At 64.1% G+C, this 57,344-nt stretch carries 54 protein-coding genes, 1 pseudogene and 1 riboswitch; of the genes and pseudogenes, 26 read left to right on the top strand and 29 right to left on the bottom strand.

Annotated elements, in window-relative coordinates:
- The 3 genes from ABW18_RS11200 to ABW18_RS11210 all read left to right on the top strand — a co-directional run.
- A partial coding sequence (locus ABW18_RS11200) for a GMC oxidoreductase (RefSeq protein WP_049699083.1) occupies positions 1–266 on the top strand: 266 nt, incomplete at its 5' end.
- A 162-nt stretch (positions 267–428) separates the two neighbouring features.
- A complete protein-coding gene (locus tag ABW18_RS11205) occupies positions 429–1,226 on the top strand; it encodes an IclR family transcriptional regulator (protein ID WP_200903251.1) in 798 nt (265 codons plus the stop codon).
- A gap of 380 nt (positions 1,227–1,606) precedes the next feature.
- On the top strand, positions 1,607–1,897 hold the full coding sequence (locus ABW18_RS11210; RefSeq protein WP_049699084.1) for a GIY-YIG nuclease family protein: 291 nt from the start codon (positions 1,607–1,609) through the stop codon (positions 1,895–1,897).
- 405 nt (positions 1,898–2,302) lie between these two features.
- Here the strand turns inward: ABW18_RS11210 and ABW18_RS11215 are convergent, their stop codons facing one another.
- The 8 genes from ABW18_RS11215 to ABW18_RS11250 form a co-directional block, all read right to left on the bottom strand.
- On the bottom strand, positions 2,303–3,817 hold the full coding sequence (locus ABW18_RS11215) for an ATP-dependent DNA ligase (protein WP_083444395.1): 1,515 nt from the start codon (positions 3,815–3,817) through the stop codon (positions 2,303–2,305).
- Positions 3,814–5,607, bottom strand: a complete 1,794-nt coding sequence (locus tag ABW18_RS11220) for a SulP family inorganic anion transporter (protein ID WP_049699086.1) — start codon at positions 5,605–5,607, stop codon at positions 3,814–3,816. Before ABW18_RS11220 ends, ABW18_RS11215 begins: the two co-directional genes overlap by 4 nt.
- Positions 5,608–5,662: 55 nt before the next feature.
- Positions 5,663–6,121: a DoxX family protein gene (locus ABW18_RS11225; protein WP_049699087.1), complete on the bottom strand. Its 459-nt coding sequence runs from the start codon at positions 6,119–6,121 to the stop codon at positions 5,663–5,665.
- An 87-nt stretch (positions 6,122–6,208) separates the two neighbouring features.
- On the bottom strand, positions 6,209–7,498 hold the full coding sequence (locus ABW18_RS11230; RefSeq protein ID WP_331710811.1) for an MFS transporter: 1,290 nt from the start codon (positions 7,496–7,498) through the stop codon (positions 6,209–6,211).
- Positions 7,499–7,703: 205 nt separating this feature from the next.
- The gene (locus ABW18_RS11235; RefSeq protein WP_049699089.1) at positions 7,704–8,333 is read right to left on the bottom strand and encodes an MBL fold metallo-hydrolase; all 630 of its coding nucleotides are present in this window, start codon (positions 8,331–8,333) and stop codon (positions 7,704–7,706) included.
- Positions 8,330–9,424, bottom strand: coding sequence for an S-(hydroxymethyl)mycothiol dehydrogenase (locus ABW18_RS11240; protein WP_049699090.1), 1,095 nt, complete (start codon positions 9,422–9,424; stop codon positions 8,330–8,332). The genes ABW18_RS11235 and ABW18_RS11240 overlap by 4 nt, the downstream gene beginning before the upstream one ends.
- A 128-nt stretch (positions 9,425–9,552) precedes the next feature.
- Positions 9,553–10,758 (bottom strand): methyl acetate hydrolase AcmB, encoded by a 1,206-nt coding sequence (gene acmB, locus ABW18_RS11245; protein ID WP_049699091.1) that lies wholly within the window; start codon positions 10,756–10,758, stop codon positions 9,553–9,555.
- 46 nt (positions 10,759–10,804) lie between these two features.
- On the bottom strand, positions 10,805–12,406 hold the full coding sequence (locus ABW18_RS11250) for a flavin-containing monooxygenase (protein ID WP_049699092.1): 1,602 nt from the start codon (positions 12,404–12,406) through the stop codon (positions 10,805–10,807).
- 191 nt (positions 12,407–12,597) lie between these two features.
- Here ABW18_RS11250 and ABW18_RS11255 point away from each other — a divergent pair, with 191 nt between their 5' ends.
- Positions 12,598–14,364 carry a sigma-54-dependent Fis family transcriptional regulator gene (locus tag ABW18_RS11255; protein ID WP_049699419.1) on the top strand — a complete coding sequence of 589 codons (1,767 nt, stop codon included), beginning with the start codon at positions 12,598–12,600 and terminating at the stop codon, positions 14,362–14,364.
- Positions 14,365–14,481: 117 nt separating this feature from the next.
- Here ABW18_RS11255 and ABW18_RS11260 read toward each other — a convergent pair whose 3' ends face one another.
- Together ABW18_RS11260 and ABW18_RS11265 are read right to left on the bottom strand one after the other, a co-directional pair.
- Complete coding sequence (locus tag ABW18_RS11260) at positions 14,482–15,510, bottom strand: helix-turn-helix transcriptional regulator (protein ID WP_420841303.1); 1,029 nt, start codon at positions 15,508–15,510, stop codon at positions 14,482–14,484.
- Positions 15,511–15,520: 10 nt separating this feature from the next.
- Positions 15,521–16,576: an alcohol dehydrogenase catalytic domain-containing protein gene (locus ABW18_RS11265; RefSeq protein ID WP_049699093.1), complete on the bottom strand. Its 1,056-nt coding sequence runs from the start codon at positions 16,574–16,576 to the stop codon at positions 15,521–15,523.
- A gap of 248 nt (positions 16,577–16,824) precedes the next feature.
- On the opposite strand from ABW18_RS11265, the gene ABW18_RS11270 reads away from it, so the two are divergent.
- Genes ABW18_RS11270 through ABW18_RS11280 form a run of 3 tightly spaced genes read left to right on the top strand, consistent with a single transcriptional unit; the run spans position 16,825 to position 18,045 of the window.
- Complete coding sequence (locus ABW18_RS11270) at positions 16,825–17,316, top strand: hypothetical protein (RefSeq protein WP_049699094.1); 492 nt, start codon at positions 16,825–16,827, stop codon at positions 17,314–17,316.
- An 8-nt stretch (positions 17,317–17,324) separates the two neighbouring features.
- The gene (locus ABW18_RS11275; protein ID WP_152930073.1) at positions 17,325–17,675 is read left to right on the top strand and encodes a hypothetical protein; all 351 of its coding nucleotides are present in this window, start codon (positions 17,325–17,327) and stop codon (positions 17,673–17,675) included.
- Positions 17,668–18,045: a hypothetical protein gene (locus ABW18_RS11280; protein ID WP_049699096.1), complete on the top strand. Its 378-nt coding sequence runs from the start codon at positions 17,668–17,670 to the stop codon at positions 18,043–18,045. The genes ABW18_RS11275 and ABW18_RS11280 overlap by 8 nt, the downstream gene beginning before the upstream one ends.
- Positions 18,046–18,065: 20 nt before the next feature.
- Here the strand turns inward: ABW18_RS11280 and ABW18_RS11285 are convergent, their stop codons facing one another.
- Positions 18,066–18,614: a Rho termination factor N-terminal domain-containing protein gene (locus tag ABW18_RS11285; protein ID WP_049699097.1), complete on the bottom strand. Its 549-nt coding sequence runs from the start codon at positions 18,612–18,614 to the stop codon at positions 18,066–18,068.
- A gap of 187 nt (positions 18,615–18,801) precedes the next feature.
- Here ABW18_RS11285 and ABW18_RS11290 point away from each other — a divergent pair, with 187 nt between their 5' ends.
- Complete coding sequence (locus ABW18_RS11290) at positions 18,802–19,071, top strand: DUF7218 family protein (protein ID WP_049699098.1); 270 nt, start codon at positions 18,802–18,804, stop codon at positions 19,069–19,071.
- A gap of 11 nt (positions 19,072–19,082) precedes the next feature.
- On the opposite strand, the gene ABW18_RS11295 is transcribed toward ABW18_RS11290, so the two are convergent.
- The 3 genes from ABW18_RS11295 to ABW18_RS11305 all read right to left on the bottom strand — a co-directional run bounded on the left by ABW18_RS11295 (position 19,083) and on the right by ABW18_RS11305 (position 22,255).
- Entirely contained in the window at positions 19,083–20,321 is a 1,239-nt protein-coding gene (locus tag ABW18_RS11295; protein WP_049699099.1) for a cytochrome P450, read from the bottom strand.
- Positions 20,322–20,380: 59 nt separating this feature from the next.
- A complete protein-coding gene (locus tag ABW18_RS11300; protein WP_049699421.1) occupies positions 20,381–21,394 on the bottom strand; it encodes a PDR/VanB family oxidoreductase in 1,014 nt (337 codons plus the stop codon).
- An 87-nt stretch (positions 21,395–21,481) separates the two neighbouring features.
- Entirely contained in the window at positions 21,482–22,255 is a 774-nt protein-coding gene (locus ABW18_RS11305) for an IclR family transcriptional regulator (RefSeq protein WP_049699100.1), read from the bottom strand.
- A 110-nt stretch (positions 22,256–22,365) separates the two neighbouring features.
- Here ABW18_RS11305 and ABW18_RS11310 point away from each other — a divergent pair.
- The 5 genes and pseudogenes from ABW18_RS11310 to pcaC all read left to right on the top strand — a co-directional run bounded on the left by ABW18_RS11310 (position 22,366) and on the right by pcaC (position 26,554).
- Positions 22,366–23,579, top strand: a pseudogene (locus tag ABW18_RS11310) (4-hydroxybenzoate 3-monooxygenase).
- Complete coding sequence (gene pcaH, locus ABW18_RS11315) at positions 23,564–24,406, top strand: protocatechuate 3,4-dioxygenase subunit beta (protein WP_200903252.1); 843 nt, start codon at positions 23,564–23,566, stop codon at positions 24,404–24,406. Before ABW18_RS11310 ends, pcaH begins: the two are co-directional and overlap by 16 nt.
- The gene (pcaG, locus tag ABW18_RS11320) at positions 24,403–24,954 is read left to right on the top strand and encodes a protocatechuate 3,4-dioxygenase subunit alpha (RefSeq protein ID WP_049699101.1); all 552 of its coding nucleotides are present in this window, start codon (positions 24,403–24,405) and stop codon (positions 24,952–24,954) included. The genes pcaH and pcaG overlap by 4 nt, the downstream gene beginning before the upstream one ends.
- A complete protein-coding gene (locus tag ABW18_RS11325) occupies positions 24,951–26,189 on the top strand; it encodes a lyase family protein (protein WP_049699102.1) in 1,239 nt (412 codons plus the stop codon). The genes pcaG and ABW18_RS11325 overlap by 4 nt, the downstream gene beginning before the upstream one ends.
- A complete protein-coding gene (gene pcaC / locus ABW18_RS11330) occupies positions 26,186–26,554 on the top strand; it encodes a 4-carboxymuconolactone decarboxylase (protein WP_049699103.1) in 369 nt (122 codons plus the stop codon). Before ABW18_RS11325 ends, pcaC begins: the two co-directional genes overlap by 4 nt.
- 221 nt (positions 26,555–26,775) lie before the next feature.
- Here pcaC and ABW18_RS11335 read toward each other — a convergent pair whose 3' ends face one another.
- Positions 26,776–27,570, bottom strand: coding sequence for an IclR family transcriptional regulator (locus ABW18_RS11335; protein ID WP_049699104.1), 795 nt, complete (start codon positions 27,568–27,570; stop codon positions 26,776–26,778).
- Between the two features lie 2 nt (positions 27,571–27,572).
- Positions 27,573–28,376 (bottom strand): LuxR C-terminal-related transcriptional regulator, encoded by an 804-nt coding sequence (locus ABW18_RS11340; RefSeq protein ID WP_049699105.1) that lies wholly within the window; start codon positions 28,374–28,376, stop codon positions 27,573–27,575.
- 111 nt (positions 28,377–28,487) lie between these two features.
- On the opposite strand from ABW18_RS11340, the gene ABW18_RS11345 reads away from it, so the two are divergent.
- Complete coding sequence (locus tag ABW18_RS11345) at positions 28,488–30,200, top strand: AMP-binding protein (protein WP_200903253.1); 1,713 nt, start codon at positions 28,488–28,490, stop codon at positions 30,198–30,200.
- A 288-nt stretch (positions 30,201–30,488) separates the two neighbouring features.
- Here ABW18_RS11345 and ABW18_RS11350 read toward each other — a convergent pair whose 3' ends face one another.
- Complete coding sequence (locus ABW18_RS11350; RefSeq protein WP_049699424.1) at positions 30,489–31,121, bottom strand: pyridoxamine 5'-phosphate oxidase family protein; 633 nt, start codon at positions 31,119–31,121, stop codon at positions 30,489–30,491.
- A gap of 260 nt (positions 31,122–31,381) precedes the next feature.
- Here ABW18_RS11350 and ABW18_RS22900 point away from each other — a divergent pair, with 260 nt between their 5' ends.
- From ABW18_RS22900 to ABW18_RS23485, 4 genes are all read left to right on the top strand, one after another.
- Positions 31,382–33,031, top strand: coding sequence for a DUF6777 domain-containing protein (locus ABW18_RS22900; protein WP_053117448.1), 1,650 nt, complete (start codon positions 31,382–31,384; stop codon positions 33,029–33,031).
- 209 nt (positions 33,032–33,240) lie between these two features.
- Positions 33,241–33,669: a hypothetical protein gene (locus tag ABW18_RS11360; protein ID WP_049699107.1), complete on the top strand. Its 429-nt coding sequence runs from the start codon at positions 33,241–33,243 to the stop codon at positions 33,667–33,669.
- Between the two features lie 50 nt (positions 33,670–33,719).
- Positions 33,720–34,310 (top strand): DUF3558 family protein, encoded by a 591-nt coding sequence (locus ABW18_RS22405; RefSeq protein ID WP_268760673.1) that lies wholly within the window; start codon positions 33,720–33,722, stop codon positions 34,308–34,310.
- Between the two features lie 322 nt (positions 34,311–34,632).
- Complete coding sequence (locus ABW18_RS23485) at positions 34,633–35,229, top strand: DUF3558 family protein (RefSeq protein ID WP_420841304.1); 597 nt, start codon at positions 34,633–34,635, stop codon at positions 35,227–35,229.
- A 69-nt stretch (positions 35,230–35,298) separates the two neighbouring features.
- Here ABW18_RS23485 and ABW18_RS11370 read toward each other — a convergent pair whose 3' ends face one another.
- Positions 35,299–36,828, bottom strand: coding sequence for a flavin-containing monooxygenase (locus ABW18_RS11370; RefSeq protein ID WP_049699109.1), 1,530 nt, complete (start codon positions 36,826–36,828; stop codon positions 35,299–35,301).
- A 144-nt stretch (positions 36,829–36,972) separates the two neighbouring features.
- Between ABW18_RS11370 and ABW18_RS11375 the strand changes: the two genes are divergently transcribed.
- Positions 36,973–38,178 (top strand): PucR family transcriptional regulator, encoded by a 1,206-nt coding sequence (locus tag ABW18_RS11375; RefSeq protein WP_200903254.1) that lies wholly within the window; start codon positions 36,973–36,975, stop codon positions 38,176–38,178.
- A gap of 216 nt (positions 38,179–38,394) precedes the next feature.
- Here the strand turns inward: ABW18_RS11375 and ABW18_RS11380 are convergent, their stop codons facing one another.
- Together ABW18_RS11380 and ABW18_RS11385 are read right to left on the bottom strand one after the other, a co-directional pair.
- Positions 38,395–39,633, bottom strand: coding sequence for a fatty acid desaturase family protein (locus ABW18_RS11380; protein WP_049699111.1), 1,239 nt, complete (start codon positions 39,631–39,633; stop codon positions 38,395–38,397).
- Positions 39,634–39,642: 9 nt separating this feature from the next.
- A complete protein-coding gene (locus ABW18_RS11385; RefSeq protein ID WP_049699112.1) occupies positions 39,643–40,755 on the bottom strand; it encodes a ferredoxin reductase in 1,113 nt (370 codons plus the stop codon).
- A 306-nt stretch (positions 40,756–41,061) separates the two neighbouring features.
- Between ABW18_RS11385 and ABW18_RS11390 the strand changes: the two genes are divergently transcribed.
- Positions 41,062–41,760, top strand: coding sequence for a PE-PPE domain-containing protein (locus ABW18_RS11390; RefSeq protein ID WP_053117451.1), 699 nt, complete (start codon positions 41,062–41,064; stop codon positions 41,758–41,760).
- A gap of 27 nt (positions 41,761–41,787) precedes the next feature.
- On the opposite strand, the gene ABW18_RS11395 is transcribed toward ABW18_RS11390, so the two are convergent.
- A complete protein-coding gene (locus ABW18_RS11395) occupies positions 41,788–42,285 on the bottom strand; it encodes an HNH endonuclease (protein ID WP_005206366.1) in 498 nt (165 codons plus the stop codon).
- 299 nt (positions 42,286–42,584) lie between these two features.
- Between ABW18_RS11395 and ABW18_RS11400 the strand changes: the two genes are divergently transcribed.
- The 5 genes from ABW18_RS11400 to ABW18_RS11420 all read left to right on the top strand — a co-directional run bounded on the left by ABW18_RS11400 (position 42,585) and on the right by ABW18_RS11420 (position 48,104).
- A complete protein-coding gene (locus ABW18_RS11400) occupies positions 42,585–44,015 on the top strand; it encodes a serine hydrolase domain-containing protein (protein WP_235434355.1) in 1,431 nt (476 codons plus the stop codon).
- 38 nt (positions 44,016–44,053) lie between these two features.
- On the top strand, positions 44,054–45,235 hold the full coding sequence (locus tag ABW18_RS11405; protein ID WP_049699113.1) for a sensor histidine kinase: 1,182 nt from the start codon (positions 44,054–44,056) through the stop codon (positions 45,233–45,235).
- Positions 45,232–45,873, top strand: coding sequence for a response regulator transcription factor (locus tag ABW18_RS11410; protein ID WP_049699114.1), 642 nt, complete (start codon positions 45,232–45,234; stop codon positions 45,871–45,873). The genes ABW18_RS11405 and ABW18_RS11410 overlap by 4 nt, the downstream gene beginning before the upstream one ends.
- A 108-nt stretch (positions 45,874–45,981) precedes the next feature.
- Positions 45,982–46,734, top strand: coding sequence for an ABC transporter ATP-binding protein (locus ABW18_RS11415; RefSeq protein ID WP_049699115.1), 753 nt, complete (start codon positions 45,982–45,984; stop codon positions 46,732–46,734).
- Positions 46,731–48,104: an ABC transporter permease gene (locus ABW18_RS11420; protein WP_049699116.1), complete on the top strand. Its 1,374-nt coding sequence runs from the start codon at positions 46,731–46,733 to the stop codon at positions 48,102–48,104. Before ABW18_RS11415 ends, ABW18_RS11420 begins: the two co-directional genes overlap by 4 nt.
- Before the next feature lie 186 nt (positions 48,105–48,290).
- Here the strand turns inward: ABW18_RS11420 and ABW18_RS11425 are convergent, their stop codons facing one another.
- The 5 genes from ABW18_RS11425 to ABW18_RS11445 all read right to left on the bottom strand — a co-directional run bounded on the left by ABW18_RS11425 (position 48,291) and on the right by ABW18_RS11445 (position 52,892).
- The gene (locus ABW18_RS11425) at positions 48,291–49,007 is read right to left on the bottom strand and encodes an FAD-binding oxidoreductase (RefSeq protein ID WP_049699117.1); all 717 of its coding nucleotides are present in this window, start codon (positions 49,005–49,007) and stop codon (positions 48,291–48,293) included.
- A 58-nt stretch (positions 49,008–49,065) separates the two neighbouring features.
- Complete coding sequence (locus ABW18_RS11430) at positions 49,066–49,662, bottom strand: sulfite oxidase-like oxidoreductase (protein ID WP_049699118.1); 597 nt, start codon at positions 49,660–49,662, stop codon at positions 49,066–49,068.
- Between the two features lie 383 nt (positions 49,663–50,045).
- A complete protein-coding gene (locus ABW18_RS11435; RefSeq protein WP_049699427.1) occupies positions 50,046–50,984 on the bottom strand; it encodes a transporter substrate-binding domain-containing protein in 939 nt (312 codons plus the stop codon).
- An 88-nt stretch (positions 50,985–51,072) separates the two neighbouring features.
- Entirely contained in the window at positions 51,073–51,858 is a 786-nt protein-coding gene (locus ABW18_RS11440; RefSeq protein ID WP_049699428.1) for an amino acid ABC transporter ATP-binding protein, read from the bottom strand.
- Between the two features lie 35 nt (positions 51,859–51,893).
- The gene (locus tag ABW18_RS11445; protein WP_049699119.1) at positions 51,894–52,892 is read right to left on the bottom strand and encodes an amino acid ABC transporter permease; all 999 of its coding nucleotides are present in this window, start codon (positions 52,890–52,892) and stop codon (positions 51,894–51,896) included.
- A gap of 22 nt (positions 52,893–52,914) precedes the next feature.
- Positions 52,915–53,032: riboswitch (SAM riboswitch) on the bottom strand.
- 150 nt (positions 53,033–53,182) lie between these two features.
- Between ABW18_RS11445 and ABW18_RS11450 the strand changes: the two genes are divergently transcribed.
- Entirely contained in the window at positions 53,183–53,644 is a 462-nt protein-coding gene (locus ABW18_RS11450; protein WP_049699120.1) for an SRPBCC family protein, read from the top strand.
- A gap of 19 nt (positions 53,645–53,663) precedes the next feature.
- On the opposite strand, the gene ggt is transcribed toward ABW18_RS11450, so the two are convergent.
- The 3 genes from ggt to ABW18_RS11465 all read right to left on the bottom strand — a co-directional run bounded on the left by ggt (position 53,664) and on the right by ABW18_RS11465 (position 57,342).
- Positions 53,664–55,625: a gamma-glutamyltransferase gene (ggt, locus tag ABW18_RS11455; RefSeq protein WP_049699121.1), complete on the bottom strand. Its 1,962-nt coding sequence runs from the start codon at positions 55,623–55,625 to the stop codon at positions 53,664–53,666.
- A 255-nt stretch (positions 55,626–55,880) separates the two neighbouring features.
- Complete coding sequence (locus ABW18_RS11460; protein WP_049699122.1) at positions 55,881–56,372, bottom strand: hypothetical protein; 492 nt, start codon at positions 56,370–56,372, stop codon at positions 55,881–55,883.
- A gap of 259 nt (positions 56,373–56,631) precedes the next feature.
- A complete protein-coding gene (locus ABW18_RS11465; RefSeq protein WP_049699123.1) occupies positions 56,632–57,342 on the bottom strand; it encodes an NUDIX hydrolase in 711 nt (236 codons plus the stop codon).
- Positions 57,343–57,344: the final 2 nt, after the last annotated feature.

Genomic DNA, 57,344 nt, shown 5'->3' on the forward strand with positions numbered 1-57,344 from the left:
ACGCCGTGACCGACGACGAGCTGATCGACTACATGCACAAGACACACAACACCGTCTACCACCCCGCGGGTACCGCGAGGATGGGCGCGGCGTCGGACCCCATGGCGGTGCTCGATCCCGAACTGCGGGTGAAGGGGGTGGCGGGTCTGCGGGTCGTCGACGCCTCGGCCATGCCCAAACTGCCCGTCGTGAACCCGAACATCACGGTGATGACCATGGCCGAGAAGTGCGCCGACCTGATCAAGGCTGCGGACGGAAGCCAATGAGCGCTCATCCGTGTCGAGTTCGCCCGGTACGTACACAAGTCGTACGTCAGCGGGAGGCCGAGGAGATTATTTTGATGGCGGCCCGCTCACGACCGGATTGTGTACGTGCAGATTTGGTAAGTGGCCGGCAGCCTCAACCCAATGGAATCGACAGGTAGGCTCATGAGCATCATGTCCACCGACGCACACGACCACGACAAGACCGCAGGTGGCGCCGTGCAGTCCGTCGACCGCGCGCTGCAGATCATGGAGTTGATCGCCGACGCAGGCGCCGCGGGAATCACCGAACTGTCTGTCGCTCTCGGAGTCCACAAGTCGACGGTCTCGCGGATCGTGGCCTCGCTGGAATCGCGCGGCTTTGTCGAGCAGGCGCCGGGTGGCCGCAAGTATCGCATCGGCTTCACGGTGGTGAGGCTCGCCGGATCGACTACCGCGACAATGGATCTCGCAAAACTCGGCCAAGACGTTTGCGACGACGTGGCCAAGAAGACCGGGGAGACGACCAATCTCGCGGTCCTCAACGCCGCGCAGGCCATCAACGTCGTCGAGTCGCAGGGGTCGTCGAGCGTTGCGTTGAAGACCTGGATCGGCCAGCCGTCGCCCGCGCACGCCACGTCGTCGGGCAAGGCGCTGCTCGCCGGCTTGAGCGAACGAGAGCTGCGCACGCTCTACTCCGACGAACTACCCGGTTTCACCGACAACACCATCACTGACCTCGATCAGCTCATCGCCGACCTCGAAGCCTCCTCCGCCCGCGGCTGGGCGCTCGCTGACGAAGAACTCGAAGTCGGGCTCGTCGCCCTCGCCGCCCCGGTCCGCGACAGCACAGGCGCCGTGGTCTCGGCGCTGAGCATCTCAGGCCCGCGTTACCGCCTCGACCCCGCCGACGCCCCCCAACTCGCCGAGGGCGTCGTGCGCGCCGCCGACACGGTCAGCCGCCGCCTGGGCTACCGCGGCTGACCCCCGCCGCCCGAGCGCCTACACGCTGGTCGAGCTTGTCGAGACCACCCCACCGCCGGCTGAGCGCCCACTCGCCGGTCGAGCCCCCACCGCTGGTCGAGTGAACCCCGCTGGTCGAGCTTGTCGAGACCACCCCACTCGCCGGTCGAGCGCCCACTCGCCGGTCGAGCGCCCACTCGCCGGTCGAGCCCCCACCGCTGGTCGAGCCCTCACCGCTGGTCGAGCTTGTCGAGACCACCCCACCGCCGGCCGAGCCCCCACTCGCCGGTCGAGCCAACCCCGCTGGTCGAGCCAACCCCGCTGGTCGAGCTTGTCGAGACCACTAAGCGGCCTGTGGACAGAGAAATTCGACAGTCGAGCGGTGAGTGCATAGTTGTCGGATGACCGGCTACATGTACATCCTCGAGTGCGCTGACGGCAGCTTTTACGTGGGCAGCACCCAGAACGTGGAGTCGAGGCTCGAGCAGCACAACAGCGGTCAGGGCAGTCGCTACACGCGCTGCCGGCTGCCTGTTCGGCTCGTGTACCAACACGAATGTCCAACCATCGCAGAGGCGTACGCGCTCGAGAAGCGCGTTCAGAACTGGTCCCGCGGCAAGCGGAAGGCCCTCATTGCTGGAGATTATGAGTTGCTGCAACAACTCTCGCGCAACCGACAAGACGGGGCGTAGACGCTCGGCTGCGGTGAGGTGGTCTCGACAAGCTCGACCAGCGGCGGTTGGCTCGACCCGCCCGTGGGGCCCTTTCCGCTGATTGAGCCGGCCGCGAGCGAAGCGAGCAGCCGAGTCGAAATCACCAGCGGTGTGGCTGGGCTCGACCAGCGGGGTGAGGTGGTCTCGACAAGCTCGACCAGCGGGGTCAGCACCCGGCCCGCGCGTGGGGCCCTTTCCGCTGATTGAGCCGGCCGCGAGCGGAGCGAGCAGCCGAGTCGAAATCACCAGCGGGGTGGCTGGGTTCGACCAGTGGGGTGAGGTGGTCTCGACAAGCTCGACCAGCGGTGGTGCGCTCGACCAGCTGGGTTACCTCGACCGGCGAGGTGCGGCTCGACCAACGGTGGCCGGCTCGACCAGCGCCCCCTACGGCAGCAGCGCGCGGACGGCGTCGATGGTGTCGGCGGCGGCGGCGGTCTTGTCGGGCCGATACCGCAGCACCCGGGCGAACCGCAGGGCAACTCCGCCCGGATACCTTGAACTGCGCTGCACACCGTCGAGTTCGATCTCCACGACTATCTCCGGCCGCAGGAACACCGCCCACTCCGTACGCGACTGCTCGTACTTGGGGAACTCCTCTGTCTGCCAACGCAATATCTCGTCGGTCAGGCCCTTGAACGTCTTGCCGACCATCACCGGCGGCCCGCCGTCGGGGTCGCGTGCGCCCAGGTGCAGATTTGATAGCCAGCCGCGTCGACGCCCCGATCCCCACTCGGCGGCGAGTACTACTAGATCAAGAGTGTGCACCGGTTTGACCTTCTGCCACGTCCGGCCACGACGGCCAGCCGCGTACGCACCGGTGCGCGACTTGACCATGACCCCTTCGTGGCCTTCCGCTATGGCCGCGGCGAATTGTGCCTGTGCCGCTTCGACATCGGGGTCGACCACAGACGGAATGCGGAGACCCGGTGCCACCGAATCCAGTGCCGCGAGTCGTTCCGACAGCGGCAGGTCGATCAGATCACGGCCGTCGAGATGGAGGCAGTCGAAGAAGAACGGTTGCAGCAGTCGAGGGTTCGCCTCGTCTGCGGCAGACCCGAACCGGCTCATGGTCTCCTGGAACGGTCGCGGCCGGCCGTCGTCGCTGAGCATCAACGTTTCACCGTCGAGAATGACTGTCTCACAGGGCAACCCGAGCACAACCTCGACAAGATCGGGCACCCTATCGGTCACGTCCCGCAACGTGCGGGTGAACACCCGCACGTCACCGCCGTTACGGTGCACCTGAATTCGTGCACCGTCGAGTTTGAAGTCGACAACGACGTCGGGGCCGAGGTCGGCAAGCGCGCTCGGCAGGTCGTCGGCGGGAGTCGCAAGCATCGGTGCGATCGCGCGTCCGACCTGTAGCCGCACTCCACGCAGCGCCTCGTCGCCGCCATGTGCAGCCAATACCGCTGTCTCCGATAGTGATCCGGTCAGCATGTGCGCGCGTCGCACCGAGTCGACGGGCTGACCCGTCGCTTGCGCCACCGCGTCGACCATCAGCCCCGCCAACGATCCCTGCCGCAACTCGCCGGTCAGCAACCGTTTCAGGAAGTCCTGTTCGGGCGGCGTCGAACTCGTGAAAAGCTCTGTCAACACGCTACTTCTGAGTGCCGCTGACCCCGTCCCCCTGGCCGCAGCGAGCTGCTCAAACGCGTCGTCGACATCGACCACATCAAGTCTCGGCTCCTCGGTGCCGTCGACGTCGAGGCTCGCCAACGACCGCCACCCGACACCCAACTTGCCCTGCGGCACTTCACCGGAGAGCCACGTGACCACGATCGGCAGTTCGTCCTTCGACGCAGCACCAAGGAGATCCACCAATGCGGTGGTCTTGAGCTTGCGTGATCGGGTCGCAGCCATCTGCGCCGACGCTTCGACGACCTGCCCGAGTTTCACGACTCCTGCTTCCATGCATCCGGCGATACATCCGACGAGCCCTCCGACCGCGCGGTTGCTACCGCGTCGGGATACTCCGCCTCGTACGCACGCACCGCGGCGCCGACCGTCGGGTACACGTGGTCGGAGTTCAGCTCCGAGAGCACTCCCTCATCGGAGAGTGTGTCGCCGAGTTCTGGGTCGACGCCCGCGAGGACGAAGTGAGCATTTCGCTTGTGCACGAAGGTGATCAGGTCCTTCAGCATGACCGACGCTGTGTAGTCGACGTCGCCGATCACTGTGCAGTCGAGTACCAGCCAACGCACCGGATGTGGTGCCGCCCGAACCAGCGCAGCCACCTCGTCGGAGAATCGACTGGCGTTGGCATAGAACAGATCTGCGTCATAACGGAACACGATGAGTCCCGGCATCGACTCGGCGCCAGGCTTCGCCGACTCGTATCGGCGACGACGTCCGTGGTCGGAGACGCCGACCACGAACCGCTCGGGACGGTATTGCCTGCGCACTATCGCCAGCAGCGACACACCCATCGCAACGACCACACCGTTCTGCACACCGAAGACCAACACCACCACGGCGGTCAGAACGGCAATAGCGAACTCGTACTTCGACACTCGCCACATTCGACGGAACTGGTCGACGTCGATCAGCCGCACCGCCACCACGGCGACGATCGCCGACAACACGGCGTGCGGCATGTAGGCGAGCGCGCCGTCGAAGAAGACCACGACGATCAGCGCGATCAGCGCCATCGTGATGTTGGCGAGCTGGGTCCGACCGTGTTCGGATTCGAGCAGTTCGGTCTTGGTTGGGCTGCCGTTGACCACAAAGGTCGACGAGAAGCCCGCCACGATGTTGGCCGCCGACAATCCGACGATATCGCGATTGACGTCGGCATCCTCGCCGTGACGCTGTGCGAAACTTCGTGCTGTGGCAGCACTTTGGGCGAGAATGACCACCGCGCAGCCGATCGCGACCGTCGCGGCTTTCGGTATGTCACGCCACGTGACGTTGTCGGGAAGCCCGAATTCGGGGAAGCCGCCGTGCAATTCACCGATCACCGGGACGTCGTCGGACCAGTTGAACACATACACCAACACGATCGACGCCACCACCACGATGACCGGCATCGGAATTCGGGGCGCCCACCGCTTACCTACGATCAGCAACAGCAGCGTCGCAGCGGCGAACGCCACCGCAGTCCATTTGATGGAGCCGAGTTCTCGCGCCAGGTGTTCCCAGCGCTCCCAAATCCGACCATCGCTCCCGGAGACTCCGAGCATTCCCGGAATCTGCCCGGTCAGCACACTGATCCCGGTACCCGCAAGGAAACCGACGAGCACAGCGGTGGACAGGAAGTCGCCGAGAAACCCCAGTCGCGCGACCCTGGCCACTGCCAGCATCAGGCCTGCCACGATAGCGATCAGCGACGCGAAGCCCAACCATTCCCGCGAGTTCGGTTGCAGTCCAGCGACTCCGATACCCGCGATACCCGACCCGATGATCGCCGCCGTTGCCGAGTCGGCACCGGTCACCATGAGCCGTGAGGCACCCAGAATGGCGAACACGATCGTGGGAAGGATGATCGTATAGATTCCCGCAACCACCGGAACGTGAGCAATTGTGCTGTAGCCCATCGATTCCGGAATGGCGACGGCCGCGAGCGTGACGCCCGCGAGCACATCCGCCCGCAACCACCCGCGCTGGTAACCGCGGAACGCGGGTGGCAGCAAGCGTTTCAGCGACGTCGAGAACGCACGCTCCGCCCCGGCGGCCCGCGTCCCGCTCACTGCCGTTCGCCCGAGCTCAGCGGTTCGATCACCCCGCTGACGTTACCCGCGTTGATCAGGCAGCGGTGCGCACTGCCGAGCCTTGCGATGCTGCGGCGTCGGACTCTTCCACTCGCTTACGTACGAGCACGTTCTCCAATGCGGGACGCCCCGAGCCGATGAAGACCAACAGGAACAGCGCCCAGCAGTACAGCGCGGCCGAGTCGCCCTCGTTCGCTATGGGCAGCAGACCGTCGCCCTGGTGCTTCCAGAAATAGGCGACGGCCATCGCGCCGGAACCGATGAACGCAGCAACGCGAGTGCCGAGTCCGAGCATGACTAGGATGCCGCCGACCAGCTCAATCGCCGCAGCCCACCACGACGGCCCCGCCCCGAACGCTGCGGTCTCGCCGCCGTACGGCGCGACCGGCCATCCGAACAGCGTCGACGCTCCATGACAGAAGAACAGGAAGCCGACGACGATACGAAACAGGCCGATCGCCCATGGCGCGACCTTCTCAAGTGAGGTAAGCATTGCCTAACTATGAAGGTATGGTTCCCGCATCGCAACCCCAGAAACCCGATTCCGAGGGAATCGCGTTCGACGCTCAGACCCCGACACTCAGACTTCCGACAAGTCCACCGACCGCGTCTCCTGGACCGACCACAACGCCAGCAGCGTCAGCACTCCTGCCACCGCGAGGTAAACCCCAACCCACGCCACACCGAAGTCGGCAACCAACCACGTCGCGATGAACGGCGCAACGGCAGCGCCGAGGATCGACGCGACGTTGTAGGCGATCCCAGATCCCGTGTAGCGCACGTTCGTCGGGAACAACTCCGGCAGGATCGCGCTCATCGGCCCGAAGGTCAGTCCCATCAGCGCCATACCCAGGATGAGGAAGCCCAGCATCACGCCGTCGGTCACCGACGACGGGTTGAGCAGCCACCCGAAGCACAGACCGAAGATGACGATCGCACCGGTGATGACCAGAAGCACCACACGTCGGCCATACCGGTCGGCGAGCCATCCCGAAAGCGGGACGCACGCTGCGAAGAACAGCACCGAAATAAGCTGCAGCCCAAGGAAGTCGACGTAACTGATGGAGAGCTTGACGCCCGACGCGTCGGTCACCTTGCCGGTTCCGTACGACGTCGTCCACGTGGTCACGATGTAGAAGAGCGTGTACGTGGCCAGCATGATGAACGTGCCGGCGATCAGCGGGCGCCAACTGGTCTTGACGACCTCGGCCAACGGCGCGCGCACCTTCTTGCCCTCTTCGACTGCCTTGGCGAACACGGGCGTCTCGGTGAGCTTCAACCGCACGTAGAGCCCGATGACCACCATGATTGCGCTCGCCAGGAACGGAATTCGCCAACCCCAGGTCAGGAATGCGTGGTTGGTCGCAGCGCTCTTGGCGTCGAAGTCCATTCCCAGCATCAGCAGCAGGAAGATGCCGTTGGCGAAGAAGAAGCCGATCGGCGCACCGAGCTGCGGCCACATCGCCGCCCAGGCGCGCTTACCCTTCTCTGCGGTCTCGGTGGCCAACAGCGCGGCCCCCGACCATTCGCCCCCGAGTCCGAGACCCTGACAGAAGCGCAACAGCGCGAGCAGAGCCGGTGCGGCATAACCGATCTGGGAGAAGGTCGGCAGCAACCCGATCGCGAAGGTGGCGATACCCATCGTGAGCAGCGAACCGACCAGGGTCGCCTTGCGCCCGACGCGATCTCCGAAGTGTCCGAACAACACCGAACCGATCGGCCGCGCGACAAATGCGAGGCCGAACGTCGCGAACGACGAGAGTAGCGCGGCGGTGTCGTTGCCCTTCGGGAAGAACAGAGTCGGAAACACGAGGACGGCTGCCGTCGCATAGATGTAGAAGTCGAAGAATTCGATACTCGTGCCGACCATCGATGCGATGACGATGCGGCTACGCGGAACTGCGGGTCGAGCGGGATCGACAGGAGCAGAACCCGTTGAAGGGACAGTGGCTTCACTCACCGCGGAGAGGTTACGCGCCCGCCCCTCGGGATCTTCGCAGGTGGGTAGGTTTTCGGGGCAGAAGGCCGTGTTTCCGAGCTCACGTGGCGACTCGGAAACACGGCTCTGAGCGCGCTCAGCTACCCCGCTTGATCCACTCCTCGAGATGCGGCGCCTCGGCACCGACCGTCGTGCCGTCTCCGTGCCCCGTGTAGACCTTGGTCTCCGGGTCGAGCACGAAGATCTTTTCCTTGATGGACTCGATGATCTTCGGGAAGCTCGAGAACGACCGTCCTGTCGCTCCCGGTCCACCCTGGAACAGCGTGTCGCCACTGAACAACACACCGAGCTCCGGCGCGTAGATCACCGACGAGCCCGGCGAGTGCCCCGGCGTATTGATGACCTTCAACGACGTTCCCGCGACGTCGATTTCCTGCCCGTCGTCGAGGTTGCCGGGCGTCACGTCGGGGTGCGTTTCCTTCCACAGCATGGTGTCGCCGGGGTGCAGCAGGATGGGCGCGCCGGTCTCCTTCGACAACTCCGGAGCCACGGTGATGTGGTCGTTGTGGCCGTGGGTCAGCACGATCGCCTTGACGGTCCGGTCGCCGACAGCGTCGAGGATCGGCTTTGCGCTGTGCGCGGCGTCGATGATGACGACCTCACTGTCGTCGCCGACGATCCAGACGTTGTTGTCGACGTCCCACGTCCCGCCGTCGAGCGAGAAGGTGCCGGACGTGACGACGTTGTCGATGCTCGCGTTGCTCATGACTTCAGCTCTACCACCGAGCGAAGCACCTTGCCGCCCTTCATCGCCTCGAACGCTGCCTCGACGTCGCCGAGTCCGACGCGCTCGGTGACGAACTTGTCGAGCGGGAGTCGACCCTGCTCATAGAGGTCGATGAGCATCGGGAAGTCGCGCTCGGGCAGGCAATCGCCGTACCACGACGACTTGAGCGATCCGCCGCGCGAGAAGAAGTCGACGAGCGGCATCTCGAGCTTCATCTCGGGTGTCGGAACACCAACGAGCACAACGGTTCCGGCGAGGTCGCGGGCGTAGAAGGCTTCCTTCCACGTTTCCGGTCGCCCGACGGCGTCAACGACGACGTCAACCCCGTTGCCGTCGGTCAGGTCCTGGACGGCGGTCACCACGTCGTCGACCTCTGCACCATTGATGGTGTGAGTTGCGCCGAGTTCGGTTGCCCACTGCAGTTTTGCCGGATCGCGGTCGATCGCGATGATCTTGGTGGCACCGGCCAGTCGGGCACCGGCGATCGCGGCGTCGCCGACGCCACCGCAACCGATGACGGCGACGGAGTCTCCGCGACCGACGTTGCCGGTGTTCATCGCCGCGCCGAGGCCCGCCATCACGCCGCAACCGAGCAGGCCGGCGACCGCGGGATCGGTCTCGGGATTGACCTTGGTGCACTGCCCCTCGTGAACGAGGGTCTTCTCGATGAACGCGCCGATACCCAGCGCAGCCATCAGTTCGGTGCCGTCGGTGAGCGTCATCGACTTCGACGCGTTGTGGGTGTCGAAGCAGTACCAGGGCTTCCCGCGCTTGCACGCCCGACACTCACCACACACCGCACGCCAGTTCAGGACGACGAAATCGCCGACCTCGACGTGAGTGACATCCGAACCGATCGCCTCGACGACGCCCGCGGCCTCGTGCCCGAGGAGGAACGGATACTCGTCGTTGATGCCGCCCTCTTTGTAGGCGAGATCTGTATGGCAGACACCGCACGCCTGGATATCCACGACGACGTCGTTGGGCCCGGGGTCGGGCACCACCACGTCGACGAGTTCCGTTGGCGCGCCCTTGCTACGCGAGATGACTCCCTTGACCGTCTGCGACATTCCGCTTTCAACCTCTCGATGGTGAGAACCTTGTACTCAACACAGTCTTGTGGCATGGCACGAGACATGCATCCATCCGAATGGATGGTTCTACCTGGTCGAAAGTACAGGAATGACGTTCGACGGTCCTAGTGGTCCAGCGACCGGTACAGCGCGGTCTCGAAGTCCATGTACTTCGTGAACGACGTCGGATCACCGAACGGCAGTATCTGCGTCGCCCAGAAGCCGCCGTAGCCGTTCTCTCGATCGATCCAGTAGAAGAGGTTCGCAAGGCCTGCCCAGCCCAGCGCCCCAGCAGGTCGACCTGTGGGTGCCTCTTCGTTGTTGATCATGAACGGCAACGACCACGACTTCGATTGGCCCGGAAAGAATTCCGCGTCGTTGGACAATGACGGGATCACGCCGGGCAGCATGGTCACCGGTAGATCGCCGAGGTGGTTCTGAACCGCCATCTCGACGGTCTCCTGCTTGAGCACACGGCCGTGTTCACCGGCTCCGTCGTTGAGCCACATCCGGATGAACCTCATGTAGTCACCGACGGTGCCATAGAGCCCGTGCCCACCGAAATCGACCTCCGGTGGCGTCGGCAACTCGAAGTCCATCGGCGTCAACGTGCCGTCGGCATTGCGCGCATGCATCTCCGCAAGACGCGAGCGGAAGTCCTCTCGCAGAACGAAACTCATGTTCTGGATACCCAGGGGCGGGAAGATCCGTTCCTCGAATACCTCGCCGAGTCGCTTACCGCGAAGGCGCTCGACGACCTGCCCGACCCAGTCGAGGTTGGTGCCGTATTGCCACCGCTCGCCCGGATCGAAGAGCAGAGGCGTCGTGAGTGCGGCTTTCGTTGCGGTGATGACGCTGGGCTGACCTTGTTCGTCGGCCAGTCGGGAGTAGACCTCGTCGAAGAAGTCGTACCCGAAACCTCCTGTGTGTGTGAGGAGTTGGCGCGTCGTCGGAATCGACCTCGGCGCGCGCAGCTGTGGCGCACCGTCGTCGCCGAAGCCCTCGATCACCTGCAATTCGCCGATCTCGGGCGCGTACTCGGATGCGGGAGCGTCGAGGTCGAGTGCGCCCTCTTCGACGAGCTGCAATGCCGCGGTCGCGGTGATCGCCTTCGTGGTCGAGAAGAGAGCGAAGACGTCGTTGGTGGTGATCGCGGCGTCGCCGTCGATTCGACGCTTGCCTGCGGCACCCTCGTAGATGTTGCCGTTCCGATCCGTCACCATCGCCACCACGCCCGCCACGGGCATGTCTGCGTCGACTGCTGATTTCAGAATGGCGTCGTCCGACCGCTTGAGTACACCACGGTCGACTCCAGTGACTGAACTTGTCATCTCATCTGTCCTTTCGATGAATTTCTCTGATTAACAACACTTTTCGTCATGACAGGGAGAACCCCTTGTAACCTGCTGCTGCGGCCTCCAATGTCGCGGCACGGTAAGCCCCGACCCCGCCGACGTACGAGAGAACGCGGCGCGGCTTGCCCGGGACGTTCGAGCCGACGTACCAGGAGTTCGTCTTGGAGATGAGGTTGGCGTCTGCCAGTTCGTCGTGGTGGGCCACCCACGCGTCCTGCCCCTCTTCAGTGGGCTCGATGACCGACTTGCCGTTGGCACGCATGTGCCGGATCGCATCACTGATCCATTCGGTCTGCTGCTGCAGACAGGTCGTCATGTTGCACAAGGCGGCCGACGGCGCGAGCGGCGCGCCGGTGGTCAGCAGATTTGGATAGCCGTGCACCATCAGGCCCATGGTCGTGCGGATGTCACGGCCCCAGTCCTCACGGAGGGAACGTCCGTCACGTCCACGAATGTCGATCCGCGTCAGTGCGCCTGTGCCTGCATCGAAGCCGGTCGCCATGACGATCACGTCGAGTTCGTGGAGTGATCCATCCTCGAGCACGATTCCCTCGGGGACAATCCTCGCGATCGGATTGTTCTTGACGGGCACCGCCTGAACGTTGTCGCGGTGATACACCTCGAGATAACCGGACTCCAACGGAACGCGGTGGGTACCGAAACCGTAGTCGGAGGGGATCAGCAGCTCGCACAGCTCCGGGTCCTGCAGTCGAGCGCGCATCTTCTCGCGCACGAACTCCGAGACCTCCTCACTGACCTCCTCGTCGGAGAAGATCTCGGCAAAGGACGCCAACCAGAGTTTCAACGACCCGTTCTCGTAGTCGGCTTCCAGACGTGCTCGACGCTGCTCGGGCGTGAGATCAGCCCAGGCGACGGTGAAGTCGTATTCGAAACCCGTGAACGTGTTCGGCAAGTTCTCCCTCAGCTCGTCGAAGCGCGCCTTGTATGCAGCGACATCGTCGGGACCGTAGCTGGGGTTCTTCATCGGCAACGCGTACTGCGGCGTCCTGATGAACACCTTCAGTTGGTCGACCTGATCGGCGATCGTCTGGATGACCTGGATGCCCGTCGCTCCGTTGCCGATGACGCCGACGCGTTTACCCGACAGGTCGACGCCGTCACGCGGCCAACGCGCGGTGTGGAAGATCTTGCCGGCGAAGTCGCTCTGTCCCGGGAAGATGTCGGCCATCGGCGCCGAGAGCATTCCGCAGCATGTGACGAGGTATTGGGTGTCGATGGTCTCGCCGCTGTCGGTGGTCACGGTCCAGCGGTTGGTGTCCTCGTCGAATACGGCGCTCGTGATCGTGGTGTCGAACGAGATGTCGCGCCGAAGGTCGAGCGCATCCGCGACATAGTTGAGCCACTCCTCGATCTCGCTCTGGCCGGGGAATCGGCTACTCCAGCTCCAGCCTTTGTAGAGTTCCTCGTCGAATAGGTACTGGTAGATGTAGGCCTCCGAATCGAACTTCGCGCCGGGGTAGCGGTTCCAGTACCACGTCCCGCCGACACCGGACGCGGTGTCGAAGGCCCGAACGTCGAGGCCATGTTCGCGTAGCTGATGCAGTTGGTAGAGGCCGGCCACGCCGGCTCCGATCACCACAGCGTCGAGCGTCTTGTCTGACATCGTGCTCCTCCATTGATGTGATTGTGGTCACGTAGTGGAGAATGTTTGTGCTGTCTCACAAAACCGAGGTGTCCCAAATTGGGACAGCAAACCTGTCCGATCGGTGGTGGCCGCAGGGGCGTCGACCAATGAATAATCGGCTGTGCTGTGCGTCACACTGGTGCACCTCAGGGCAGGAAGGAGTCGCCGACGTGCGTGACAGGCGGGACGAGCAACTCCGTATCGCTGCAGCTCGCGCCGACTTTCTGGAGTACGGACCGCAGGGAGCCGCCGGCGTCGGCGACGTCGTGGCGGCGTCTTGGTCGAGGAGCGCTTCCGCTGGACTCGATGCCGACAAGTACACGGTCGCCTTCCACGACGACATCGACTTCGACTCGCGTCTGGCACGCTGCGCCCGACCGGTACTCGAGCGACTCACCGGCGACATGTCCGACGTTCCCGTCACCATCGCTCTCACCGATGCCCAGGCCAGGATCGTCGACCGCCGCGATTGTTCGACGGCGGTCGGGCGAGTCCTCGACCGCGTGGACTTCGACCGTGGGTACTCGTTCGAGGAGAGCGCCATCGGGACCAACGGGGTGGGAACGGTATTCGAGGTCGGTGCGCCGGTGAGCGTCGTCGGCTCCGAACACTTCAACCAGTCGCTCGTTCAGTTCGCCTGCACAGGTGCGCCCATTCTCGATCCGCTGACCGGGCGGGTTGCCGGGGTTCTCGACGCGAGCATGTTGGCGGAGAGTTGGAACAGCCTTGTCGATGCTCTGGTGCGCTCGGCAGCAACCGACATCAGCCGCAACCTCCTCCTCGACCGGAGCCAGGACACCCGCGCGGTATTCGAGACGTATCTGCGTGCCTCCGCGCGACCGGGTCGCGCTGTGATCGCCCTGGGTGAGACCGTGATGGCGAACGAGGCCGCACGGTCGCTGCTGAACCCCGACGAGCAGGCGATCATCGGCCAGTACGCCGAGTACCTCATGTCCAAACACGACAACGCCCTGCACACAGTCACGCTCGACAGCGGGCGGCAGATTCGAATGCGGACCAAACACATCACAAGCCGGGGTGATGTCGTTGGCGTGGTGGCTGTACTCGACGAGGATCGGTTCGGCCATCGCGGGGCCGACGAGACCGACTCCCGGATTGCATCATTGCCGACGATCTCCGCGGGCGGCATGCGCAGTCCCAGCTGGATCTCGGCGTACAACGAGGTCGCACACTCGCTTACGCGAAACACCAGCGTGATCGTCCTGGGCGAGCCGGGAAGCGGGCGCCTCTCGATTCTCACGGACGCATTCCGCATCGAGAGCCCCGCGGCCCCAATCGTTGTCATCGACGCAGCGGACCCCCGACAGACCACGTCCCCGCCAACTCCTGATGATGGTCGCGGCCTCCTGGTCCTGCGCCACATCGACAGCCTCCCCGCACAGGTTCCACAGGAGTTGCGGTCCGTCATCGACGACGCCGTGGCCGCCGGATACATTCTCGCCGCGACCTCGTCGTCGCGCCCTTCGACGACGGCCAGGACCTACGGCGGGCTGGTCGCACGATTCGACCATTCGGTCACATTGCCTCCCCTGCGGCTTCGCGGGCCAGACCTGCAACTCCTCGTCGATCGCATCTTGAAGTCGATTGCACCGCAACGCAATACCCGAATCAGCCCGCAGGCCATGCGCGTCATCTCGGCCTACTCGTGGCCGCAGAACCTGACACAACTACACACAGCGCTCGAGTCCGCGCTTCATCGACGTCCTGTCGGAGAGATACAACCCGAGGACCTCCCCGGCTTCTGCCGAACCACCGCCCATCGAGTGCTCACCACCTTGGAGATCGCCGAGCGCGACGCCATCGTCCGTGTGCTCGGAGAATGCGGCGGCAACCGAGCCCGCGCCGCGCAAGTGCTTGGCATGTCGCGCAGCTCGATCTACCGCAAGATCCACACCTACGGCATCACTGGGGTGTGAGCGCCCCACCGCCGACCGACCCCCGCCCGCTGATCGAGCGCCCCCACGCTGATCGAGCTTGTCGAGCCCCCCAACCGCTGATCGAGCGCCCCCAACCGCTGATCGAGCTTGTCGAGATCACCCCACCCGCCGATCGAGCGCCCCACCACCGATCGAGCGCCCCACCACCGATCGAGCGCTCCAACCGCTGATCGAGCCCCACCCGCTGATCGAGCTTGTCGAGATCACCCCGCCGTGATCCCCGCGCCCGCGGCGAGCAGCCCGGCCTCGCCGTTCGACGGCCGGTTGGGCGGCGACCGCCACGGCGACCGCGCGCACGATGGCTCTCGCGGCGTGCGCGATCTCGCCCGACAGCGTCGCGTCGACCTCCGGCTCCACAAACTCGACGTCGGCGTCGAGGTCACGCAGCACCGGTTCGAGTTCGGCCCGTAGCCGTCGGAAGGCAACGCCGATCGGTTCGGTCGCAAGCGCACGATCGGTATCACCGACCGACCGCAACGCAATCAAAGCGGCTGACGCCGTCTCCGCCGCGAGCGTGCGCGCGACCCCGTCATCGAGTTCGCGCGATCGCAGCGTCCCGAGAATCGAAGACAACGTGTCCTCGTGCGTTTCGGTCAGTTGGGTGATCGTCCGAGCCCGTTCGGTCGACGCCGCTCGCGACTCCGCCAGATAGTCGGGACTCGCCTGGGCTACCTGCTGCCGAATCGACGTCGCCACCAGCGCGAACCAGGCGGTCAGGAGTTCATCGATGCTCGTGGCTTGCGACTTTGCCGACTTGGGTACCAGCACCAGCAACGTGTCGGTGGCATCGCGGACCGCGAGAATCTTTCGACGCGCTCCGCCGACTACGGCCTGTCCGCGCAGCATGTCCCCTCGCTGAACCGACTCCTTGATCGCGTCGAGTTCGGCGATGGTCGCACGTTCGACAACCGCCGGGGCACCGGCCACCTTGCGTGGGCGGCCGGTGCACTCGCGGGTGTAGATGATCAGCGCGTCGTGCGGATGCGCCGATGCCAGGAACTTGGAGAAGCGTTCGGCGATCTGCGGCAACGGACCGTCCACCACGGCGGCGAACTGCTGCCACCGGCTTGCCGACAGCGTCGTCGTCACGTCGCCCGAACGTTCGGACAGTCCTTCGCTCGTCACTTCGCCATTGTCACCCGTTGCTGATGATCACCTTCAGTGCGTGCTCGTCGGCGGCGTTGGAGAAGGTGTCGTAGGCGCGATCGAACTCGTCGAAGGTGAAGTGATGGGTCACGAACTTCTCGGGCGCGATCTTGCCCTGTTCGATCTCCGTGAGCAGTTCGGGAGCTGTCGTTGCGTTGACCAGGCCGGTCGTCAGGGTCAGGTTGTTGATCCAATCCCGGTCGATCGGAAATTCGACGGGCTTCCCGTGCACACCGACGTTCGCGAGATGCCCGCCGGGACGTAGACAGTCGAGCGAGGTACGGAACGCAGGGCCCAAACCGACAGCCTCGATCGCGACGTCGACACCGAGCCCACCGCGACTGAGTTCCTTGATCTGTTCGACGGTGTTGCCTCCCGCAAGAATGTCGATGGTGTCGGTCGCACCGAAGTCCAGTGAACGCTCGAGACGGAACTTGTTGCCGTCCACCGCGATAACCTTCGACGCTCCGCGCGAGCGGGCGGTCATCACCGACGCGAGCCCCACCGGCCCGGCACCGATCACGGCCACCACGTCGCCTTCCTTCACGGCCCCGTAGAGCACACCGATCTCGAAACCGGTCGGGAGAATGTCACTGAGCATCACGCCCTGCTCGGCCGTGACGTCCGCGGGAAGCGGGATGAGTCCGTTGTCGGCGAACGGAACCCGCACGAACTCCGCCTGCGTGCCGTCGATGAGATGCCCGAAGATCCACCCGATTCCGCCGACCGTCTGGCAGTGCGACGTCATCCCCTGCTTGCAGTATTCGCAGTAGCCACACTTGGTGACGCACGAAATGATGACGCGGTCACCGACTTTGACGCGGGTACATTCCGGACCCACTTCGGTGACGACCCCGACGCCCTCGTGACCGAGCACGCGCCCGTCGGTCACCGCTGGTACGTCGCCGGACAGGATGTGTAGATCGGTGCCGCAGATGGTCGTCGTCTCGACGCGGACGATCGCATCGGTCGGGTCCTTCAGAACAGGATCTGGAACGTCCTCCCACGCCTTGCTTCCCGGACCGTGATAGACAAGCGCTTTCATACCTGGCCTCCTTTGGGCCGCACGACGGTGCGGCGTGTCCCCCGGATTCCCCACCCCAGTATGCGATGAACCGCATGAATGGTGGTTGGCTTCGCGAGGGCGATCTCATGTTGAGACGAACAACCTTGGCCTAGATCTGACAAGTGCGCGACGCCGCGGGTTCGGGCGCCTCTAGGTGCCGGCAACAGTGGGTCTGAAAGGATGTAGCCGACATGGGCGACTTCGGACCGGATCTTCCAACCTCACGCATGAGTGCGAACGCGATCCGCCACACCGTCCTTGAGGGAACACAACATTTCTCCAGGTCCTGGTTGCGGGAGAACGTGATTCACGTACTTCCGCGAGAAGAGATCACAGAGCTTCCCTCATCAGACGAGTTGCGTTTTCTGGCAAAGCTTTCCGACGAGCTCATCTGCATCACCACCGCAGACATCGGCGAGCAGAGTCAGTACCAGGCAGTTCAGATTCCGGTCGCCCAGGTGAGCGACTGGTTCTGGGATCACGCTTCCTTCGACGTCTTGATCGCAACCCCGGACCTCCACGCGCTACTACTCATCACGGTGGACGAGTACGCGCTGCTCGCCGGATCGCGACAAGCGTTGGCAACTGCGATCACCCCACAGTCTCTGGACGCGGCACACGCGCAATTCGATGAATACGCAGCGGACATGGCGAGCGCCTCGCGACATCTGAGGGACGTCGCCCAACGCTACGGAAGGCCCGAGAGAGGGCAGAAGTGACCGACCGCATGACGAACACGCCACACGCAGAATTTTCGACGCAGTACGCAGCAGACGTCGAGGCCTTGATCCACGAGTGCCGGGACGACTGGGTCGGATTCTCGGCGATCACCTCCACGGCCGCGTCGTACGTCCGCGACTTCACGGTCACCGAACCCATCAAGTCACTCAGCCTCAGAATCATCTCCGACATGCTCGACGCGGGAGTCGAAGCAGGCGACCTGACGAACGCCACCGAGCGGGGGTTCGCTCCCTGGCCGCTTCACAAGCGGGCGGTCCTGCAGAAGATCTCCGACGAGTTCGACCACTACCCACACGGACCCGTATCCGGCGAGATCTGCTGGTTCACGAGTGACTGACCACAACGCCACTGACACAGCGGGTAGCGACTCCACCTACGCATCCGAGCTTCACTACCTCGTCAAGTACGCAGAAGCGGATTGGGTCGGCTTCTCCCCCATCGTCGGCGCCGCCGCATCGCTGACCAAGCACAATTACAGTCGCGAGAAGCTGAACGCGACGATCCTGCAGTTGGTGTCAGACCTCCTCGACAACGGCGCGTCAGCCGGCGACCTGACCGCCTCAGAGACCACGCCCTTCGCACCGTGGCAACTCTCACGAGATGAAGTCCTGCAACACATTCGACGCGAAATCGACGAGCTACCGGACTTCCCCGTCTCGGGAGAGATCTGCTTCTTCACCGTCGTCGAAGCCCGCCGCGAGGCCTAGCAACAGGTCAGAGCCGGGCGTCACGCGCTGCCGATAGCGCTCAGCAACTCCGCCTTGGTCATCGACGAGTAACCCTTGATGCCCTTGGCCTTCGCCTGCTCGCGCAACTCCTTGACCGTCGGCGACTTCGCTCCCGTCGACTTCGCCGCCTGCGTGGTACCAGTCGGCTTGGCCTTGGGTGCCACAGTTTTCGGTGTCGACGTCTTGGGTTCCGCAGATTTCGATGCCGACGTCTTGGGTGCCGCTGTCTTCGGTGCCGCTGTCTTAGGCGCCGCCGAAGTCGACTCGGCGGGCTTCGCACTCGCCGGAGGCTTCGGCTTCGAGGCCGACGCGCTCGGTGTGGGTTTCGGTGCGACGACGGCCCGCGGCGCGTCAGACGACTCGACCTTCTTGTCGTCGGATTCACCAGAGATCGCGCCTATGCGCTTCAAGAGTTCTCGACGCAGTGCGTCGGTTTCGCTCGCAGCTTTTCCGAGTTGCTTCTCTGCCAGCTTCCGCACATCGTCGAGGCTCTGTTGGAGTTCGCCGACCTGCTTCTGCAGACGCTTGATCGCCTTCTTCTCGCCCATGCCTTCTGCCCTTCGTCGCCGCAGATTGCAGGACCCCCGTACCCGAGGGTAGGCACTCCCCTGCTGCTAGAGGCGGATTTTCGCCGACCTTGTCGTGTCGCGATGGAGCATGTCGTCGTGTACCCGCTCGGCGCGTAGCGTTGAAAGCGCCACAACCCGACCGATTCAATCCGACGAGGAGGCACCCATGCCAGAGCGCGATCCGGGCCCGTCCATCAAAGATGACGAGCTCTACGAGAAGCTTCGCGACGAGGGAAACTCCAAGGAGAAGTCCGCGCGTATAGCCAATGCCGCTGCCGCGCAAGGCCGTTCGAAGATCGGCGAGAAGGGTGGCGAGTCCGGATCATATGAAGACTGGACCGTCGACGAACTGCGCTCGCGGGCAAAGGAACTCGGGCTTCACAACTACTCGGACCTGAAGAAGGACGACCTGATCGACAAACTGCGCGAGCACTGACGATATCGGGGTCAGCGCACGAGCGCGATGGGGAAGTGTTCCCACGCACGCAACGTGTTGTTGTGGTGGCGACGGGGGACGCCGACGACGTCGAGTCGACGGAATCTGCGCACCAGGGCCGCGACTACCGCCTCGGCTTCCAGCCGTGCGACGTGCTGTCCGACGCACTGGTGGATACCCATGCCGAAACCGACGTGCCCCGACGGGTCGCGCGTCAGGTCGAAGGTGTCGGGATTCCGCCACCGGCGCGGATCCCGGTTGGCCGAGCCGAGGTACATCAGGATCTTCTTGCCGTCCGGCACCAGGTGATCGCCGACCATCACAGGATGTGTCGCGGTGCGGAAGAACGTCTGCACCGGCGACTCGAGGCGCACTGCCTCGTCGAACGCGCTACGCGCCAGAGACGGGTTGCGGCGCGACATTTCCCATTGGTCGGGATGGGTGGCGAAGCTCGCGAGCACTGCCCCGATACCTAGCACGGTGGTGTCGACGCCCGCCGACAAGAGCGAGCGCACGATGGTCGGCGCCTGCTCGACGGTGATGTCGCCGCGGTCTGCTGCCGCCCAGATCTGACCGCCAAAAGTAGGCTCACCGCCGTACACCGTAGCCGCGAGTGACTCCCGGGCGCACTGTTCGTTCACCCATGCCGAGACCTCCCCAATGCGCGGAAGCCCTTTCTGCACAAGTTCATTCGACGGTCCGAATGCGTTGAACAGATGGTCGCCGTAGGGAAGCAAGTTCTCGCGGCCGTCGGCGCCGATGCCCACCGCATCCGGGAAGATCCGCAGCGGAAATCTTTGTGCGATATCGGTGATCGCGTCGAGCTCGCCGTCCGGGAGGGATTCGACGAAGTCCTCGGCGTCGGCGAACCAGTGCTCGCGTAGGCGACGCAGGGCCCGCGGATTGAGGATCGACGACAGCACAGCTCGTGGTGCGTCATGGACGGGAGGATCGGTCTCCAAGAGCAGACTCGGCGGGCGCCAAGGCTTTTCGAAGCGGAAGTTGCTGAGTCCCACCCCGGCACCGGACTGGAATGACTGCCAGTCGGTGAGCGCTGCATGCACTTCCTCGTAACGGCCCATCGCGTAGACGTCGTATCGCTTGAGGTGAACCAACGGTCCCGCGTCACGGAGCGCCGCGTGGAACTCGCCGGGGTCTTCGAGAATCTCCGAACCGAACGGGTCGGCATCCGTTTCTGGAAGGCCGGAGCCGACATCTGGTGCATGCGTTTCGGGGTGTGTCAGGGTCATCGGACTGCCTTTTCTTGTGTGGTGGCCGAAGCACTCATGGCGCGGAACTTCGGGTCGAATCAGAGGTCGAGGACGAGCTGGTCCGAACGCGAGCTGGACACGCACACGAACATGCAGGAGTTGGCTGCCCGCTCAGCGTCGGTCAGGAGCGAATCGCGGTGGTCGGGAATACCGTCGAGGACGTCGGCTTCGCAGGTGCCGCAGATGCCTTGACGGCATGACGAGAGCATCGGGATGCCGGCGGCGTTGATCGCCTCGAGTACCGACTGGTCTGGTGCGACGGTGATGGTCCTTTCGCTGCGGGCGAGGCGCACGTCGAAGTTGCAGTTGCGGGCGGGCGCAGCCAACTCGGCTGCTACGAACCGCTCGATACGCAGTCGGCCTGGACGGTGTCGATTGGCGGCCGCTCCCACGGCGTCGAGCAGTGGCGCGGGGCCGCAACAGTAGATGGTGGTGTCTGTTGGAGTCGCCGCCAGTGCTTCGTCGAGATCGAGCAGGCCATGCTGGTCCTGGGGCCGAACCGACACGCGCGAGTCGGTGGCGAGTTCGTCGGCGAAGGCCATCGACGACCACGTTCTACCGCCGTAGAGCATCGACCAGTCACTACCGAGGAGGTCGGCCTGGCTGATCATCGGCAGAATTGGCGTGATTCCGATTCCGCCTGCGATGAACAGGTAGTGCGACGACGGTACGAGTGCGAAGTTGTTTCTCGGTCCACCGATCGGCAGCACATCGCCCACCTCCAGGCAGTCGTGAATGTATGCCGAGCCACCTCGACCCTGCGGCTCCCGGAGTACGGCGATCCGGAAGCAGAACGGGTTCCAGCGGTCGCCGCAAAGCGAGTACTGCCGGACCATTTCGCCCGGAAGGACGACGTCGATGTGCGATCCGGGCGCCCAGTCGGGCAGCCTGAACCCGTCGGGGTGTGCGAGCGTGATCGCGCACACGCCGTCGGCGATCATCTGCTTGTCGACGACCTTCAACGTCAGGCCGTCCGCAGCGGCCGATGGGACGAGGCGCGGTACGTCGGATTCCCGACCCGCGGCATCCGAGGGTGCAGTTGCTGTGGTCATGGTCACACACAGTGGCTACATGTACGGCACAGCACAATGTCACTTCCATTGAATGGAAGTGGGCCGGGTGCGACCGTGCCGCTCCGGTCAGACCTCGGGTGGCGCAGGAACGATCGGTCGGCCGAGCTCGCGACGGATTCCGTGTGCGGCCGCTTGGAGTGCGGGGATGTGAGCCATCGGATTGTCGGTGCACGGCACGATCACCGACAGGGCCGCGGCCACTTTGCCCGCGCTGTTCTTCAACGGGACCGCAATCCCGAGCGCGTCGTCGTGGATAAACCCGGGACACCCGGCGACGCCGGTGCGACGGATCTCTGCGAGTACAGCGCGCAGATTTTCCGGGTCCGTGATCGTCTGGGCGGTGTACGACGTCAACGGACGTCGAAATATCTGGTCCTGCAGTGCGGGCGAGGCGTTGGCGAGCAGAACCAGGCCCGACGACGAGGCGTGCAGAGGCAACCGGCCGGCGATTCGGGTGACGTTGATGACCGCCCCCGGATTCGACAGTCGCTCAATGAAGAGCACTTCGTCGTCCTCGAGAACCCCGAGCTGGACGTGATGACCAACCACCGCGTGGAGATCCTCGAGAAATGGCATGGCGGCATCGCGGAGGTCGCGAGTCGGCGACGCGCGGGACGCGAGTTCCCACAATCGCACTCCGATTCGAACTCGGCGATTGTGGTCGCGGCGCAATAGTCCGTGTGCCACCAACTCGTCGACGAGTCGCGAAGCCGTCGATAGCGGGAGGTCGGCTTGTTCGGCGATGACAGTGAGTGGGATCGCCACGTTGTCCGGGTCGAAGACTTCGAGTATGCGTACGGCACGCGTGAGGACCGACTCGCCGGCGGTGGATCTCGCCATGCAGCGACGGTGACAGTTTCCGACGACTGGTGCCACCGATTTCGTTGTCTTGCGCTCTGCTTTCTCACTCAGTGAAAAGCTCTGTTAGGTTCTGTGACCTAGCTCTCCCTATGGTTCTCCCAGAAGGGAGGTCACAGATTACCAACTACGCCAGCACGACGCGAACGCGGGTCGCCATCGTCGGCGGCGGACCCGCCGGGCTCGCACTCTCGCACCTGCTCTCGGTGGGAGGAATCGACAGCGTCGTCATCGACAACCGGACCCACCACGAGATCGAAACCACCCATCGCGCAGGCATTCTCGAGCGCGACAGCGTTCGACTACTACTGGATTCGGGCGTCTCCGACAGGGTCCTGCGCGACGGTCACGAGCATCAGGGAATCGACCTCCGCTTCGGCGGCGTCAGCCACCGCATCGATTTCCAGAAGCTCGTCGGGGCGTCGTGCTGGCTCTACCCACAGACCGATGTCTTTCTCGACCTCCACGCAGCGCGCATCCGCGATGGTGGCGACCTGCGTTACGGCATCTCCGACGCGGCCGTCACCGACCACCGCGAGGCACCCCGCGTCACCTACACCGACGTCAACGGCGCACGTCAAGAGATCGCGGCCGAACTCGTCGTCGGAGCCGACGGCTCGCGCAGCATCTGCCGCGATCTCGTCGACGATCCGCAGCGCTACTTCCGGGAGTACCCGTTCGCGTGGTTCGGCATTCTGGCCGAGGCACCGCCGAGCGCACCCGAACTCATCTACACCCGATCACCGCACGGCTTCGCGCTCATCAGCCAACGCACCCCGACCGTGCAGCGCATGTACTTCCAATGCGACCCCACCGAGAACCCGGCCGACTGGTCCGACGACCGCATCCGGGCAGAACTACAGCGCCGCCTAGCGGGCAGCGACGGCTTCGCGCTCAAGGAGGGGCCGATCATCCAGAAGAGCGTCTTGCCCTTCCGCAGCTTCGTGCAGTCACCGATGCGCGACGGCAATTTGCTCCTCGCAGGCGACGCCGCCCACACGGTGCCACCCACCGGCGCCAAGGGACTCAACCTCGCTCTCGCCGATGTCCGCGTCCTCGCCGACGTCATCGAACGCGCCCTCCTCAAGAACGACGACGCCGCGCTCGACTCCTACACGGCGCGTGCTCTGGAACGTGTCTGGAAGGCACAACACTTTCGTACTGGATGACGACGATGCTTCACCGCATCCCCGACGCCACAGACTTCGATGAGCTCCGACAGCTCGGTGAGCTCACCACCCTGGTCTCGTCCGAGGCCGGATCCACCTATCTCGCAGAAGGTTACACAGGATGGCCACACCACTGATCCCGCGTCAGGAGCAGGCAGCGCCCGACGTCGACGCCACCCCACCCGTCATCTCGTCCGACGCAGCAGCGGGGACACAAGCCCAGATCAATGCCGAAATTCGCTCGCTCGCAGCCGAATACCGACGTGAACGTGCCGCCGGAGCCCCTGAAGAACTCAGGCCCCGACTCGACTATGCCCCCTACCGCTCGAGCATCCTGCGGCATCCGACCAAGGACCCGCATCACGCCGACCCCGAGGGAATCGAACTGTGGGCGCCCGCATTCGAGCAGCGCGACGTCGACCCCCTCGAAGCCGATCTGACCATCCAGGCCAACGGAGATCCCGTCGGCGAGCGACTCGTCGTCACCGGGCGCGTGCTCGACTCCGACGGCCGTCCGGTGCGCAACCAGCTGGTGGAGATCTGGCAGGCCAACGCCGCCGGGCGCTACATCCACAAGCGCGACCAGCATCACGCACCCATCGATCCCAACTTCACCGGTGTCGGCCGCTGCCTCACCGATAACGAGGGCAACTATCACTTCACCACTATCAAGCCCGGGCCGTATCCGTGGAAGAACCACCACAACGCGTGGCGGCCTGCGCACATCCACTTCTCGCTGTTCGGAACCGATTTCACGCAGCGACTGGTCACCCAGATGTACTTCCCCGGCGACCCGCTGTTCGACCTCGACCCGATCTATCAGTCGATCGTCGACCCCGCCGCACGCGCACGACTCGTCGCCACCTACGACCACGACCTGACCCAGCACGAATGGTGCACCGGATACCGCTGGGACATCGTGCTCACCGGCAGCGCACGCACCCCGATGGAGGAAGCAGAATGAGCCTCGCCCCGACACCCGGCCAAACAGTCGGACCGTTCTTCCACTACGCGCTGCCCTATCCGGGCGACAACGAACTCGTTCCGTCAGGTCATCCCAGTCGAATTCGTCTGCACGGCACTGTGTTCGACGGCAACGGCATGCCGATTCCCGACGCCCTGATCGAGATCCGCCAGGCCGACACCGACGGCAGCATCCCAACCGCCCCCGGATCCCTGCGGCGCGACGGCTTCACCTTCACCGGCTGGGGCCGCGCGAAAACCGATCGGGTTGGCCACTATTCGTTCAGCACCGTCACCCCGGGCGCGACACGTCCTGGCGAGGCACCGTTCTTCGCGGTGTGTGTCTTTGCTCGCGGCCTGCTCGACCGCCTGCTCACCCGCGCTTACGTGCCTGGCCACCCAGATCTCGACGACGACGCCGTGCTCTCCGGTGTCGATGCCGGTCGTCGGGCGACACTGATCGCGGTCCCCGACGACACCGGATACCGCTTCGACATTCACCTACAGGGCGATTCGGAGACGGTGTTCCTGCAACACTGGACGTCGTGAGCGATCTGTTGTGGCCCGGCGACCACCGGGCTGGAGACCTTTTCACCGACGACGCCATCCGCGACGCGATGCTGCGCGTGGAGTCGGCGTGGTCTCGCGCTCTGGTCGAACACGGAGTGGCACCTGCGGACGCTGCGGTCTCCGGCGACCAATTGACTTCTGCTGCAGCCGATCTCGATCTCGAGGAGCTTTCGGTCGAAGCCGAGGCCGGGGGCAACCCGGTCATCCCGCTCGTCTCGGCGCTCCGCAAGGGCATGAGTCCAACCGCTGCGAGCTGGCTCCACCGCGGCATGACGAGCCAAGATGTCGTCGACGCCGCGCTGGTCCTCGAATCACGACGCGCCTTCACTCGCATCACTGCCGAGTTACTGACCCAGATCGATGTGCTCACCGACCTCGCCGACGCACACCGCGAGACCCCGCAGATCGCTCGGACGCTGACCCAGCAAGCGGTGCCGTCGACCTTCGGGATGAAGGTCGCGCACTGGCTCGACGGCGTACTCGACGCGTACGACGAAACCTCGGGACTGCAGTTCCCCGCCCAGTTCGGTGGTGCTGCGGGCACGTTGTCGGCTCTCGTCGAACTAGCTGCCACACAACAGAATCCGCAAGAGACTGCGCTGGCGGTGACACGGAGCGCCGCACACTCTCTCGACCTCGACGAAGCATTTCCCTGGCACGTCGTGCGTACTCCGTTCACCCGCTTCGCGGCTGCAGCAACCACCGCCATGTCGTCGTGGAGTCATATCGCCAACGACGTTCTCACGCTGAGCAGGTCGGAGATCGGTGAGGTCACCGAAGGCGCGGGTGGCGGGTCGTCGACGATGCCACACAAGGCCAATCCCGTACTGTCGGTGCTGATTCGACGCGCCGCACTTACCGCTCCCGCGCTGGCGTCGACGCTGCAGCTCGCATCGGCCGACGCCGTCGACGAGCGCACACCGGGCGGCTGGCACGCCGAATGGTCGACCCTGCGAATCCTGCTGCGGCGCAGTGTCGTCGCGGCATCGCAGACCACAGACCTGGTGAGCAATCTCGACGTTCATGCCGATGCAATGGCGTTCAACCTGTCGGCCGCCGGGACTTCGGTGTTGTCCGAACAACGATCGATGGCCGAGCTTGCAGGCCATGAACCGAGTGGTCAAAATTTCGGCCTCGCACCACTTCTCGTCGACGCAACGCTGCGCAGAGCGCAAGAGCTGACCCGAACCCGACTAGCAGAGAGGCCCCGATGAGCCGCTACGACGACGGCATGGCAGTACGACGCGAGGTGCTCGGCGACGCCCACGTCGACCGCGCGACCGCTGCCGCAACCGACCTGACACGCGAGTTCCAGGAGTTCATCACCGAGTACGCGTGGGGCACCATCTGGACGCGCCCCGGCCTCGACCGCCGCAGCCGCTCGGTGATCACGCTGACCGCGCTCATCGCCCGCGGACACCACGAAGAACTCGCGATGCACCTGCGCGCCGCCCGCCGCAACGGCCTGACCCTGGACGAGATCAAGGAGGTCATCATGCAGTCCGCGATCTATTGCGGTGTGCCCGACGCCAATACGGCCTTCCGCATCGCGCAGCAGACGTTCGCGGAAGAGGCCTAGCCGCTGGTCGAGCCAACCTCCGCTGGCCGAGCTCCAACCGCTGGTCGAGCCGTCCGTCGCTGGTCGAGCTTGTCGAGACCACCCCACCGCCGGCCGAGCCAACCCCCGCTGGTCGAGCCCTCCGTCGCTGGTCGAGCTTGTCGAGACCACCCCACCGCCGGTCGAGCCCCTCCGTCGCTGGTTGAGCCGCTCTCCCCGCTGGTCGAGCCTGTCGAGACCACCTACGCGCTGTCGGCGACCCCCGCGCGCCCGGGCGGAACCGACCCCGGAGCGCCGAGCTGCCGCCCGATGCCTCGCGCCGCGACCTGCAGTGCCGCGAGAAGCCGCGGGCGGTTTCCGCGAAGAGTCCCAACCACCACGCCCAACGCCGCGACCACCCCGTCCGGCCCCCATACCGGTACCGCGATCGAACACGCGCCCGCGGTCATCTCTTCCGCCGTCGTCGCATAGCCCTCGTCGCGCACGCGCTGCAACTGCTGCTCCAAGAGCTGCGGGCTGATCAGCGTCCGCGGCGTAACCCGCGTCAACGACGCCATGACCTCGTCGCGAATCTCCTTGGGCGCGTATGCAAGCAGCACCTTGCCCACCCCGGTCGGCGGCATCGGTAGCCGACTACCCACCTTGCTCACCACCGGCACCGATTCGTTCCCGGAGATCCGATCGACGTAGAGCACCGACGTTCCCTCGCGCACCGCGATGTGCACCGTCGCCTTGGTCGCGGCGTACAGGTCGTAGACGTACGGTTCGGCGATCTCACGCACGCCGGTCTGGATCGGCGCGAGCAAGCCGAGATCCCATACCCGTCTGCCGATGACGTACCGCCCGTCGGGGCGTCGAACAAGGGCACCCCACCGTTCCAGTTCACCGACGAGCCGATGCGCGGTGGGTACGGCAAGGTCGGCGCGCTGAGCCATCTCGCTGAGTGTCAACGCACGATGCGCCTCGTCGAATGTGCTGAGCAATGCGAGGGTTCGCGCAGCAACCGATGCTCCGGGAACCGACGTGTTTCCGGCCATAGCTACGGAAGCAACCCTGAACGTCGGGCAATGACAACGGCTTCCAGCCGGCTCGACGCACCTAGTTTGCGCAATACGTCTTTCATGTATCCCTTGGCGGTCTGCACTCCGATGTTCAACTCCTCGGCAATTCTCGCATTGGTGTAGCCGAGCGCGGCGAGGGTGACCACATCCTGTTCACGACGGGTCAGGCTGAGCGTCGTGGGCTCGTCCGATTCACCGTCGAGCAGGAGGTCGGAGATACGCGCGATCTGATCCGCGACGGCGACATCGTCGACGTCTCTCGCCAGTGTGCGGAGCTGCGCGTAGGCCTCGGTGATCCGATCACGAAGTCCATCGCCCGCAGCGGCGTCGGACGCGACCGTCGCGCGCGAGGCGACGATCTGCTGTTCGAGCTCACGCGCCTCGACAGCGAGTGCGTCCAACGTCCGATCGCCGATGGCTTCGTCGGTTCGCAAAGCCCCGTAGATCACCGCGACAGGCCTGCGTTCGACGATGACCGGCGCGGCCGCCATCGCACGCAGGCCCTCGGCCGCGATGATCGCGTTGTACCGATGGGTGATCTGCGGGGTACGCAGATAATCGTCGACGACCATCGGGCGATTGAGCGCCATGACCTTGCCGCCGAGTCCGTGCCCGGCATCAACGGCAACGCCGTTCAACGCACCGTAGGTGTCGCCGACGAAATGTCGGAGACGCAGACCGCGCGAGCCGTGCACCACACCACCGAACGCCAACGACACACCCGTGCCGCGACGCAGACGACGCAACGCATCGGTGACCGGCGCGGTCAACGACTCAGCCATGTCACCACCTACCTCCTGACCCCTCTTCGGGGGGTTCTGCCCATGCGACGTCGCATTCGAGAATCACTCCTCGAATGTGATTCAGCTTACTCTGGCAGTAAAGGTGTGGATATGACACAGACGTCCTTGGCCGGCGACCGCGCGCGACGCGAGTCGATTCAGGCGCAACTGACCCCGGCTGTCACCGCCGACCTCGACGCCTGGCTGGAGTTATTCGGCTCGCCCGACGCCAACGCAGCGTCGCTGCTGGTGGACCGCCACGACCCCGAAGCCATCGCGTTCACCACGGTCTCGCTGCCGGATTCTGCGCCGTCCACGCAGGCCGCGCAGTCCCCTCGCTCCCCCCTGGCCGAGCAGTCCCCGCTGATCGAGCACTCCCCGCTGATCGAGCTTGTCGAGATCACCTACGGCCAGCTCGCAGCGGAGTCTCGACGCCTCGCCACCGCGCTCGCCGGTATGGGTGTCGAGCGCGGCGACCGCGTCGGAGTCCTCATGGGCAAGCGCACCGAACTCGTCGTCTCGCTACTGGCACTCGCCCGACTCGGGGCCGTCTACATTCCGCTCTTCACCGCCTTCGCCACCCCCGCGATCGAGATGCGACTGCGGGCGGGCGACGCCTCCATCGTGATCACCGAGCCGAGCCAGGCACCGAAGCTCGACGACATCGACGGCCTCACCACGATCGTCGCGGGCGAGCAGTTCGACGCTCTCATCGCCGATAACGATCCCCTCGACCACTCGGTCGCGGTCGGCGGTGACGGCACCCTGATCCTGCTGTTCACCAGCGGCACGACAGGCGCGCCGAAGGGTGTGCCCGTTCCACTGCGCGCGTTGGCGTCGTTCTCCTGCTACATGCGCTACGGCCTCGACGTCTCCGACACCGACGTCTTCTGGAACGCCGCCGACCCCGGCTGGGCCTACGGCCTGTACTACGGAATTCTCGGGCCAATGGCGATCGGTCGGCCAAATGTGTTGCTGCAGGCGGGTTTCACCCCTGAGGTGACCGCCACGGTGCTCACCGAACTGGGCGTGACGAACTTCGCCGCCGCACCAACGGTGTACCGCTCGCTGAGCAAGAACCCTGCGATCAACGGCTTCTCGCTGCGTCGAGCATCGTCAGCTGGCGAGCCGTTGACACCCGACGTGATCACCTGGGCGAGAACAGCTCTCGGCACCGAGGTCCGCGACCACTACGGCCAGACCGAGCACGGCATGTTCATCAACAACCACTGGGCCGACGACCTGCGTCGACCACTGATCCCCGGTTCGATGGGGCAGCCGATGCCCGGGTTCGCCGCAGGAATCGTCGACGACGCCGGCGCCCCCGTCACCGAACCCAACGTCACTGGACAGATCGCGATCGACGTCCCCGCCAGCACCGGCTACTGGTTCGCCGGATACCTCGACGCCCCGGAGAAGACCGCATCGCGCTACACCGAGGACGGCCGCTGGTACCTCACCGGCGACACGGGCCACCTCGACGCCGACGGCAACTTCTTCTTCAGCTCCCGCGACGACGACGTCATCATCATGGCCGGCTATCGCATCGGCCCGTTCGACGTCGAGAGCGTCCTCATCACCCACCCGTCGGTTATCGACGTCGCGGTTGTCGGCCGACCCGACGACCTGCGCGGCGAGGTACTCGAGGCGTTCGTCGTGCTTGCCGACGGCGTCAGCGGCGACGACGCGCTGGAGGCTGAGCTGCAACAACTGGTCAAGACCGGCTTTGCCGCGCACGCCTACCCGCGCACGGTGCACTTCGTCGACGCGCTGCCGAAGACGCCGAGCGGCAAGATCCAGCGGTTCGTCCTGCGTCAGCGCTGACGGGCGGCCGCCTTCCGCGCTGGTGGAGCGGGGCTCCATTCCGCTGGTCGGGAGGCCGTCTCCCCGCCGGTCGAGCAGGCGCCTTCCCTCGCTGGTCGAGCGGGCGCGAGCGCAGCGAGCACCCGAGTCGAGACCACCCGCGCCGAGACCGGGCTCCATTCCGCTGGTCGAGCGGCCGCCTTCCCCGGTGGTCGGGATGGCACCTTTTCCGCTGGTCGAGCGGGCGCGAGCGCAGCGAGCACCCGAGTCGAGACCACCCGAGTCGAGACCACCCCGCCCGCCGGTCCCTCACCCCACCAGTGCGCGCACCGAAGCCGGGACCGCGGCGGGATCGCCGGTGTAGGTGATCGGGTCGTCGAACACCGTGCGCACGGGTACCACGCCGGTCCACGCGTCGGTGTCGGCGCCGGGTCCGCCAGTCCGCGCCTTCGCGATCCACTCGCCGTCGACGATCGGCAGTCGCAGCGCGGTTGTCGCGGCGAGTTCTTTGCGTGTCGTCGTGGGTGTTTCAGCAACACGACCGGGAATCAGTTTGTCGCTCAGTGCATCCAACACTTCTGCCGGAAGTTCGGCATCTCGTGCCACACCACGTACCACTGCTGACCGGTAGTTGGCGGAATGATCAAACAGAGTCTCGGCCACCACGATTCCGTCGAGCAGAAAGACACTAAACGCGACCGGAGCGCCCGACGCCACCTGTCGTAGTGCGCCTGCACCGGTGGATCCGTGCAGGATGATGTCGTCGCCGACACGCGCGAACAGCATCGGCACAGACCACGGCCAACCGTCGACCACTGTCGAGAGCGTTCCGACCTGCGCTGTGTCGAGGATGTCGTCGAGCAATGCGCGATCGCCTTGACGATCGGGTTTACGGGTCAAGGCGGTCAGCACGTCGGGCTGGGCGTCAGGGGCTGTAGACATACCGACCATCGTTCGCGACGATCGCCCTCGGCGCCACCCGTTTACGAGGCACGCAGCGTCACTGTCGAGTTCGACGTTCTCCCGCAATCACGTGGTCCGGTCGATGTAGTCCGAACATGCGAGTTCTTGGTCCGAACGGGTGAATTCACGATCAAATGGTTGCTCTGTGAATCAGACATTTCGATACTGGTGCCTGTCTGACATCGGTCGCGGGAACCGGTGATGCGCGCTTACACGTCTGCACACCAGGAGAGTATCCATTGGCATATCCCCCTTCCGGCACCTTCGGCGCTCCGGCGATGCCGCCCACCGGCCCGTACCAGCAGATGCGAGACCAACAGAAGCGACGCAATCGGACCATCGCACTGGTCGCGATCGTTGTGGTGTTCGCGCTGGTTCTGGCGACAGTTCTCGTTCTTGTGTTGCGAGGCAAGGACGGTGGTATTCGGATACCCGGACTCAGTCTCCTGACCTCCGGTGAAGCGGGCCCAGATCCGTTCGGCCCCAACGTCGCACTGACCAACAAGGAACTGCCGAGCAATCTCAAGCTCGCGCGGCAGGCGGGTGCCGCAGATAACGGCGCCCGCGTAGTCTCCGGCACTCAGCCCGGCCTGTACGCAGGCGGCGATTCGACCTGTGACACAGCAGCTCTCGGCAACTACCTATCCAATAACCCGAGCCAAGCCGGCGCGTGGGCAAGCGTCTTCGGCATCGACACCGCCGCGATCCCCTACTACCTCAACACCCTCACTCCGGTGGTGCTGACCGCCGACACCTGGGTGACCAATCACTCGTACCAGGGTGGCAGTGCCTACGCATACCAGTCGGTGTTGCAGTCCGGCACAGCGGTTCTCGTCGACGGCGCGGGCGTCCCGCGTGTGCGGTGCGCGTGCGGTAATCCGCTCGCACCGCCGGCGTCGACGCCTCTCGGCGGCTATCGCCTCAGCGGACACCCGTGGCACGACTACCACTCGCATGAGGTGACCCGGATCGCCTACAACACTCAGAACGTCACCGTCGTCAACAACACCACGACCGTGATCAATCAGGCGCCCCAGAACACCGCAACCCCTGCTTCGGTAGTGCTCACGCTGCTCAACCTGGCGAATGGACAGCAGTTCGAACGCCCGGTCGGCGGAATCATCGACGTGAGCGGACTTCCGCCGCTTGCGAGTACGTTGCCGACTCCTGCTGCGTTGAACACTCCGTTCGTCGCGAAGTCCGACGAGGCCGCTGCGGAGAACGGGCTGGCGCGCGCCGGCAGCACCGAGGCCGCAGCCGAGGTCGCCGAGCGTGCACAGTCGAATGGCGGTGTGCCAGAAGGTGCACCCGACTCGTCAGCCGCATCCGCACAACAGCAGAACGCTGCAGCGTCGGAGACTCCTGGCGCATCCGCGGCAGAGTCGACAGCGTCTGAATCGTCGAGTGCCAGTTCTTCGAGCAGCGCCGCACCCGTTCCGACTCAGTTCTCCGGAACGGGAGATGCCATCGGCAACTTCACCTTCCGCGTCGACGATCGCAGCGTGAGCTGCCAGGCACCGAGCTCGGCGTCGACCGGCACGATCGACCTCACCTGCAGCGACAACGTCGCACGAACGGTGTCCTCGTCGTCGCTGGAGAAGTCGTCGGTCACGTCATCGACCGATTCGACGACGCAGGTCTGGAAGCTCGGTCTGACCGAGAACTCATCGTCATCGGTTTCGGTTGACGTCGAAACGGCGACATGGCGGACAGTCGAGACGTCGACCACCACCACCACCACGACAACGACGATCGAGACGACGACTCCGGAAACAACAACGGAGACAACCACTCCGGAGACGACGACGTCGGAAACCACGATCGAGACGACAACTCCCGAAGAGACGACTACAACGACAACCACGACCGAGGAAGTTCCCACGAGCTGACTCCCAGCACACGAAGAGATCCCCTTCGGAGGCAACGCGCTTCCGAAGGGGATTCTCTTTGCAGCCGGCCAAAGACTGCCATCGGACCTCGTCGCAGGATGCCGCGACTGATCATCCACACCCTGGCAAATCCGACACCCAAACCACCCACTGTCATGGTTAACTGTCTTGGCGCTTGCGCGACAGTCTGCTGCGAGGGGGGTAAGGACATGACTGACTTCTTCACCATGCCCGGTGGAGTTGTGAACCTACAGTCCGAGGACGGCATCGCAAACCTCGGCGGCACGGAACGCAGCTCGATGGCGTACGTCCAACCACCCGGCAACACCAAAGACGACGGCGGCACGGTCCGGTTCAACACCATCGACTGGGAGCGGCGCGCCAAGGTCGCCGCCGAGGGTGTGGCGGGGTTGGAGGCGGCGGCCCGTCACCTGCGGAAAGTCGGCACGAGCAACTATTTTGGCGATCTTGTGGAGGGAATAGAGGTCTTCAACCGACTTGTCGCTCTGGTCACCTCTGCGCACTCGACACTTACCGAGAATGTCGATTCGTTGAGCGTTCTCGCACGAGAATGCAAGAGCGCGGGAGAAGGCCTCGCCGAGGCAGACCTGTCAAGCTCCCGTGAGCTTAAAGCTTGAACCTGCAGCGAGCGACGACACCCCATGCATTGGCGGTACTCGCCGGAGTCTTGCTGCTGTCAGGCTGTGTAACAGAAGGCACTGCACAGCCTGCGCCGACCGGGGATGTGGTCAGATCGATGCCGTCCACTCCTCCTGGCATCCGGCAGACAGATGACAACGGCGTGAAACTGCCATTCACAACAACGTTTCCACGCCGCTGGAACTCGGGAAATGACGGCACAGCGTATGAGCCGTGCAACGGAGCATCACCAGAAGCCCTAAAAGACAGCGGACTTGACGTGTCGAGCGCGGAAGACGCGGCAGCCGCCGACTTCCAGACCGCACGAGGGTGCGTGTGGAAGTACAAGGAGCACGAGTACGCGACGCTAAGCCAGACAGTCGGGAATGCCGATGGACTGGATGCCTACAAGGAGCAGTATTCAGTGAGCGTACGTTGGCAAGGCGAGACCTCATTGGGCGGACGCCGTGTTGCGATCGGTGGCGCACCTGGCGGCAAAACGTGTGAAACCTTCGTCGCATCAGGCAGCGCGATCGTGATTACCTCCGCATATTTCCCGGCGTCGGCCCCACCGATTGACGAGATCTGCGACAAGGCGATCGCTTTCACACGCGCGACGATCGATCAGATGCCAAGGTAGTAGATGGGGGGACTCTGCACTGGCGGCCTGCGGAGAGCGAGGAGCTAACAGAAGGCAATAATGTTGCTAAATTTCCTAAAATCCTTGATTGAACTTGGCGACCTATGGAGCGACGTGATAAGCCGTCTAGCAAATGAACTAACCGCGCGGAAATGCAACTTAGAAGCACAGCGGCAATCGCTTGAGAGTCTAGCCACGCGTTGCACTGCTACCAGTGAGGAACTCGGTGCGGCCGACTCTCATCTGCGGATGAACTGAAGGCCTAGCAGTCTCTATGCAACTCATCCGAGCGGCGGCCGTCGCCACATTGCCGCTCGCTCTTATGCTGGCGGGTTGTGGGATCACCACCTCAGGTTCCGCAGAGCCCGCATCCCCTTCCGTGGAGAGCCGGGTTGTTGACAGTGGCGCTCAACAAGGGATACGACAGACGGACGACGAGGGCCAGCCGCTTCCGTTTCGGACGACATTTCCAAACCGCTGGAACTCTGGCAACGTTGGAACTCCATACGAACCATGTACCGCTGCATCAACGGCCCTGCTCAGGGCTCTAGATCTAGATCCCACCAGTGTGCAAGACGCAGCGTCGGCCGACTTTCAGACTGCACGTGGATGCGGGTGGCGCGCACAAAGCTCCTCACGGTCCACGATCGATCAGTTCGTTGGAAATCAACCGAGGTTGGAGATTTATAAAGCACAGCAAAGTGCAACAAAGAATTGGCAATCGGATATCTCGATATCCGGTCGCACGGTTGCTGTTGCTAGCGATCCCACCTCGCCAGCGTGCGATACCTTCGTCGAATCGGCAGACGCCCTCGTGATCACCTCGGCTGCCGTGTACGACGCCGGAGTAGCCCTGCCTCAGATCTGCGACAAGGCAATAGCTTTCACCCGCGCCACGATCGACCAAATGCCCGAGTAGACAGAGCCCCACACAGCAAAGGCGCGAGAGCCCCCTCGGACTCCCGCGCCTGCGCCATAAGAAGATTCGTCAGCCGACGGCAGACTCCACGCGTTCGAAGCCCTCCGGCGAGCCGACGTCGGCCGGCGAAGCCGCCCTCGTAAACCGCAGGTTCTCGAAGTCCGCTACGTCAGCGCCCAGAGCCTTGCGGTCCTTGTAGAAGCTCATCGACATCTTCCACGGCTCCTCAGCACCCTGGCGCGGCAGTTGGTCCTCGACGCGCTTGATGTAGCCAGCTCCGAAGTCCAGCGCGGGTCGGGTCTCCATGTTCGGATCCACCACAGGCGCCACCTCGCGGTACCCGCGCGCATCCATGTACGCCATGAGCCTGCACCAGTACTCGCCGATCAGACCGATCTTCAACGTCCACGACGAGTTCGTATATCCAACGGCGAGTGCGAGATTCGGAACACCACTCAACATCATGCCGCGGTAGATGACGTGGTCACGCAGCACCACGGGCTCGCCGTCGAGCGATAGATCCATCCCGCCGAACAGTCGTACGTTCAAACCCGTTGCGGTGACGACGATGTCGGCTTCGAGTTCGGTCCCGCTCTCGAGCAGGAGCCCCTTCTCGGTGAACGTCTTGATTCGGTCGGTCACCACCGACGCCTTACCCGAGCGAATCGTCTTGAACAGGTCGGCATCCGGGACCGCACACAACCGTTGATCCCACGGGTTGTACGGCGGATTGAAGTGCGTGTCTACGTCGTACCCATCGGGCAGCAGAACCTGGTTGACCTTGCGGATCACCTTGCGCGACGTCTTCGGAAAACGTTGTGCCGCTTCGTACAACACGCGCTGCTGCAGAATGTTCTTCCACCGCGCCACGGCGTAGCCGCGCTCGTCGCCGAGGATGCGTCGTGCCACGTTGGCAAAAGGGTCGTGCTTGGGCAGCGGGAGGATGTAGGTCGGTGTGCGCTGGAGCATCGTGATGTGCTCGGTCTCGTTCGCCATCGCGGGGAGCAGCGTGACAGCCGTTGCACCACTTCCGATTACGACAACCTTCTTGCCCTTGTAGTCGAGATCCCCGGGCCAGTGCTGCGGATGCACGACCTGCCCCGTGAACCGCTCGCGACCCTCGAAGTGAGGCGTGAACCCCTCGTCGTAGTTGTAGTAGCCCGACCCGCAGTACACCCAACTCGCCTTCAGTTGAATGTGCTCACCGGTGTCGAGGCGGTCGATCTCTGCCGTCCACAACTGCTCGCTCGACGACCAGTTCAACGCGGTCACCTTGTGTTGCAATCGCAGGTGCTCGTTGATCTTGTCCTCGTCGACGGCTTCGCGAAGGTACTGCATGATGCGGTCGGCATCGGCGATCGACTGCTTGTCCACCCACGGCTTGAACTCGAATCCAAACGTATGCAGGTCACTGTCAGACCGGATGCCCGGATAGCGGAACAGATCCCAGGTGCCACCAATCGACTCGCGACCCTCGAGAAGCGCGAAGCTCTTCTGCGGCATCTCCTTGGTCACGTAGTGGGCCGCTCCGATACCGGAGACACCCGCCCCGACGATCAGAACGTCCAACGTTTCGACAGGTGTGGCTGTTGTGGGCACCTGTGCCTCCTTAGATCTGGCTCGATTTCCCGCACGGCAAATATGACACCATACGTTGTTACATTCCAGAGTGCGTCACACTTAGCCGTCGCACCAGGTGCCAAGTGCCCACGATGAACGTCGCGCAAGGTGCATACTGTTCGAATGTCCGATGAGTGGCCGTACGTATCCCCCGAGATCAAAAGCCTGATCCGACGCGGCGCCGAACTCATCCTGGACCCGCCCGAGGAATGGATCGAAGCCATCCACGACGCTTCACTGGGTGGTATCCGTATGAAGGCCATCGCCGACGACCCTGTGCTCGCCGAGGGAACTCGCCGCACCAACCTCGCGAACACCATGCGTTGGGCGAGGAGCAACGTAGTCCATCCCGGCGAACGCGTACCCGCCGAGATCAGCCCCGACATCCTCGCCACCGCTCGCGACCTCGTCCGGCGCGGCCTCGATGAATCAGCACTCGACGCCTTCCGCACCGCGCAAAGCGTCGCTTGGCGTCTGTGGATGCAGGTCTGCTTCAGCCTCACCGACGACCCCCAACAACTGCGCGAACTCCTCGACATCACGCTCATCTCCATCTCGACCTACATCGACGACACCGTCGAGGCGACGAGCAACAGGATGCGCAGCGAACGACGCGAGCTCACCCGCGGCACACACGCGCAGCGTCGAGAAGCGGTTGCCCTGCTTCTCGAGGGCGCACCCATCCCCATCGATCGCGCCGAAACCCAACTCGGCTACCGACTCCTCGGACCGCACACCGCGTTGATCCTGTGGAGCAGCCACCCCGAACAGGCCGCGACACTCGAATCTGCCGCCGACACGCTGGCCGCCTCGGCCGGGTGTGCCAGCCGGCTCACCGTCGTGGCCAGCGCAGCGTCGCTGTGGATGTGGCTGCCCACCGATGAGGCGCACATCGCGCGTGTCTCGCCATCACCACTGATCGACGTCGCCGTCGGTAGAACAGGCGACGGCGTCGACGGCTTCCGCACCAGCCACTTTCAGGCGCTCGCGACCCAGCGGATCGTCGCGCAGCTCGGCGGTTCGCACGGATTCGTGAGGTACGACGACGTCCGACTGGTCTCGCTGCTGATGTCGTCCGCCGAGGACACCGCGGCGTTCGTCGACGACACTCTCGGCGAGTTCGCACACGCCGACTCAGCGCTGCTCGACACAGTGCGAACCTGGATCAGGCTGCAGTGCAACACGTCTCGGACCGCAGAAGCGCTCTATACGCACCGCAACACCGTGATTCGACGCCTCGCACGGGCCGATGAGCTTCTGCCACGTCCGCTCGACGAGAGCCTGCTCGACGTCGGCGTCGCGCTTGAGGTGCTGCGCTGGCGGGGGTGATCTCGACAAGCTCGATCAGCGGTGGGCAGCTCGATCAGCGGTGGCCAGCTCGATCATTCACCGCTGGTTGAGCAGGCCGCGAGCAGAGCGAGCAGCCGAACCCGCTGGTTGAGCAGGCCGCGAGCGAAGCGAGCGGCCGTGTCGAAACCACCCCAGCGAGGAGGTGATCTCGACAAGCTCGATCAGCGGTGGGCAAGCTCGATCAGCGGGGGACCCTCAGCGAGCGGCCACCCGCGACGACCGCAGCTCCCGCAGCGCCGACCGCAGCCCGCGCCGACGTCCGGTATCCGGGTCGACGCCGAAGTGTGTCTTGGTTCCCTCAATGATGTTGAACCGCAACTCCGATGCCGTCTCGGGCGCGTCGTCGGCGCTGGCCTTCAACATGGCGTTGGGCACCGATAGCTTCGCGATAGTCCGGAACGTCAACCAGTACTGATGCTGCAACGAGCCCGTGGTGTACGGCAGGTCGTACTTGTCGCACAGTTCGCGCACGCGGACCGCGATCTCCTCGTACCGATTGCTCGGCAGATCCGGGAAGAGGTGGTGCTCGATCTGGTGGCTGAGGTTGCCGCTCATGAATCGCATCAGCGGGCCTGCGCGAAAGTTGGCTGATCCCAACATCTGTCGCAGGTACCAGCGGGGCTGGTCTTCTTCCTCGTGCTCCTCGACCGTGAACTTCTCCGCACCGTCGGGGAAGTGCCCGCAGAAGATCACGGCGTACGACCAGTAGTTGCGGATGAAGTTCGCAGTCGCGTTAGCGGTCAGCGTGGTGAACCAGTTGGGTCCGGCGAGCGCGGGGAAGATCAGGTAGTCCTTGGCGGCCTGCTTCCCGACCTTCCGCCCGATCACCCGAAGATCTTTCAGCGCAGCGCGATACGACTTCTGGCCGGTCCTCAACTTCTCCGTCTCGAGGTGGTGCAGCGCCACGCCCCACTCAAAAAACGTTGCGAGAAGGAAGTTGTAGACCGGGTTGCCGACGTTCCACCATTCCCACGGCTGGTCTCGCGTGACACGGAGGATGCCGTAGCCCACGTCATCGTCCGTGCCGACGATGTTCGTGTACTTGTGGTGCACAAAGTTGTGCGAGTGCTTCCACTGCACGCTCGGGCAGGTGGTGTCCCACTCCCATGACGACGAGTGAATCTCGGGATCGTTCATCCAATCCCACTGCCCGTGCATCACATTGTGGCCGAGTTCCATGTTCTCGACGATCTTGGCGACGCCGAGCATCCCGGTGCCGAGAATCCACGCGGGTTTGCGGTTGCTGAACATGAGCACTACGCGTCCCCCGGCGGCGAGCGCACGCTGAAATGCGATGGTGCGTCGAATGTATTTCGCGTCGGCGACGCCTCGCGATTCTTCGATGTCACGTCTGATCGCGTCGAGTTCGGCACCCAGTGCCTCGACGTCGGCCTCTGTGAGATGGGCGTACCGATCGATGTCGGTGATGGCCATGGAGTCTCCCTACAGGTCTAGCGTGCATTCACCCGACACAGTCGAGATACATGTCTGGATTCGGTCACCTTCACGTCGTTCGTCGCCACTGCGCAGATCTCGGACGTAGCCGGCCGCGAGCGGAACAACGCAGGTCTGGCAGATACCCATTCTGCATCCGAAGGGCATCTGGATTCCCAACTCCTCGCCTGCTTCAAGGAGCGTGGTGGCACCGTCGACGTCGGCCGACTTACCCGATTTCGCGAACGTCACCGTGCCGCCCTCACCACCGACGTCGGTGCGTGCGATGGCGAATCGTTCGATGTGCAGCTGGTCCGATAGCTCGTTCTCGCGGAACACGTCCTCGATGTCGTCGAGGAACTCGATGGGTCCACACGCCCAGCACGAGCGCTCGCGCCAATCCGGAACCGCGGCGTCGAGCTGGGTGACGTCGAATCTGCCATCCTCCGAACTGAGGCGTAGATCCAGTGTGTAGCTGGGTGTTTCGTCGTCGAGTTGTTCCAGCTCATCGAGGAAGATCACCGAGTCGCGGCTCGGTGCGGCGTGGACGTGAATGATGTCGGGCGTCTGTTCGCGGTGTTTCATCGAGCGAAGCATCGCGATCACGGGCGTGATGCCACTGCCCGCAGTCAAGAACAGGACTGCGTCGGGAACCGGCTCCGGCAGGTGGAAATCACCCTTGGGCGCGGCGAGGCGAATGATTGTGCCGGGCGCGACACCGTCGACGAGGTGGGTTGACAGAAAGCCGTCGGGATTGGCTTTGACGGTGATGGAGATCGTCTTGTCGTCGTTGCTGCCGAATGACGTCAGCGAATACGACCGCCAATGCCAGCACCCGTCGACGTCGAGTCCGATTCCGACGTACTGCCCTGGCTGATAGCTCTCGGGAAAGCCCCATCCCGTGCGGATCACCACCGTCGCGCTGTCGGCGGTCTCCTTGACGACGTCCTCGACGCGTCCGCGTAGTTCACGGGCGCTCCACAGTGGATTGATCAGATGTAGATAGTCGTCGGGTAGCAGAGGGGTCGTCGCTCGCGCGATCAGGCCTCGCAGGATGTTGACCTCTGGGCGCGTCGCGTCGACGTCGGCCGCAGGCCGCTTACTCCACTTGAGAAGATTCACCAGCCTCCCTCCGGTAGCTCGTAGTGAACGAGTGTACACACAGTCCGTGATGGGAGTCACAGTCGCATTTGAGTTCGTTCCGTTAGCCGCCGCTAACAGTTTGCTTACGGTCGTTCGCCGAGCTAGCGACATGCTCTCGGTCGTTGGTAATCCTGGTCAAAGGGGGGAATTCATCCCCTACCGAACGGCGAATCGTCCATGTCTCTCGCCCGCACACACCACGCCCATCGCGACAACGTCCCGCTGCGTTCACGACGCAGAAGACTCGGCTCACGGCACAAAAATTTCGCAGGATCAGCAGCCTGCATGATCGCCCTGCTTGCCGCGTCCATCCTCCTTTCGACCCCACGGTCCGGCCCGCCCGAACGGTCAGCAGGCGTCGCCCTCGCTGCGGACAACAAGACCACGACGGTACTCACCTGCGAACCACTACTGATCGGCCTCGGAGCTTTCGCCGCCGCGACGATGAACACGACGCTGAGCGGCTTCGCGCCCGCTCATGGCACACCGGTGGGCGTGCCTGCGTCGAACGACCTGACCTACGCGGGCTTGCTGAAGGGTCGCGACAATCTCAATGACTCCATTCGCAATACGCCAGGCAAGAAGATTGTCTTCGGCTACTCGCGGGGCGCCCAGATCGCATCCGAGTGGCTCCGCGCTTACGCGGGCAAGCCGGGGGCTCCGAGCGCCTCCGACCTCTCGTTTGTTCTGATCGGGAACCCGCAACGACGTCTCGGAGGCGACCTCGGGAAGACACTGGACGGAGTCACACTGCGGCCTGCACCAGACAACACTCGATACACGGTGACCGATATCAGTCGACGCTGGGACGGGTGGGCGAACACCGACAACTGGCCTGACGGTCCGAACCCCGCCGCACAGGAAAAGTTGGCGAACAACAAGTTCAGCGGTGCGCACACGTCGTATTGGTGGACGTCGATCAATAGCCCACAGAATCAGACTCGCGCTGTCGTCGGGAACACCACGTATGTGGTTGCGCCGTAGCGGATTCATCGTGATCCGCCACGGCAACTACCCGGTCTTCGGCCGCAACGTGAACAGCTCCCAGACCTCTTTCTGGTCCTGTGCCCACGGGTCGTAGACGAACGGCGCGTGCCTCATCGCCATACCCGCCTGCCGCGGAGTGCGATTGGCCTTGAAACCGTTGCACGATTTGCACGCCGCAACCTGGTTTCCGAAGGTGCTCTTGCCGCCCTTGGACACCGGCACGATGTGGTCGACGGTGTCGGCTGGGCCGTCGCAGTAGGCACAAATCCACTGGTCACGGCGCAGAATGGTCGCTGTCGAGGCATACGAATCCATCGACTTGCCCGCATAAGGTCGGTAGGCGTTGCGCTTGATGGCCACCACCTTGTGAATCGGCAGCGTCACTGTAGGTGAATGTACGACGCGCACAACCGGTGTGCCCTCGACGTTGCGCGCGACTTCGGTGGTCAGCAACACGGCCGCACGACGCCAGGTGACACGCGCCAGGATCTGTAACCCGGCGTTGGTGACGAAGATAGTCATGGCAGTCCTCCCGATGCCGTATGCGCTCGGACGTGGCGCGATCCACGCTAATGGCAATACGTCGATCCCGCGAGGCCATTTGTTCTGTGGCGGCGAAATACCGCCCGGCGTTCACTTCGATGACATATTCGGACGGACCGTCGACTGTTGCGCCCGGATGTGTGCACTGTGGCCACCCCGCGGGCCGATCTGCACACGGTCTCAACGGCATCGCCCTCCATTTCTCGAAGCCGACACCACCCGATCAGTCGCGTGCCACGCTGCACGTCAGTCGTTCTCACAATCAGGGGGTCAGCGCAGTGTTCGAGCATCCGGCGCATCGGCTTTTCACGCCTTCCCGGCGGCGACTTCTGCTGACGTGTGCAGCACTGATCGCACTGGTGGCACCGGTCGCGCTGACCACTGTGCCGACCGCCGACGCAGCGCCGAGCCAAGCCCGGTGCGCCCTTCCGCAGGGCTCTGCGGCACCCAATTCCGCCACGCCGTCGAGTGTCGGAATCGACAAGGCAAAGCTCGACGACGCCATCTCATTCGCGGCGTCGAGAATGCGGACGCATATCGAGGTCTATCGCAACAACTGTCTGATCGGAAACGGCCCACTCAACACCGTGACCGGAAACATTCCGTGGAATCTGTTCAGCTCGACCAAGAGCGTCATCTCGATGCTCGCAGGTGTCGCGTACACGCAGGGGCGACTCGACCTCGGGGCGTCGATCGAAAGGTACCTCCCCGCGGGGGCTGTCGATCGTTCACATGCAGCGATCACCGTGCGCGACCTGCTCACGCAAACGTCGGGTCTGCGTCAATCGATCATCAGCGAAGCGCTGACAGCCGGCCTCGACGTCGACCCGGATATCGCGAAAGAGGCTCTTGCGCTGCCGGTTCAACATGAACCGGGCACGTTCTTCGAATACACGCAGCACGGACCCGACCTCCTGGCCTACGTCGTTCGTCGCGCCGTCGGAGAAGATCTGCAGCAGTTTGCGCAGCGAACTCTGTTCGGCCCCTTGGGAATCAAGCAACACGACTATTACTGGGCGCGCGATCGGTCCGGTCACACCTACGGATACGCGTTCTTGTTCATGCCTCCGGCGGACTATTCACGGCTCGGGCTGCTGATGCTCAACGACGGGGTCTGGCGCGGCCAGCGAATCATCAGTTCTGACTACATCCGTCAGGCGCGCACACCATCTACGTCGAACCGCTGCTACGGATATCTGTTCTGGGTCAACGACTCTCCCTGCACCGGTCCGTCGTTTCCCTCCCGACAGACCATCGAGCAGGCACCCCTCGCCGGGTTGCCCTCCGACGCCTACGCGATGGTCGGCTTCTTGCAGCAGAACAACTTCATCGTTCCCAGTCTCGGACTGTTGGTGAGCTGGAACGGAATTCTCGGCGACGTCTCGCCGGACCCGGGAACGCTACTCAGCGCGAGTCTCAACAGCGAGCTGTATCGCGAGTTCTTCCGCAAGCTCGTCGCTGCCTTCCGGACGCCGAGGATTCCCGACCCCGGACCGTACCGTCCGACGATGAACCTCGACTTCGATCCGGTCCAATTCGCCGACCCGAACATCGCGTTGGGCGCGTTGGGTTTCGGGCCGTACGCGCCGTCGAATTGCACGGTTCTGCGATGCGGTTCGACCCCCCTGCGCGCGCCCCTGCAGGGCAACCCTGGCTGCTTCGCGATCACCTGCCTCCCGGGCACACCTGCGTCACCCGGCAAGCGGTAGGCCTCCGGCGGCACCCCGCCATCTGACACTCTGGACGCATGCGCGACCCGCTTTACGCCGGCGGCCTGACCCGTCGAGGCCTCATGCTCGACGTCGCCGTGGCCCTGCTCTTCGGTGCAATCGCGATCTGGCTGCACTTCGACCAGTCGACACCCGCGGGCATTGCCGCGGTGCTCGTGACCGTCGCGCTCGCTGTCCGACGACTCGCCCCGACGCTGATGATCGTGCTCACGCTGGCATCCGCGGCGATTCAGGTGGCGACCGACCAGATCGCCGTACTCGCCTCGCTCGCCTACTTCCCGATCTTCGCGACGCTCGGCGGGCATCCGGACCGTCGGGTTCGACGTGGTTCGCTCGCCGTTGCCGTCATCGGATCGCTCGTCGCCGGGTGGGAGTTCCCGCACGCCTACACAGTCGAGCCGTCCCTGCTCAACCGTGCGTTCACGACGTTCGTCGGATTCTGCCTGGCGGCGGTCGTGGTGATCGGCGGGTGGACGTTCGGGTTCATCCGGTATCAGCGTCGTACGGTCGCGCAGGCCAAGGTCGCCGAAACCATCGCACAGCTCGAACGCAGACGCCTGCTCGACCTCTACGACGAACAGCGTGAACGCACACGTCTTGCGCGCGACATGCACGACGTCGTCGCACACTCGTTGACCATCGTCGTCGCACAGGCCGAGGGTGCCCGCTACAGCATCGACACCGCACCCGACGTTGCACGGAACGCATTGACCGTCATCGCCGACACCGCACGCGAATCACTCGGCGAGGTGCGCGGACTGCTCGCCCAACTCAACAACGACGACGCCGTCGCCGCCTCCCGCGCCGACCGCGAAACCCTATACGAGCGGATGCGGACCGCGGGCATGACGATCGAGACGAGCGAGATCGGCGACGAGCAGACCAGCGAGCCTGCCGTCGGACGAATGGCGCAGCGCGTCTTGACCGAAGCACTCACCAACGCACTCAAATACGGCGACCTGGCCACGCCAGTCACCGTCGAGATCGACTGGACCGGAGGCTGCCACCTCACCGTGCGCAACGGGTTGACCGACACCCCGCTCTCCCCCGGTGGCGCAGGCCGCGGCATCATCGGCATGGCTGAACGCGCCGCGCTCGTCGGCGGAACGGCCCGCAGCACCGCCACCGAGGACACCTGGCTGGTCGAACTGCGCGTGCCCGCCACCTCCGACGTCGACTCGAAAGGAGTGTCGCGGTGATCCGAATCGCCCTCATCGACGACCAGCCCATGTTCCGCCAGGGCATCGCGATGATCGTCGACAGTCAGCCCGACATGGAAGTTGTCGGACACGAGTCGTCGGCCCTCTCACTCTTGGATTTCGTGCGCACCACACGCCCCGACGTCATGTTGATGGACGTGCGCATGCCGGGCATCGACGGCATCACCGCGACCGCAGACCTCGTCAGCGCACTCGGCGACGACGCTCCGCGCGTGTTGGTACTCACGACGTTCGACGCCGACGAGGCTGCGGCGTCGGCCATCGCCGCAGGGGCCAGTGGGTTTCTCCTCAAGGACGCGCAGCCAGACTTCCTGCTCGCCTCGATCCGGGCCGTCGCCAACGGCAGTCAGGTGGTAGCGGCGTCGGCGACACGGCGCTTGTTCGAGCAAACCCGCACGCGGGCAGGCGATCCCGGACCCGAGTACGACCGCCTGACCCCACGCGAGCGCGAGATACTCGTGCGGGCAGCACAGGGACTGTCCAACGCCGAGATCGCCGACGCCGAGGTACTCTCGGAAGCCACTGTGAAAACGCATGTTTCGCGCATTCTCGCCAAGCTGGAGCTGCGCGACAGAGTGCAGCTCGTCGTGTACGCATACGACCACGGGTTGGTCTGACCGCCACGACATACATCTCGAGATGTACGCGATGTAGTCCGGCGGACCGAGCCGATTTCATCGTCATGGCTGACGACTTGAGCATTCGCGTTCCCTAGCGTTGTCTGCATGACGAATGAACCAGCATCTGTGGTGCTACGCAACGTATTCCGAAGCTACGGCGACCCGAGCCAACCGATCCATGCGCTACGCGACGTGTCGCTCGATCTGCGACGTCGAGAGTTCACGGCAATCATGGGCCCGTCAGGATCGGGCAAATCGACGCTGATGAACGTCGTCGCTGGACTCGACGACATCACGTCGGGTGAGATCTGGGTCGACGGCAATCCCATCGGGTCGCTCGACGATGAAGCACGAACAGTGCTGCGTCGCAGACACATCGGTTTCGTCTTCCAATCGTTCAACCTCATCCCGACGCTCACAGCTCAGGAGAACATCAACCTCCCGTTCGTACTTGCCGGGACACGACTCGACGCGCAGACGCGCTACTGGATCGCACACCTGGTGCGGTCACTCGGCCTGGACGAACGCCTCGACCACCTGCCCGCGGAGCTCTCCGGCGGCCAACAGCAACGTGTCGCCATCGTGCGCGCGCTCGCGATGCGTCCGACGATCATCCTGGCCGACGAGCCGACAGGCGCCCTCGACACACGTACCAGCCGAGAGGTGTTGGCGCTGTTGACCACCGCGGTTCGCGAGTACGGGCAGGGCATCGCGATGGTGACGCACGATCCCGTCGCGGCGTCGTATGCCGACCGCGTGATCATGCTCGCCGACGGCCAGATCACCGGCGAGTACCGCGGCCTCGGCGCGCGTGAGATCTCCGAGCTTCTCATCGGCTTGCAGGGGGTCTCGGCATGAGGGCAACATCGGCACGGCTGACCGTCGGATCGTTGCGTGAGTTGTCGACGGTCGGCATCGTCGCAGGTCTCGCCAGTGCTTACGGGACAACGCTTGTCGACGCTGCGAGCATGCTGTCGGTGCTCTCGGAGAAGAAGGGTGGTTCTGCTGGTGCGGCGCTTGCAGTGGTTGCTGCGGTCTTCATCGGTATTGCCCTGTTCGTCTCCGGGATCGTGATCAGTTCGGGTGTCGACACGGTCATCGCGGGTCGTCGAGCACAATTGAGACTGCTACGTCTGATCGGGGCGAGCGCACGTCAGTTGCGAGCTGGACTCACCAGGGCCGTCGTCACGGTCGCGGCGATCGGAGCCGTGATCGGCATCGTGTGCGCGACAGTGGTCATGACCATCGTTCGAGAAGCGCTGCTGCACAACGGAAAACTGCCTAGCGGCGACTACCCACTCCTACCGCTGGGAGTCTTTGCTGCCGGCATTGCTGTCGTCCTGATCGCGGCCATCGCTGCGCGGGTGGGCACACGGTCGACGCTCACTCGTGCCGCGGTGGCGCACGGGGCGCGGTCGAAGGTCGGTACGTTCCGGACGGTTGTTGCTTGCGGCGCAATCGTGTTCGGTGCGTTGTTGCTGGCGCTCGCGTGCTACCTCGGTGAGTTCGGCAATCTCACCGGCTTCGCGGTTGCCTTCCTCGGTGCCGCGTCGGTCTCGACGGGTGTGCTGATCGGCGCGCAACGCATTGTGCCGCAATTGGTCCGGTGGATGGGTGCCGCGTTCGGTGCCAGCGCACCGTCGATCGTGGCACGCAAGAACGCCGTGTCCGACCCGCGACGGACGACCCGCTCGACCATCGGACTGCTCGTCGGCGTCACGCTGGTGACCACCATCGCGTCGGGGATGAGCTCGCTGACGAAGTCGATCCACAGCTGGGACATGCCGCCCGCCGAGATGGCCGAGACCGAACGCTCACTGTCGGTCATCACCGCGATCCTGCTTGCCATGATTGCGATCTCGGCGATCATCGCCGCCGTCGGGTTCGTGTCGACGATGTCGCTCACCGTGATCGGCCGCACGCGGGAGATCGGAATGCTGCGTGCCATGGGGTTCACGGCGAAGCAGGTGCGCGCAATGGTGGTCCGCGAGTCGCTGGCGCTCAGCGGAACCGCAGTGATCGCTGGCCTGGTACTCGGCGTCATCTTCGGCACCGTCGGCAGCCAGTCGCTCATCGGCAAGGCGACCTCGGGCATCCCCGTCGGGCTGCCCTGGGGTGCACTCGTCGCGATCATCGCGGGCACTGCCGTCGTCGTGATCGCCGCCTCGCTGCCACCGAGCCGTCGCGCGGTAGCCGTCGCCCCCGTCGACGCGCTCGCGGTGGCGTGAGAGTTGGCCGTGTGTTGATCTGCGGTCTGCCCGGCCCGCCCGCGGTCTGCAAGAAGCACGTGTTTCTGACATCTGCGCGCGAAGTTCCGCTCGCGGGTGTCAGTTACACGTGTTTCTGGCGTCGGCGTCCGGACGGACTACCAGGCGTTCTTCGTTGCCATGCCGTCTCCTGTCGGTCAGCACTACCTAGCCGAAACGCTCGGTCCTGATCCGTGCGGCGTCGTGCCCAGCGTCGAGCATCGCTCGAGCACAATGTTCGACGAACCCGTTGGGTCCGCAGATGTAGACGATGGGCTCCCGCTCGGGTTGGAACGTCGCTGCGGCGAGTTCGTCGGCGGTCACGCGGCCAGGTCGACGACGCTCCCCATCCGCAGCGACTCGTGTGTGAAAGATGTTGACGGGCAACCGATTGTGCGCGACCAGCTGATCCAACTCGTCGGCGAAGTAGCGGCGGCTCGGCTCCCGCAGCGAGTACACGAGGTTGAATGGCGTCAGTGGTGCGCTCACCTCGCGGAGTCGGATCATCGACATGAGCGGCACAATCCCCGACCCGCCGCCGATGAGTTGGACCGGCCGCGTCTGCGACGGATCCCACGTAAACCACTGCCCGTTCGGTCCGCTGATCTCGAGCGGCTCGCCCACCTCGACGACGTCGACGAGGTACGGGGACTCCTCGCCGTCGTCGACCTTCTCGACGGTCACCTCGATGGTGCGGCTCTCGCGGACATCGGAGAGCGAGTAGGGCCGGGCCGTCGAGTATCCATCCTCCGCCGTCAGTCGGATGTCGACGTGCGCGCCCGCGTCGGCGCTCATCGGTTCGCTGAGCGCGAGTCGCAGTGAACGCGCTGTGGGCGTTTGCATCTGCGACCCGACCACCGTCGTGATCTGCCAGTCCACGGCCATCACTCCTTCGGTGTCACGGACGGGTGTGTCACGAGTAGCCGCGTGAGGGGCAGTGGCGTCACGAGTAGCGCTGCTCTAGCCAGGGGTCGCCGTAGATGTGGTAGCCGCGCTCTTCCCAGAAGCCCGGCGCATCGTTGGGCATGAACCGCAGGCGTCGAACCCATTTGGCACTCTTCCAGAAGTACAGGTGCGGAACGAGCAGCCGCACCGGCCCGCCGTGTTCTGGCGCAAGGGGTTCACCGTCGAAAGTGTCTGCGAGCCACGCCTTCCCGTCGGTCAGGTCGGCGAGCGGGACGTTGGTGGTGTATCCGCCGTAGCAGTGAGCCATCACGTAAGCGTCCGGCGCCCAGGGCAGCGTCGACAACAAGTCGTCGAATGACACCCCGCGCCACCGCGTGTCGAACTTCGACCAGCGTGTCACGCAATGGATATCGGTGGTGACGTCCTGGTGTGGGAGGTCGCGGAAGTCAGACCAGCCAAGACTGTGCGCACGATGATCCGACGACTGGATCGTCAACCTCCACCGGTCATGGGGCAGCGCCGGCGTCGGCTCGGCGGACAGCACAGGAAAGTCGACGGTCGAGTACTGCCCGGGCGGCAGCCGATCAGCCATCCGATCGCGACGCCCGACGAACCCCCGGTTCACTATCGCCATACGACCAAGTGTAGGCGCGCGCCGGGTCGTCGCAGGTCAACGGCGGAGCGGCGGGGTGGGCGCCGCGCGGGCGTGCAGGAAGTCGGGGAAGAGGCCTGTCGAGGTGCAGGAAGTAGCGGAAAGAGTCTGCAGCCGGGCAGGAAGTGGGGGAAGGAGCTCCCCGCGGCGCAGAAAGTAGGGGAAAGAATCTTTCGGTGGGTTCCTTCGCTTTCCTCGAGTTGTTCCTCGCGGAAAGGTCAGCAAGTCGCGGAAAGAACCCTTCCCCTACTTCCCGCAGACCGACGAGCACCGACTTCCCCTACTTCCCCTACTTCCCACGGACCGGCGCACCGACAGCGACCCGCGACCAGGCCGCTCGCAGCGACCGCGAGGCAGTCCGTCGATCAGAAGGTGCTCGGCGGGTTGACCGTCGACTTCTCGACGCCCGTATCCGGGACACCCCACTTGGCGAAGATCTTTGCGTAATCCCCCGTCTCGATCAGCTTGTTCACGGCATCGGAGATCGGCTTGGCCAGGCCCGAGTCCTTTGCGGTGACGAATCCGACTGGTGTGGAGCTGATCTGGCCGAGGAACTTGGTTCCCTCGACGTGCTTCTCGTCGTACTTCAGGCTCAGTACCGGCCCGAAGAACAGGTCGACCTTGCCGTTCGCCAGACCCAGGAAGATGGGCGCTGTGTCGTTGAAGTACTGGACGGTCCACGGCTTCTTGCCGATCTTGGCACAGTCATCGACGTGCGAGCTCAGCAGTGTCTGGAAGGTCGAACCGGGGGTGGTGGCGATGGTGTAGCCGCACACATCGGTGATGGTCGAGACCTTCTGTAGGTCGACACGTTTCGAGCCGAGGAAGCCCTGACCGTCGTTGAGGTAGGTCGAGAAGTCGAGGACCTTCTCGCGTTCGGCGGTGACTCCGAAGTTCGCCTGTCCTACTTGGTATTTCCCGTTCTGGACGCCGGGGATGATCGAGGCGAACGTTCCGTACTCGACGTTCCAGTTGACACCGAGGACCTTGCCGATCGCGTCACGCAAGTCCAGATCGAGTCCGACGTTCTTGTCGTCGACCACACCGCCGTGCGGCAGGCTCGACGTCCCGGGAGTCTGTGTGGTGCCGACGGTCAGGGTTCCCGCTGAGCGCACGCTCTCCGGCAGTTCAGCGCTGATCGCATCGTCCTTGACGATCTTGCTGGTGATGTCCTGTGTCAGAACGGCCGACGCCTCGGCTGAGCTCGTCGTGTCGTCCGACGACGATCCACAACCACTCAGCGCAATGCTCCCGACCACAGCACTGGCGGCCAACAGGGCGAGAATACGTGGTCGGTGCTTCATCGTTCTGGTCCCCTTGTCTGAATTCATCTGTCTGGTAACTGGTTACGGCAGGAGGAAATGCATCTGCCGTAACCGGCCTCGCGCAGTCTCACAGCACCGCGGAGAGAAACGCTTTTGTCCGCTCGTGTTGCGGGTCGTCGAGAATCTCTGCGGGAGCACCGGATTCGACGATGCGCCCGCCGTCGAGGAAGATCGCCTGGTCGGCAACTTCGCGGGCGAATCCGATCTCGTGCGTGACAATCACCATGGTCATACCGCTGCGTGCGAGATCACGGATCACGGCCAGGACCTCGCCGACGAGTTCGGGATCGAGCGCGCTTGTCGGTTCGTCGAACAGCATGAGGCGTGGCTTGAGCGCCAAGGCTCGTGCGATGGCGACTCGTTGCTGCTGACCGCCGGAGAGCTGGCGCGGGTAGGCACTTTCGCGTCCGGCCATGCCGACACGTTCGAGCAGATCGCCGGCTCGTGCGACGGCTTCGCCGCGCGGGATGCCCGCGGCCAACGGTCCTTCGATTACGTTCTGCTGCACCGTCATATGACCGAAGAGGTTGAACTGCTGGAAGACCATCCCGATCGTGGAACGCTGACGCGCGATCTCACGATGGGACAGTTCGTGCAGCTTTCCCGACGAAGGCCGGTATCCGATGATCTCACCGCCCACCTCGACGAAGCCGCTGTCGGGCTTCTCGAGGTGGTTGATGCAGCGCAGCAGCGTCGACTTACCCGAGCCCGACGGTCCGAGCAACACCGTCACAGTGCCCCTCGGGACGTCGACGTCGATGCCGTCGAGGACTTTGTGGAGTCCGAAGCTCTTGCGCAGTCCTCGGATTCGGACGAGAGGTAGCGTCTCGTCGTACTCCGTATCGTCACGCAGGGCTGCGGTTTTCCCGCGGCGCGTCGTCGCAAAGCTCACGCGCCCACCGCACCTTCGTTACGACGATCAAATCTGCGGAGGTCGGTGCGCACTCGCCCGAACAGCGGCAAGTTCTCCCGGATCGTCGTCCAGAACCCTTGTTGCGGTCGGCGATTGCCGCGCGAGTAGTGACGTTCGACGAAGTACTGCCCGACGGAGAGCACACTGGTGACGATGATGTACCAGATGGTCGCGACCAGCAGCAGTGGCAGGATCAGGTAGTTCTGCTGGTAGATCAATTGCACGGAGTAGAGCAGGTCTTGGACGGCGATCACACTGACGATCGACGTCGCCTTGAGCAGCCCGATGAGCAGATTGCCCGACGCCGGGACGATCGCCGGCATGGCCTGCGGCAGAATGATTCGACGGAAGATGCGATACCGACTCAGCCCCAACGCTTCTGCGGCCTCGGCCTGACCACGGTCGACGGAGAGGATGCCTCCGCGCACGATCTCGGCTGCGAACGCCGCGACATCGAGGGTCAGTGCGACGAACGCAGCGAGCACGCCCGAGAACAAGTGCGCCGTATCGGCTTTGACGAACTCCGGACCGAACGGAATCCCTAGTGACAGTTGAGGATACAGCGAGGCCAGCTCATACCAGAAGAGCAACTGGACAAGCGGCGGAATCGATCGGATCAACCACACGTAGCCTGCGCTCAGCGTCGACAAGATGGGGTTCGACGACAAGCGCATCACGGCGAGCAGAATCCCCAATGCGAAGCCGCACACCATGACTGACGCAGTCAACCACAAGGTCAGGCCGAGGCCGCGCAGGATTGATGCATGGAAGAAGTAGTCGCCGACCACATCCCACTGGAACCGCGGGTTGGTCAGGAGCGTGTGCACCAGCATCGCTGCGAGAACCAGGACGACGGCGCTACTCACCCACTGGCCGGGCTTACGCGCCTTGACCAGCTTGGCCGAAAGCAGTTCTGCGTCACGCGGTTCGCTGGTCAGCGGACGCGAGTGCGCAGCGGAAAGTTCAGCTGTCACAGGTATCGGTCTTCGTTCCTCGGTGTCGTTGTTACGGCAGCGGCGAGTGCCTGCTTCCGTCGGGTTGTCACCTGGAGCACCCCACCACGACGGAGGGTTGCTGGCCAGCAAGCCAGGGCTGGGCGCTGACACTCATAACCGACGCCACGTTAGTGCTGCGCCGCCGTCGCGCCGAGGGTATGAATCTGCGAGATTCTTAGGGTCGCGAAGTGGAAGGTCGGGTTGTTCGCGGAGGCGTCGACTCTGGTGCAACACATATCGTGGGCACAACGTCGAAAAGAGGAGACCTGATGGCCGAGCTGTTCGAGATCACCCGTCTGATCCATGCCGAACCGTCGGCGATCTTTGAGCTTTTGACCTCGCCAGGAGGTCACGTCGCCATCGACAGCTCAGGCATGTTGCAAAGTGCGGAAGGATCGCCCGTCAGCGCTGTGGACGACGAGTTCGTCGTTCACATGGATCGCGAGTCGCTCAACGACCTCCCGATGGGCAAATACGACGTACGGGTGATCATTACGGGCTTCGAGAAGGACCGGTGGATCGAATGGACGATCATCGGAACCGTACGACCGCCACTCGATCACCGCTACGGCTACCGGCTCGAACCGACAGACGACGGCACGCTGGTCACGTCGTACTACGACTGGAGCCGCGTGACCAACGAGGACATCAAGGGCCGGTTCCCGATCATCCCCGAGGCCGGGCTGCGCGCGACACTCGGGATTCTGGCGCGGACGGTTGAGGATCATTAGCGTCCCGCCGACGTCGACCTCACTTCAACGACGCGTCGTCGCCCATCACGGCGCCCTCCCGGCGAGGATCAGCCCCGCCAACCCAGCCGTTACCTGAGCGCTGCAATGCGCTGAGCCCGCTCGACTGATCGTCGACCGACACCTGCTCTCCGCGTTCGCGCAGTCCCTTGACGAGCGGATCGTCGGCGCCGTCGTTGGCAGTGTTGACCAGTGGATGTTCGCCACCGACATTCGACGTCGGGGTGTTGGCTGTGCCGAAGTCGATCATCGATACCGCCTGCTGCGGGTTCAGGTTCCAATCCAACATTCCGACAAGCGTTTTCACGACGAACTGGATGATCACGGAGCCTCCGGGCGATCCGAGCGCGGCCGTCAAGGTGTCCGGCTCACCATTGGCTCCCGGCTGCATGACGAGGGTCGGAGCCATCGATGATCGCGGGCGCTTGCCCGGCGAAACCCGGTTGGCGAGAAGCGCTCCCGAGTCGTCGCGCGGCTCCGCGGAGAAGTCGGTGAGCTGGTTGTTGAGGATGAAGCCGTCGACCATGTGGAAGCTGCCGAACGCCGATTCGACGGTGGTCGTCATCGACGCCACGTTGCCGTACTTGTCGGCGACGGTGATGTGGCTGGTTCCGTGTTCTGTGCCTGTGTAGGAACCGAGCGGGACCTCACCGAGATCTCCGGGTTGTGCCTTACCCAGCGACGTGTTCGGTTTGATCAGTGCCGCACGCTGTTTCAGGTAGGTCGGATCGAGCATCGTCGCAACACCCTTGCCCGGCAACGGGATGAAGTCGGGGTCGGCGATGTACTTGTCGCGGTCGGCGTAGGCGAGGCGTTCGGCCTCGTTGATGAGATGCACCGCTTCGGGATTCGGGTGCCCGCCGTCGCGGTCGACGCCGGTCGGCCCCATCGACGGAATGTCGAAGTTGGAGAGGATGCCCATCGTCGCGGCGACAGTGATGCCGCCCGACGACGGTCCGGGCATCGCAACAATGCGGTGGCCTCGATACTCGGTGGAGACTGGTTCGCGCCGCATAGCCTTGTAGTTCTTGAGGTCGTCGGTGGTAAGGAGACTCGGCGTCATACCGTTCGACGTCGAGCCGGCCTTCGCGACGATCGCGTCGGCGATGGCTCCGGTGTACAGGGCTTGCGCACCGTCGGTTCCCAACGCGCCCAACGTTTTCGCGTACGCGGGGTTGGTCAGTCGTGTTCCCGCGGTCTTCGGCGTGCCGTCCGGATTGAGGAAGTACGAGCGCGCGTCGTCGTCGGCCTTGAGGTCGTCGGCCGATTCGGAGATTGCGGTGGCGAGTCGCGGTGAGATGTCGAAGCCGTTGTCGGACAGGCTGACTGCGGGATCGAAGAGGTTCTTCCAGGCGGTGCGACCGTAGTCGTCGTGGATCTCCTCGAGCATGCGCACGGCACCGGGGACACCGATGGAGCGCCCTGATGCACGCGCGCTCGGAATCGGTTCACGTTGATCGGTGGGACTGATGTAGCGCAGGTAGTCCTCGGTGGCTGCCGCCGGAGCGGTCTCGCGGCCGTCGAAAGCGGTGACCTTGTGCTTGGCGGCGTCGTAGTAGAGAGCGAAAGACCCGCCACCGATGCCGGACGACTGCGGTTCGACCAGGCCCAGCACCATCTGCGCTGCGACGAGCGCGTCGGCTGCAGTACCGCCGTCCCGCAGCGTCTCACACGCCGCCTTGGTGGCCAGCGGATTGGCCGTCGCCGCGGCGTAGGTGTTGGTCTGCACCGGCTGCATCCCGGTGCGATAGCCGGTGGCAGCTTCGGGTCGAGTCGAGATGTCCTGCGACGACTTTGGCGCCGCGCTGGAGTCGATCTGTGTGCCCGTCGGGATCTCGCCGCAGGTGACGGACGTATGGGCAGCGTCGTCGTTTGTCGACGAGCAGGCCGCGAGGATCAGCGCGGGCGCCATGGCCAGCGCTGCGGCGCGGAGGAGCGGACGGGTGTGCGGTGGACGGCGCATACCTTTCGAGCGTAGGGCAGCGAGGTCCGGTTCGTGTGAATGCGGCTGAATCGCTCAGTGGCGAGACAGTGCAGCCGGGACGGCCAGCGCCGTGTCGCTCGAACACGCGAATTCACTACGTGTGTAGGCCGAATCATTCAGTGGGCAGAAGCCCTTCTGCGTCATGGCCCAGTTCAGACAGAAGTAGAGACAACTCGCTTCTGTCGGGATTCTGATTATCGAAGAATCGCCCAACCGCCCGCCGTTGACCACCTGTCATGTCTCGCTGCGACCAGCCATCAACTTAGCGAGTTCGTCCGCCGCGTCAGCCGCGCGAACAGCGGCGGCAGACGCCCCTTCGGCTGCTTGGGCCGCCGCATCAGCTTTGCCGGCTGCGTTTTTCACCGCGTTTGTCGCTGCTTGACTGTCCGAGTTCGCTTGCATGGCCGTAGCAGTCGCAGCGCCCACGGCCTTTGATGCCTCTGCCGTCGCCGATAGGCCGAAATAGGCTGCAACAGCCGCGCCCGCAACCCCCGCTGCAGAACCCACGACAGCGACACCCGAGGTGTCGTTGAACAGAATTCCTGCCGCAACCACAATTCCGACGATTCCTGCCATTGCGAACCCGACGGCCCACAGCCCGAACCTGAATCGCGAATCGGTGAATGGATTGAAACCCTCATACTTGTCAGACTTCGACGCAGCGGATTGCTGCTCTCCTGAAGGAATTTTGCCGCCTGTTTCTGACTCGTTGCCGCCACCCGACATGATCCACCCTCCTTTGTTCGTCTTTCGCTAGCGGCTATTCTGCGCCGCCGACATCTATTGCGGGGAAGAAAGCGCGGAGCGGCAAACGAACAGAGGACACGGATCTAGTGCGGGCTTTCGAAGTACACCTTGTCAGGCCTCAACCCGAATGGAGTGCGGACGCCGCTCGGCGTCGAACCTTCGGGTCTTGGGCGAGTTCTGAGCGGACCCGTTGGCTGCTGAGGCTCTCCACGAAGCAAGCAGAAGGGTATTCGCTGCGTCACTCGTCCTTACTCGGCAGCTTCCATCCGAACGTCGCTGATGGCGGCGCACTCTTCATAAACAACCTCGCTGGCCGTCCACCGCCGACACGCGTTTCCGGAACGCCCAGGCCGTCGACCTTGGGTTCCAACAACGGCTGCACGCGGCGATTGAACGAGTCACGCATGAGGCGTCGACCAAGGATCGCCTCGTGCAGTTCGCGCAGGTCCGACAACGTGTACGGCTCGGGAAGCAGGCTGTCGGGGTCGGGGCGGTCCTCATATCGCTCGCGCAGATTGTCAGTGGCAGATGCAATGATCTCGTCATGGTCGTAGAGCAACCGCTCCCCCGACGCGAGATGCCCATCGGCGTCGAGCGGAGCAAGCTCTCCGACGACGTCCGTCAGCGCTGAAGCAGCAAGCGCGACGGCATGTGCGATCGAGATCGTCCACCCGCGGGGATCTCGGTCAGGATCACTGAAGACCGCGAGCAGGTGCGGTCGGACGTGATCGGGTGAAAGCCCCAGCTTGAGTTCAAGGACCTCACGCACAGTCTGGTCGACGGTGCGTCGCTCTCGGATAAAACGGCCAGGTAGCGATAACTGCCCGGAGTCTGAATCTCGTTGCACCACAACGTGTAACTGTCCGTCGACGACGGTCAGGACCGCGATGTCGACGGCGACGTTCGGGCGCGGGTGGTCCGCGAGGCGCGAGTCGGAGCCGGTAGCCACCC

The sequence above is a fragment of the Gordonia jacobaea genome, assembly GCF_001186365.1.
Taxonomy (GTDB): Bacteria; Actinomycetota; Actinomycetes; order Mycobacteriales; family Mycobacteriaceae; genus Gordonia; species Gordonia jacobaea.

What these genes read in the sequence shown, in the direction of transcription:
- ABW18_RS11205 (WP_200903251.1), top strand. Translation starts at nt 429, where the DNA reads ATGAGCATCATGTCCACCGACGCACACGACCACGACAAGACCGCAGGT.
- ABW18_RS11210 (WP_049699084.1), top strand. Translation starts at nt 1,607, where the DNA reads ATGACCGGCTACATGTACATCCTCGAGTGCGCTGACGGCAGCTTTTAC.
- ABW18_RS11225 (WP_049699087.1), bottom strand. Translation starts at nt 6,121, where the DNA reads ATGCTTACCTCACTTGAGAAGGTCGCGCCATGGGCGATCGGCCTGTTT.
- ABW18_RS11230 (WP_331710811.1), bottom strand. Translation starts at nt 7,498, where the DNA reads ATGGTCGGCACGAGTATCGAATTCTTCGACTTCTACATCTATGCGACG.
- ABW18_RS11235 (WP_049699089.1), bottom strand. Translation starts at nt 8,333, where the DNA reads ATGAGCAACGCGAGCATCGACAACGTCGTCACGTCCGGCACCTTCTCG.
- ABW18_RS11240 (WP_049699090.1), bottom strand. Translation starts at nt 9,424, where the DNA reads ATGTCGCAGACGGTCAAGGGAGTCATCTCGCGTAGCAAGGGCGCGCCA.
- acmB (WP_049699091.1), bottom strand. Translation starts at nt 10,758, where the DNA reads ATGACAAGTTCAGTCACTGGAGTCGACCGTGGTGTACTCAAGCGGTCG.
- ABW18_RS11250 (WP_049699092.1), bottom strand. Translation starts at nt 12,406, where the DNA reads ATGTCAGACAAGACGCTCGACGCTGTGGTGATCGGAGCCGGCGTGGCC.
- ABW18_RS11265 (WP_049699093.1), bottom strand. Translation starts at nt 16,576, where the DNA reads ATGAAAGCGCTTGTCTATCACGGTCCGGGAAGCAAGGCGTGGGAGGAC.
- ABW18_RS11270 (WP_049699094.1), top strand. Translation starts at nt 16,825, where the DNA reads ATGAGTGCGAACGCGATCCGCCACACCGTCCTTGAGGGAACACAACAT.
- ABW18_RS11275 (WP_152930073.1), top strand. Translation starts at nt 17,325, where the DNA reads ATGACGAACACGCCACACGCAGAATTTTCGACGCAGTACGCAGCAGAC.
- ABW18_RS11285 (WP_049699097.1), bottom strand. Translation starts at nt 18,614, where the DNA reads ATGGGCGAGAAGAAGGCGATCAAGCGTCTGCAGAAGCAGGTCGGCGAA.
- ABW18_RS11290 (WP_049699098.1), top strand. Translation starts at nt 18,802, where the DNA reads ATGCCAGAGCGCGATCCGGGCCCGTCCATCAAAGATGACGAGCTCTAC.
- ABW18_RS11295 (WP_049699099.1), bottom strand. Translation starts at nt 20,321, where the DNA reads ATGACCCTGACACACCCCGAAACGCATGCACCAGATGTCGGCTCCGGC.
- ABW18_RS11300 (WP_049699421.1), bottom strand. Translation starts at nt 21,394, where the DNA reads ATGACCACAGCAACTGCACCCTCGGATGCCGCGGGTCGGGAATCCGAC.
- ABW18_RS11305 (WP_049699100.1), bottom strand. Translation starts at nt 22,255, where the DNA reads ATGGCGAGATCCACCGCCGGCGAGTCGGTCCTCACGCGTGCCGTACGC.
- pcaH (WP_200903252.1), top strand. Translation starts at nt 23,564, where the DNA reads ATGGCCACACCACTGATCCCGCGTCAGGAGCAGGCAGCGCCCGACGTC.
- pcaG (WP_049699101.1), top strand. Translation starts at nt 24,403, where the DNA reads ATGAGCCTCGCCCCGACACCCGGCCAAACAGTCGGACCGTTCTTCCAC.
- pcaC (WP_049699103.1), top strand. Translation starts at nt 26,186, where the DNA reads ATGAGCCGCTACGACGACGGCATGGCAGTACGACGCGAGGTGCTCGGC.
- ABW18_RS11335 (WP_049699104.1), bottom strand. Translation starts at nt 27,570, where the DNA reads ATGGCCGGAAACACGTCGGTTCCCGGAGCATCGGTTGCTGCGCGAACC.
- ABW18_RS11340 (WP_049699105.1), bottom strand. Translation starts at nt 28,376, where the DNA reads ATGGCTGAGTCGTTGACCGCGCCGGTCACCGATGCGTTGCGTCGTCTG.
- ABW18_RS11345 (WP_200903253.1), top strand. Translation starts at nt 28,488, where the DNA reads ATGACACAGACGTCCTTGGCCGGCGACCGCGCGCGACGCGAGTCGATT.
- ABW18_RS11350 (WP_049699424.1), bottom strand. Translation starts at nt 31,121, where the DNA reads ATGTCTACAGCCCCTGACGCCCAGCCCGACGTGCTGACCGCCTTGACC.
- ABW18_RS11360 (WP_049699107.1), top strand. Translation starts at nt 33,241, where the DNA reads ATGACTGACTTCTTCACCATGCCCGGTGGAGTTGTGAACCTACAGTCC.
- ABW18_RS23485 (WP_420841304.1), top strand. Translation starts at nt 34,633, where the DNA reads ATGCTGGCGGGTTGTGGGATCACCACCTCAGGTTCCGCAGAGCCCGCA.
- ABW18_RS11375 (WP_200903254.1), top strand. Translation starts at nt 36,973, where the DNA reads ATGTCCGATGAGTGGCCGTACGTATCCCCCGAGATCAAAAGCCTGATC.
- ABW18_RS11380 (WP_049699111.1), bottom strand. Translation starts at nt 39,633, where the DNA reads ATGGCCATCACCGACATCGATCGGTACGCCCATCTCACAGAGGCCGAC.
- ABW18_RS11390 (WP_053117451.1), top strand. Translation starts at nt 41,062, where the DNA reads ATGATCGCCCTGCTTGCCGCGTCCATCCTCCTTTCGACCCCACGGTCC.
- ABW18_RS11395 (WP_005206366.1), bottom strand. Translation starts at nt 42,285, where the DNA reads ATGACTATCTTCGTCACCAACGCCGGGTTACAGATCCTGGCGCGTGTC.
- ABW18_RS11405 (WP_049699113.1), top strand. Translation starts at nt 44,054, where the DNA reads ATGCGCGACCCGCTTTACGCCGGCGGCCTGACCCGTCGAGGCCTCATG.
- ABW18_RS11415 (WP_049699115.1), top strand. Translation starts at nt 45,982, where the DNA reads ATGACGAATGAACCAGCATCTGTGGTGCTACGCAACGTATTCCGAAGC.
- ABW18_RS11420 (WP_049699116.1), top strand. Translation starts at nt 46,731, where the DNA reads ATGAGGGCAACATCGGCACGGCTGACCGTCGGATCGTTGCGTGAGTTG.
- ABW18_RS11425 (WP_049699117.1), bottom strand. Translation starts at nt 49,007, where the DNA reads ATGGCCGTGGACTGGCAGATCACGACGGTGGTCGGGTCGCAGATGCAA.
- ABW18_RS11430 (WP_049699118.1), bottom strand. Translation starts at nt 49,662, where the DNA reads ATGGCGATAGTGAACCGGGGGTTCGTCGGGCGTCGCGATCGGATGGCT.
- ABW18_RS11435 (WP_049699427.1), bottom strand. Translation starts at nt 50,984, where the DNA reads ATGAAGCACCGACCACGTATTCTCGCCCTGTTGGCCGCCAGTGCTGTG.
- ABW18_RS11450 (WP_049699120.1), top strand. Translation starts at nt 53,183, where the DNA reads ATGGCCGAGCTGTTCGAGATCACCCGTCTGATCCATGCCGAACCGTCG.
- ggt (WP_049699121.1), bottom strand. Translation starts at nt 55,625, where the DNA reads ATGCGCCGTCCACCGCACACCCGTCCGCTCCTCCGCGCCGCAGCGCTG.
- ABW18_RS11460 (WP_049699122.1), bottom strand. Translation starts at nt 56,372, where the DNA reads ATGTCGGGTGGCGGCAACGAGTCAGAAACAGGCGGCAAAATTCCTTCA.